The sequence below is a fragment of the Haemophilus haemolyticus M19501 genome, from assembly GCF_000222025.1.
In the GTDB taxonomy this organism is placed as follows: domain Bacteria; phylum Pseudomonadota; class Gammaproteobacteria; order Enterobacterales; family Pasteurellaceae; genus Haemophilus; species Haemophilus haemolyticus_G.
This window is the reverse complement of the sequence record NZ_AFQO01000015.1, coordinates 57,672-115,342: the sequence shown is the minus strand read 5'-3', so window position 1 is coordinate 115,342 and position 57,671 is coordinate 57,672. Positions and strand designations below refer to the sequence as shown.

Sequence of the window (57,671 nt, the reverse complement as noted above, 5' to 3'; positions counted from 1 at the left end):
TTTAAACTTTGGTTGCCTTTGGCTGAACAGGGACAAAAAAATGCTCAATATAATTTGGGCGTGATGTATGACAATGGACAAGGTGTGAAACAAGATTATTTCGAAGCGATGAAATGGTATCGCAAAGCGGCGGAGCAGGGGTATGCAATGGCTCAAGTTAATTTGGGCAGTATGTATTACAACGGGCATGGTGTCAAACAAGATGATTTTGAAGCCGTGAAATGGTATCGCAAAGCGGCGGAGCAAGGGAATGCAAAGGCTCAATTTATAATGGGGGGACTATATTGGTTTGGAAAAGGAGTTCAAGTAAATAAATCTTTAGCTAAAGAATGGCTTGGTAAGGCTTGTGATAATGGCGATCAACAAGGTTGTGAGTTTTACGGTAAGTTGAATAGAGGGGAGATGTAATAACACGTTTACAGCTTATATTGGCGAGTAAAAATTGTGTTTTATTTAATTATAAGTCTAATAAGGATAAAAATAATGAAGAAAAATTAACCTTAGCCGTTTTATTATTGGAGGTGATTGGTGGCGGAGCGGTGTATTTTACCCAATATTACCCAGAACAGGTAAAGATCCGAAAGTGTTAATTAAGCTAGGTGAGTTGGAAAAAGATAAATCCAAAGCCAAAAAATATTTTGGCGATGCTTGCGATTTACATAGTCAAGAAGGGTGTGATAAATATCGTGAGCAATCAAAAAGAAGACTCCAATAAATAGTGGTAAATCACAAATAAAGCGTCTGAGATTCTTAATTTCCTTTTCACTGTCAATTTTCCCTAAAATCGGCTAGAATACGCCGATTTTATTTTCGGTGACTTATAAATGATGAAAGATTCCATTATTGCAAAATTAGAAAGTTTAAAAGAACGTTATGAAGAGCTAGAAGCCTTATTGGGCGATGTTTCTGTAATTAGTGATCAGGATAAATTCCGTGCGTATTCTAAAGAATATTCGCAACTTGAAGAAGTGGTGAAATGTTTTAATCGTTGGACGCAATTAAATCAAAATATTGAAGAAGCTGAAATATTGCTCGACGATCCTGAAATGAAAGAAATGGCGCAAATGGAAATCGAAGAATCCAAAGCGGAAATTGAAGAAGTGGAACAACAACTTCAAATTCTTTTACTGCCGAAAGATCCTAATGATGAATATAACTGCTATTTAGAAATTCGTGCGGGAACAGGCGGTGATGAAGCGGGTATTTTTGCGGGTGATTTATTCCGTATGTACAGTCGCTATGCTGAAAGTAAACGCTGGCGTGTAGAAATGCTAAGTGCTAACGAAAGTGAGCAAGGCGGTTATAAAGAGGTGATTGTTAAAGTCACTGGCGAAGGTGTGTATGGTCAGTTAAAGTTTGAATCTGGCGGTCATCGTGTGCAACGTGTACCAAAAACTGAATCGCAAGGGCGTATCCACACTTCTGCTTGTACTGTCGCGGTAATGCCAGAATTGCCAGAATCTGAAATGCCAGAAATTAATCCTGCAGATTTACGTATTGATACTTACCGCTCATCAGGCGCTGGTGGTCAGCACGTAAATACAACGGATTCTGCGGTTCGTATTACACATATTCCAACAGGTATTGTGGTGGAATGTCAGGATGAGCGTTCACAGCACAAAAATAAAGCGAAAGCAATGTCGGTATTAGCGTCACGTATTGTTCAAGCAGAGCAAGAACGCCAAGCCGCAGAACAAACAGATATACGCCGTAACTTATTAGGTTCGGGCGATCGCTCCGATAAAATCCGTACATATAATTATCCGCAAGGTCGAGTCACAGATCACCGCATCAATCTCACAATTTACCGTTTGGATGAAGTGATGAATGGTAAAATTGATGAACTGATTCAGCCGATTATTACCGAATATCAAGCGGATCAGTTGGCGGCATTGTCTGAACAGAATTAATGATAGGGGCATCTGATTTCAGATGTCCTTTTTAACTTTACAGGGAAATAAAATGATCATTGAAAATCAAAAAGATGCTGAATTTTCTTCTGCTTTCAAACCTTCTCAACCCGCTCAAGCAAGCCGTTTTAAACGTTGGCTTGCGAGTATGATTAATGGGCTTGTGCTTTGGGTGATGGTTGGTCTCGGTTTTGCATTGGGGGATTTTGCTGGTGTAGTGGGGACGATTGTATATGCTGGTTTTCAGTTATATTTCATGAAAACTTATGGTCAAACTATGGCAAAACGCTGGTTAGGCTTGCGTGTATTTAATTATCATACCAATCAGCCTGTTGAATTTGGTAAATACATCGGCCGTGAGATTATTGATATTTTGTTAGCATGGACGAGTTTCTTATTGATTATTAGCGGTATTGTTGCACTTGTGCGCGATGATCGTCGTTCTTTAACGGATTTAGTGGCTGGCACAATTGTGTTAAAAGACGAAAAATAATGAATTATAAAGAATGGCTGGCACAAGCGATTGCTGATTTGGCACAAAAAAATCCCACTGAAAATAGTAAAATTGATGCACTTGTGCTTCTTCAACACGCAACGGACAAATCGCGTACGCAAATCCTTGCTTTTGATGATACCGAGATTGATGAAAAAGTGCGGTTAAAATTGACCGCACTTTTAGATCGTCGTCTAAAAGGCGAACCTATTGCTTATATTCTTGGTGAAAAAGAATTTTGGTCGTTGCCGTTAAATGTCTCAAAAGGCACTCTGATTCCAAGACCAGATACCGAAATTTTAGTGGAAAAGGCATTACAAATTGCCTTAGAAAAACTGGAAGAAAATCCACCGCACTTTCGTATTCTTGATCTCGGCACTGGCACAGGCGCTATCGCGTTAGCATTAGCATCGGAGCTTTCCTCTATTTGTCAAAAACAGCAGATTTCATTAGAAATCATTGGTGTTGATCTTATGCCTGATGTTGTGGCGTTAGCTCAATCTAATGCAGAAAAAAATAAGTTAAATGTGCAATTTTTGCAGAGCCGTTGGTTTGAAAATATAACAGGGCAGTTTGATCTTATTGTCAGCAATCCGCCTTATATTGATGCTAAAGATGAACATTTACATCAAGGAGATGTGCGTTTTGAACCGCTTTCTGCATTAGTTGCCAATGATGCGGGTTATGCTGATTTACGTCATATTATTGAATTATCGCCGAGTTATTTGAATTCTAATGGCGCATTATTGCTTGAACACGGATGGCAACAAGGCGAAAAAGTGCGGTCGATTTTCCAAGAAAATCATTGGGAAATGGTTGAAACCGTGCGTGATTATGGCGACAATGAGCGCGTCACTTTAGGTTTTTGGAAGAAGTAATGAAATATTATCGACGTGCGTTATATGATCAATTTGTGCATTTTTATAATACCATCTCAGATGATGGTACATCAGAAGCGCAACTTCGGGGAAAAATTGGCGGGCTTGTACGTCGAGCGCGTAAAGAAATTTCGCCAGATTGGCCGAAAGAAGAGCAGATTCATCAGTTACTACAGCTATTTTATGGTGATTGGGGCTTTCATTGCGATTCAGAAGAGTATTTCTACGCACGCAATTTATATTTGCCTTATGTATTGGAGCATCATCAAGGAATGCCAGTGACTCTTGGAGCAATTGTGCTTTATTTAGCCGAGGTATTGGATTTGCCGATTTACCCAGTAAATTTCCCAACACAGCTCATTTTACGTGCCGAAGTCAGAGATGAAGTAGCTTTTATTGATCCTTGGGATGGCACTTATATATCGCAAGAAAAATTACAGCAACTTTATGAAGGTGCATTTGGCTTTGGTGTGCAAATTCAACCTGAAGAACTTGATAGAGCCGATCTTTCTTTACTTTATTCTCGTTTTGAGCAACTGGCGAAGAATGCGCTCATCCGCGAAGAGCATAACGACATGGCATACCGTTATATTGAGAATTTACTGATTGGTAATGATGAAGATCCTTATCACATCCGTGATCGCGGTTTAGTTTTAGCTCAGATGGGTGCTTACTCTTCGGCATTAAAAGATTTAGAATTTTTTGTGGAACGTTGTCCGGAAGACCCAACTGCAGCTTTAATCCGAACTCAACTTTTAGAACTTAAGGGCGAGATTGATAAAGATCCTTTTCCCCTCCATTGATTTAAGGAAAATTTATGCAAAATAAAATTGTAAAAATTGGCAATATTGATGTTGCAAATGACAAACCTTTCGTGCTTTTTGGTGGAATGAACGTACTTGAAAGTCGTGATATGGCGATGCAAGTCTGCGAAGCTTACGTGAAAGTGACGGAGAAACTTGGCGTGCCTTACGTATTTAAAGCTTCTTTTGACAAAGCGAATCGATCATCTATTCATTCTTACCGCGGTCCTGGTATAGAAGAAGGCTTAAAAATTTTCCAAGAATTAAAAGATACATTCGGTGTAAAAATTATTACCGATGTACACGAAATCTATCAATGTCAGCCCGTTGCAGATGTTGTCGATATTATTCAACTTCCAGCCTTTTTGGCTCGTCAAACAGATCTTGTTGAAGCGATGGCGAAAACAGGCGCAGTGATTAATGTGAAAAAACCACAATTTTTAAGCCCTGGTCAAATGGGTAATATCGTGGAAAAAATCGAAGAATGTGGCAACGATAAAATCATTCTTTGTGATCGTGGAACAAACTTTGGATACGATAATTTAATTGTGGATATGCTTGGCTTTAGTGTTATGAAAAAAGCATCTAAGGGTAGCCCAGTTATTTTTGATGTAACCCATTCACTTCAATGCCGTGATCCATTTGGAGCTGCATCAGGTGGTCGTCGCGCGCAAGTAACAGAATTAGCGCGTTCTGGTTTAGCAGTAGGAATTGCAGGTTTATTCTTAGAAGCGCATCCAAATCCAAATCAAGCGAAGTGTGATGGTCCTTCTGCATTGCCTCTTTCTGCTCTTGAAGGTTTTGTCTCTCAAATAAAAGCCATTGATGATTTAGTAAAATCTTTCCCTGAACTGGATACTTCAATCTAAGAAAATATTTCACCAAAAGTGCGGTTAATTTTGACCGCACTTTGTATATAAAAGGAGAAACAATGAATATCGTCTTTTTGGATAGTACAGCTATCCCGAACCATATCCCTATTCCTCGTCCAAGTTTTGCGCATACTTGGATTGAATATGAGCATACTTCTTCTGCAGAAACGATTGAAAGAGCGAAAGATGCTGATATTGTTATTACGAGCAAAGCCATTTTTGATCGAGAAACGTTAAAACAATTACCTAAGTTAAAGTTGATTGCGATTACTGCAACGGGTACAAATAATGTTGATCTTGTGGCCGCAGAAGAAATGGGCATCGCCGTGCGTAATGTGACAGGTTATTCCAGCACAACAGTACCAGAACACGTAATCGGTCTGATTTTTTCTTTAAAACACAGCTTTGCAGGTTGGTTACGCGATCAATCGGAAGCAAAATGGCCTAAAAGCAAACAATTTTGTTATTTTGATTACCCAATTACAGATGTGCGCGGTTCAACATTAGGCGTATTTGGTAAAGGTTGCTTAGGGACAGAAGTGGGGCGTTTGGCGAATGCCGTGGGAATGAAGGTGCTTTATGCAGAACACAAAGATGCCACTTTTTGCCGTGAAGGTTATACGCCATTTGAGGAAGTATTAAGACAAGCGGATATTGTGACGTTGCATTGCCCATTAACTGAAACAACAAAGAATTTAATTAATGCAGACACCTTATCCAAAATGAAAAAAGGTGCATTTTTGATTAATACAGGGCGTGGGCCTTTGATTGATGAAGTTGCCTTAGTTGATGCGTTAAAAACGGGGCATTTAGGCGGAGCGGCTTTGGATGTAATGGTAAAAGAGCCACCAGAAAAAGATAATCCGTTAATTTTAGCTGCAAAAACTATGCCTAATTTAATTATCACCCCGCATATTGCTTGGGCGAGTGATAGTGCAGTGACTACATTAGTTGGCAAAGTAATGCAAAACATCGAAGAATTTGTACAACAATTAAATCAAAAATAATGAATTTTCCTATTTCTCTTTATATTGCGCTACGTTATTGGCGTGCGAAAAGTGCGGATCGTTTTGGCCAATTAGTGGCTAATCTTGCAAGCCTAGGGATTGTGCTAGGTGTGATGGCATTGATTATCGTGCTTTCTGTGATGAATGGATTAGAAGGTTACCAAAAACAACAGGTGCTATCTTCTATTCCTCACGCGATTGTGAGTGAAGAACAGACCATTTCTACAGAAAAAACATTAGAAAATTTACCGCTCTTTGTCCAAAAAGCGGTGCCGATCAATACAACAAATGTGATTTATCAAACGACAAAAGGCGTGAGTGCAGGACAAATCATTGGTATTCAATCATTTTCTGATGATCCCTTGGTTGAATCTTTTGATCAGGCTAAATTTAATGAAATTTTACCGACAGGTGAATTTAAATTGGTCATTGGTGATCAACTGGCCAAAAAATTGGGCGTGAATGTAGGGGATAAAATCCGTTTGATGATTACGGAAAACAGCCAATATACACCGTTTGGTCGCGTGCCAATGCAGCGTTTATTTACGGTTAGCGATATTTATTATGATTATGGCGAAGCATCTGGTTACGAATCCTTTGCTAATATTACAGATATTGGTCGCTTAATGCGTATTCAACCGCAGCAAGCTCAGGGCTATCGTTTATTTTTGAATGATCCGTTCCAAATTACAGAACTCCCACAACATTTCCCAACACAAAAAATTACGGATTGGCGTGTGCAAAAAGGTGAATTTTTCCAAGCGGTGAGAATGGAAAAAAATATGATGGGATTGTTGATTAGTTTGATCATTGTCGTGGCGATTTCCAATATCGTGACTTCATTAAGTTTGATGGTGGTGGATAAACAAGGGGAAATTGCGATCTTGCAAACTCAGGGCTTAACAAAATCCCAAGTGCGTTCAGTGTTTATTTATCAAGGATTACTGGTGGGATTTGTTGGCACATTGCTCGGTGCTATTTTGGGTGTTTTAGTCACGTTGAATTTAACGGACATTGTAAGTGCGGTAAATCCACAGGGTGTTTTTTTACCGACAGAATTATCTTTTATTCAAATGATTTTTGTCATTGGATTTTCCTTGTTGCTTTCTTTACTTTCTACACTTTATCCCGCTTATCGAGCTGCGAAAGTAGAACCTGCCGCTGCTTTGCGATACGAATAAGTTTTTAATGGTAAATGAATGATGGATGAACAATCACTTTTAGCTTTTGATACACAACATATTTGGCATCCTTATTCTTCCGTTTCTTCTGATATGCCGCTTTATGCGGTAGAACGTGCTGATGGCGTGATGATAACTTTAAAAGATGGTCGTCGTTTAATTGATGGTATGTCCTCTTGGTGGGCGGCGTTGCACGGTTATAATCATCCACGCTTAAATGCGGCGGCACAGAATCAATTGGCAAAAATGAGCCATATTATGTTTGGCGGTTTTACCCATGAACCCGCGGTGGAATTAGCTCAATTATTGGTACAAATTTTGCCAAATGGATTAGATAAGATCTTTTTTGCTGATAGTGGTTCTGTCGCTGTGGAAGTGGCGATGAAAATGGCTATTCAATATCAGCACGCAAAAGGGGAAGCACAACGACAAAAATTCGCCACCATCCGTTCTGGTTACCATGGCGATACTTGGAATGCGATGTCGGTATGTGATCCAACCACAGGTATGCATCATTTATTTCATCATAGCCTGCCCGTACAATATTTCCTTCCTCAACCCAATATTCCATTTAATGAATCTTGGAATGATTATGCGATTGAACCTTTAGCTGATTTACTTGAACGAAAAGGTAATGAAATCGCCGCACTGATTTTAGAACCTGTTGTACAAGGTGCGGGCGGTATGTATTTTTATTCGCCAACTTATTTAGTGAAAGCACAAGCACTTTGTAAACAATATGGCGTTTTGCTGATTTTTGATGAAATCGCTACGGGATTTGGTCGAACAGGAAAATTGTTTGCAGCCGAACACGCAGGCATTTCGCCAGATATTATGTGTATCGGTAAAGCCTTAACAGGTGGTTATTTAACTTTATCGGCAACCATTACAAGCACTGAAATTGCACAAATTATTTGTAGTGGTGAGGCTAAATGCTTTATGCACGGCCCCACTTTTATGGCAAATCCGTTGGCTTGTGCAATTGCGGCGGAATCTATCCGTTTATTGTTGGAAAGTACTTGGCAACAAAATATTCAGCGAATTGAGCATTCCTTAAAACAACAGCTTTCGCCTTTATCTGAAAAAGATTATGTCAAAGAAGTTCGCGTATTAGGGGCGATTGGGGTGGTCGAAATGAAAAGTGTGGTAAATATGAAAACTTTAGTTCCGCGTTTTGTGGAACAAGGTGTTTGGATTAGACCTTTCGGAAAATTGGTTTATGTTATGCCGCCGTTTGTGATTAAAGATGATGAACTTCAGAAATTAACAAAAGGCATGATTCTGGCTTTAACTCAGGAATATTTACATCATAATGAACGTCTTTAAACAACAGCTTGAACAACTCGGCGCGCAAAATCAATATCGTTCGATTCCGGATTTGATTCATCAAGGGCGGTATATTACGCGGGAAAACCGCAAAATGCTGAATATGTCGTCTAATGATTATTTGGGTTTGGCATCAGATGAAAACTTGCGCCGGTCTTTTTTGCAGCAATACGGCGGTAATTTTCCCTCTTTTACCAGTTCTTCATCGCGTTTATTAACGGGCAACTTTCCTATTTATACCGATTTGGAAGAGCTTGTCGCACAACGTTTCCAACGGGAAAGCGCGTTATTGTTCAACAGCGGCTATCACGCCAATCTCGGTATTTTGCCTGCTTTGACGACGACGAAAAGTTTGATTTTGGCAGATAAATTTGTCCACGCCAGTATGATTGACGGCATCCGTTTGAGCCGGTGTGCGTTTTTCCGTTATCGTCATAATGATTATGAACATTTGAAAAATCTGCTTGAAAAAAACGTCGGAAAATTTGACCGCACTTTTATCGTTACCGAATCTGTTTTCAGTATGGACGGCGATGTGGCGGATTTGAAACAGCTTGTCCAATTAAAAAAACAGTTTCCCAATACTTATCTTTATGTGGATGAAGCCCACGCAATCGGTGTTTATGGGCAAAACGGATTGGGGATTGCCGAACGGGATAATTTGATTGCCGAGATTGATTTATTGGTCGGCACTTTCGGTAAAGCCTTAGCCTCGGTGGGGGCGTATGCCGTCTGCAACCAAGTATTGAAAGAATGTTTGATTAATCAAATGCGCCCATTGATTTTTTCAACCGCATTGCCGCCGTTTAATGTGGCTTGGACTTATTTTATTTTTGAACGATTGCCGCAATTCTCAAAAGAAAGAAGCCATCTTGAGCAGTTAAGTGCATTTTTACGGCGGGAAGTGGCGCATCGGACGCAAATAATGCCGAGCCAAACCTGTATCGTCCCCTATATTTTAGGCGGGAATGAAGCCGCCCTTGCCAAAGCGGAATATCTGCAAAGGCAGGGTTATTATTGCCTGCCCATCAGACCGCCGACAGTACCCAAAAACACATCCAGAATCCGCCTGTCTTTAACGGCAGATATGACAACGGATGAAGTGCGGCAGTTTGCGGCGTGCCTGTAAGGATATGATATGAAAACAAAATTTTACAATCATCAAGGCGGACATTTAATCCTGTATTTTGCAGGTTGGGGAACGCCGCCCGATGCTGTAAATCATTTGATTTTGCCGGAAAATCACGATTTATTGATTTGCTATGATTATCAAGATTTAAATTTGGATTTTCATTTTTCCGCCTATCAGCAAATTCGTGTAGTCGCATGGTCAATGGGTGTTTGGGTGGCAGAGCGAGTATTACAAGGAATCACCTTACAATCAGCAACAGCAGTGAATGGCACAGGTTTACCTTGTGATGATAGCTTCGGTATTCCCTATGCTATTTTTAAAGGTACGTTAGATAATCTCACAGAAAATACTCGTTCAAAGTTTGAACGTAGAATTTGTGGTGACAAAGTATCTTTTGAACGTTATCAGCAATTTTCTGCACGACCATTTAACGAAATTCATCAAGAACTCACCGCACTTTTTGCGATGATTCAGCAGGATAAACGCACCGATCTTATTCACTGGGCAAATGCATGGGTTAGTTCTCGCGATAAAATTTTTACGCCAGCTAATCAGCACAAATATTGGGCATCCCGTTGTGCCGTTCAGGAAATAGAGGGTGAGCATTATGTGTTTTCAAGATTTACCCACTGGTCGGCATTATGGAATCATTAACTTCCGTAGATAAATCGCGTATTCAACACGCCTTCCAAAAAGCCTTAAATAGCTATGATGAACATGCGTTAATTCAACAAAAAATGAATATTAAGTTAATGATGCATTTGCAAGACTATTTACCAAATGGGTCACTAGATAGTGTTTTGGAGCTTGGTTGCGGTTCTGGTATGTTGAGTACGTTGTTGCAGAAACAGATTTCAGCCAATTATTGGTTATTTAATGATTTGTGCGATGTGCGCTCTCTACTCGCTGAAAAGCTGATTCAACCCTTTGATTTTTCTTGTGGCGATGCGGAAAACTTTTCTTTTCAACGACGATTTGACTTGATTGCTAGTGCATCAGCCGTGCAGTGGTTTCATTATCCTGACAATTTTATTTCCCATTGTAAAACAGGATTGAAACCTAATGGTTTATTGGCGATTACTAGCTTTGGTGAAGATAATTTAAAAGAGATTCGTCAAATGGCGAATGTGGGGTTAAGTTATCCGAATTTATCTCAATGGCAAAATTGGTTAGCCAATGGTTTTGAGCTTTTATGGTGTGACGATTTTACTGTAATACTAGAGTTTGATACGCCATTGGATGTACTCAAACATCTGAAATATACCGGTGTAACAGCCACGAACCGAAAAAATTGGACAAGAAAAAATCTCAACAAATTTATTGATGATTACTTGCAGGCTTTTAGTTTGCCATCGGGTAAAGTGGGGTTAACTTACCATCCATTGTTTTTTATCGCACGTTATTCTCATGCTAAAAATCAGTAAGGCGTATTTATGGGCAAGGTTATTTTTGTATCGGGCATTGATACCGATGTAGGTAAAACTGTTGCAACAGGCATTTATGCTAAAAAGTTGATGGAACAAGGCTTTTCCGTTATTACACAAAAAATGATTCAAACAGGCTGTAAAAATATTGCTGATGATTTGCTTGTACATCGAAAGATTCAAGGCATTGATTTGACAGCAGAAGATTTACAAGGCGAAACCTGCCCTTATCTTTTTGAATATCCTTGTTCTCCTCATTTAGCTGCAAAGCTCGAAGAGCGAGAAATTAATGAAAAAATTATTAAAAAATCCACCGCACTTTTGGCAGAAAAATATGATTATGTATTGTTGGAGGGGGCGGGAGGATTAATGGTGCCTTATTGTGACGACGCGACGACGTTAGATTATATCCAGTCAAATAATTACCCTTTGATTTTAGTGACATCGGGAAAATTAGGTAGTATTAACCACACATTATTAAGTTTAGAGGCTTGTCGTTCTCATGGGGTGTCAGTGCTAAGCGTAATGTATAACGGTTATCCAGAATACGATCCCATCATTAGTCAAGAGACGCAAGGTTATTTAAAGGGTTATCTTAAAAAATATTTTCCTGAAACGAGATTTGAATACTTTGGGCGCATTGAAATTTAAGCTCAGGGAAAAGTGTGATAGACTCGCGCCAGTTTTTAATGAGATGATTTACCGCTAAAGTGCGGTTAAAAAGAGTAAAAAATGAATAACTATTTATTAAAATGCGAAAATATCAATAAATTTTATCAAGAAGGTGAAAATCAAACGCAAGTGTTAAAAGGCGTTTCTTTTTTTATGGAACCCGCAGAGTTGGTTGCGATTGTGGGAAGCTCAGGTTCAGGGAAAAGTACGTTATTGCACACTTTAGGGGGACTTGATCAGCCAAGTAGTGGTGAAGTGTTTATTAATGGACAATCTTTGCAAAAAGCATCGGCTAATGAATTAGCGGCTTTGCGTAATCGTTATTTAGGATTTGTGTATCAATTCCATCATTTAATGGCGGACTTTACCGCACTTGAAAATGTGATGATGCCGATGTTGATTGGTCATCAAAATAAAACAGAAGCGAAAGATCGTGCCGAAAAAATGTTAAGCGCGGTGGGATTAAGCCATAGAATTACCCATCGTCCATCTGCGCTTTCTGGTGGGGAACGTCAGCGTGTGGCGATTGCGCGAGCTTTGGTGAATAATCCATCGTTAGTTTTAGCGGATGAGCCAACAGGGAATCTCGATCACAAGGCCACAGAAAGCATTTTTGAACTCATTCAACAACTTAACCAAGAGCAAAATATCGCTTTTTTATTAGTCACTCACGATATGGGGCTTGCTGAAAAATTATCACGCCGTTTAGTGATGCAAGATGGTATTTTGAAGGAAGGTGTATGATGAATACGCCGTTTTTTATTAGTTGGCGTTATCAACGTGGTAAGCAGAAAAATCCTTTGGTTGCGTTAATTGCAAAATTTTCAGCTATTGGTATTGCGCTGGGGGTTGCAGTTTTAATTGTTGGTTTAAGTGCGATGAACGGTTTTGAGCGTGAGCTTAACCAACGGATTTTGGCTGTCGTGCCACATATTGAGATTTTTTCTGCTCCTCAAGCGAAAGATCCCACAATTCATCATTGGCAAAATTTAGAAAAACGCTTACAACAAAATGCCCAAATTAAAGGTATTTCTCCTTTTGTTAGTTTTACTGCATTGGTAGAAAATGGCTCAAAACTGAAAGTGGTTCAGATCAAAGGTGTTGAAAAACAAGCTGAAGATAACGTAAGTTCAATTGGCAATTTTGTACAAGAGCAAGGTTGGAACAAATTTGAGAAAGAAGGCGGATTGGTCTTGGGATCAGGTATTGCTAAAGAACTTGATGTAAAAGTAGGGGATTGGATTACCTTGCTTATTTCTCAGCAAAACGGCGATGAACAATTTGCTCAACCCACTCGTGAACGCGTGCAAGTCACTGCAATTTTACGTTTAGATGGGCAACTGGATTATAGTTATGCCTTATTACCGCTTGCTCAAGCGCAAGAATTTTTGGCTTATAAATCAGATCAAATAACAGGTGTTGAATTGAAATTAGATGATCCTTTTTCTGTGAAAAATCTGGATTTATCTATGCTTAATGATTATCCGCAGATGCTTTATATTCAAAACTGGATTGGTAAATTTGGTTATATGTATCGCGATATTCAACTTATTCGAACAGTGATGTATATCGCGATGGTGCTCGTGATTGGGGTGGCATGTTTTAATATTGTTTCTACGCTGATTATGGCGGTAAAAGATAAGCAAGGCGATATAGCCATTATGCGCACGCTTGGAGCGAATAATGCGTTCATTAAACGTATTTTTATTTGGTATGGCTTACAGGCAGGAATGAAAGGTTGCTTAATTGGTATTGTATTAGGCATTATACTTGCATTAAATTTGACAACTTTTATTCAAGGCATTGAGTGGGTTATCGGTAAGAAATTATTATCGGGCGATGTGTATTTTGTCGATTTTTTGCCAAGTGAGTTACATTGGTTGGATGTTTTGATGGTGTTAGTCGCAGCGCTTGCATTGAGTTTAATTGCTAGTCTTTATCCAGCAAGTAGGGCAGCTAAATTACAACCAGCACAAGTATTAAGTAGCCATTAATTTTGTGAATACCGCATGAAAGTGCGGTATTTTTTTGTCTTTTATTCACTCAATATTTCACTTTATTCGGCTTGCAAGCATGCACCAAAGATAGTTTAATAGAGAATCTGTAGGTTTTGTTCTAAAAAAAACACGACGAACTAGTTTACTAGTACAAAAAATAAGTGTAGATTACCTACATAATTAAAACACAACATTTGAAAGTTTGAGAGTGATATATGGCTAAAGAGAAAATTGAAATTGTCGTGGCAAACGACGATACGCGAATTGAAAAAGTCGATCAGGTGTTACCACCCATTGCCTTATTAGAAAAATACCCTGCTAGTGAACATGCTGCGGCATTAGTGAAGCAAACTCGTCATGAGGCACATAATATTATTCATGGTAAAGATGATCGTTTATTAGTGATTATCGGTCCTTGCTCTATTCATGATCCGAAAGCGGCAATTGAGTATGCAAACCGTTTAAAACCATTACGTGAAAAATATAAAGATAGCCTTGAAATTATTATGCGTGTGTATTTTGAGAAACCACGTACAACTGTGGGCTGGAAAGGTTTAATTAACGATCCGTATTTAAATGATACTTATCGTTTAAATGATGGTTTACGCATTGCACGGAAATTACTTTCTGATATTAATGATTTAGGTGTGCCATCTGCCGGTGAATTTTTAGATATGATCACGCCACAGTATGTGGCAGATTTTATGAGCTGGGGCGCAATTGGTGCACGTACGACTGAATCACAAGTTCACCGTGAGTTAGCTTCTGGTTTATCTTGTGCTGTTGGATTTAAAAATGCCACTAATGGTGGTGTGAAAGTTGCTTTAGATGCAATTGGCGCTGCAGAATCCCCTCATTATTTCTTATCTGTAACCAAATTTGGTCATTCAGCGATTGTTTCAACTAAGGGAAATGAAGATTGTCATATTATTCTACGTGGCGGAGATAAAGGACCAAACTTCAATGCTGAAGATGTGGCAAAAGTGTGTGCAGATATTGAGAAATCTGGCCGAATCCCTCATGTCATGATTGATTTTAGCCATGCAAATAGCTGTAAACAATATAAGAAACAAATGGATGTTTGCCAAGATGTGTGTCATCAAATCGCATCTGGTTCTAAACAAATCTTTGGTGTAATGGTAGAAAGTCATTTGGTGGAAGGCCGTCAAGATTTAGTTGATGGCAAAGCACAGACTTATGGACAAAGTATCACGGATGCGTGCATTGGATGGGAAGATTCTGAAAGATTATTGCAACAACTTTCTGATGCAGTGATTGCTAGACGTAAAGTGACGAGTAATTAATTGAAATATAATCTAGATACAAGTGCGGTTGATTTTCACCGCACTTTTTTATTTGCCTCTAACTACGCTGCCCATTTCATTTTATCGCGACGTTTCATTTGATGAATCGTATTGGTTACGGTGCCGACAATAGGTAAATTTGACCAATCTTTGGTATTTATATTTGGTGTAGTGGAATCCAATGCCATGAAAAGGTAATTGCCGCTATGCGCCATAAATTCATAGACATGAAATTCATTATTTTCTTCTAGCACAACAAGATCACCTGAATAAAGCTCGTCATTTTTTTCAACGACTAGCATATCTCCAGTTTCAATTCCCCAAGCTAACATATTTGGATTGGTTACATGAATAAAACAGGTTTGCTTTGGACGTTTAATGCAATAAAGATTTAAGTCTAGTTTTTTATTGAATTTAAGGCTGTCATCCATATCACTGAAAAAAGGGAGTGGATTATAAGAAAAATCCATTTCATATTGCGCAGTCAAAGTTTGGTTGTTCATTCTCTTATCTCCTGTTAAATAATATGGATAAATAACCTTTTACCTTGTTTTTTTGTACAGTTAAATTCTACTGGTGTTTCATACAGGGTGTCAATAGGTTAAATAAAAAATTTTTTTATAAGTATGTTTTTAGAAAATATCTAACAAATTTAGAAAAAAGTTCACTTATTGGATAAAAAATAACAAAAAATATTTTCTTTCGATAAGAATTTACGCTATCTTTAATTCCCTTGTAGGTGGATTGGTAACAATCTGAAGTTAAATTTATTAAAAAGAAAGATAAAAGTATGAACACATCTCGTTTATTTCGTCTGTTATTCCAGGGCAATTTAGTAAAAAGAATTGCAACTGGTTTAGTTCTAGGGATCATTATTGCACTTGTTGGACCTGCACTTGAAGGTGCTTTGGGTTTTAATATTGCGGAAAAAGTAGGCGTTTTAGGTACCATCTTTGTTAAAGCATTGCGTGCTGTTGCGCCAATTTTGATTTTCTTCCTTGTTATGGCTGCGCTTGCAAACCGTAAGATTGGTACGAAAAGCAATATGAAAGAAATCATTGTGCTTTACCTTTTAGGCACATTCCTAGCTGCATTTGTTGCTGTTATTGCTGGTTTCGTATTCCCAACGGAAGTGGTTCTTGCAACCAAAGAAGATGCAAGTTCAGCGCCGCAAGCTGTTGGGCAAGTTTTATTTACCCTTATTTTAAATGTGGTAGACAATCCATTAAATGCGATTTTCAAAGCAAACTTTATTGGTGTATTAGCATGGTCTATCGGTTTAGGTTTGGCGTTACGTCATGCATCTGATGCAACTAAGAACGTATTATCTGATTTCGCTGAAGGCGTATCAAAAATTGTTCACGTCATTATTTCTTTTGCGCCATTTGGTGTATTCGGTTTAGTGGCTGAAACCTTATCTGATAAAGGATTAGTCGCATTAGGGGGGTATGTGCAATTACTTACAGTATTAATCGGTACAATGTTATTTACTGCTTTTGTTATTAACCCAGCATTAGTTTATTGGAAAATTCGTCGTAATCCGTACCCATTAGTATGGACTTGTGTACGCGAAAGTGGTGTAACCGCATTCTTTACACGTAGTTCTGCGGCAAATATTCCTGTGAATATTGAATTAGCAAAACGCTTAAACCTTGATGAAGAAACTTATTCTGTTTCTATTCCATTGGGCGCTAACATCAATATGGCGGGTGCTGCAATCACGATCACAATTTTAACGTTAGCGGCAGTACATACATTAGGTGTGGAAGTCTCTTTTGTTAGTGCGATTTTATTAAGTATCGTGGCTTCTCTTTGTGCTTGCGGTGCATCTGGTGTGGCAGGTGGTTCATTATTATTAATCCCATTAGCATGTAGCTTATTTGGTATTTCAGATGATGTAGCAGCACAAATGATCGGTGTTGGTTTCATAATCGGTATTTTACAAGACTCAACTGAAACGGCATTAAACTCATCAACTGACGTATTATTTACTGCGGCAGTATGTATGGAAGAAGAACGTAAAAACGCAGCATAATTATGATGCAAATAAGAGAGCGGGCTATGCCCGCTTTTTTTATGTGATTTTATATGCAAAGTGCGGTCTATTTTGATAGACTTCTGCCACGTTTTATTTCCCTACAAATAGGTAAGAAAAATGAACCACTTAATTATTTTTGCTCACCCTAATTCTGTGCGTAGTTTTGGGCGAGCGATTGCCAATCGCATTGAGCAAGTTAGTCAAGAAAATGGTGTAAATGTATTTTTTCGTGATCTTTATGAAATGAATTTCAATCCAATTTTATCTCATGAAGAATTGCAGAATGCTAACAAAGGTATTATTCCAGCAGATATTCAGCAAGAGCATGATTTTATTCTTCAAGCGGATTTTATTACGTTGGTTTATCCTCTTTGGTGGATGGGATTTCCAGCAATTTTGAAAGGCTATTTAGATCGCGTATTAAGCCATGGCTTTGCCTATAAAACGGAAAACGGCGAATCAGTGGGATTGCTCAAAAATAAGCAAATGCAGCAATTTATTACGATTGGCAGTAATGTTGATAAATATAAAGAATTTGGTGTGGATAAGTCCCTCAATCATTGTTTAATTAATGGATTGTTTAATTACTGTGGCATTGAAAATGTTGAGTTTGAATTATTCGGTGATATTCATTTAATTGATGATGAGGCGCGCAAAGCAATGATTGAACTTGCCGCTCAAAAAACAAAAGAAAAATTGACCGCACTTTTAAAGGAAAAAGCGTAATGTCTGAAAAACAAATTAATAATTTTTCATTAATTAGTCGATTATTCGGTAATCTTTTTTATCGTTCTCCTATTGATGAAGTACTTGCAGGCGCGTTTGTTTGGTTACAGCAAAAAGGTTTGAGTCAAGTTTGGGCGTTAGATACTGATAAAGAAAGTGAATTAGCGCTGAATAGCTTACAAGTTAAAATTGATCTCGATTTATTGAACCAAGAGTATCAAAAATTATTTGGTACCAATGGTAAAGTTATGACTGCTATTTCAGCTTATGACATTGATGTTGAAGAATTTATGAATTTTCGCCTTGTACGCAATATGCCAGAGGTGGAAAGTGCGGATCATTTTGCTTTATTATTGCTCACAGCCTCTTGGCTTGAAGATAATTCGGATTCTTTAGTGGCTCAACAAGAATTCTTTGAAACCTTTTTATTGCCTTGTGCAGCGAAGTTTTTAACTCAAGTAGAAACTCAAGCAACTTTGCCTTTTTATCGTGTATTAGCCCTTCTTACACGAGAAATATTGGCGGCGATGGCGGATGAATTGGAAGAAGAGTAGTGCAATATTTTGCTTTCCTCTAAGTCTTGAGGAAAGCAAGAAATATTTTATAGATAGGTTACAAAATCTTTTGTATCGATAACACGGCATTCACGTTCGGCTTTTTCCATGCCTGTGCCAATCATGACTAACGCAATCACACGATCTTGTTCACAGCATCCGAAAGCTTCTCGTAATGCAGTGCCATTAACCCATTTCCCTGAAATCCAAACATTATCAAATCCTTGCGCTTGTGCAGCCAGTTGTAATCCATAAGTTGCACAGCCTGCACTCAACATTTGTTCCCATCCAGGTACTTTAGCGATAGTTGGGTCGATCTTTGCTACGACAGCAATGACCATAGGTGCTCGATGTGCTAAATTTTCAGCTTTCTTTAATTTTTCTTCACCCAAATCAAATTCCACAACGGCTGCTTTAAGTAGCGTTTCCAATTTATTTAATCCATCATTTTCCATTACAACAAAATGATAAGGATGTAATTTTCCATGATCTGGTGCGTGCATTGCTGCTTGGAGAATAAGTTTAAATTGTTCTGTATTAGGCGCAGGTGCGGTCAATTTTTTGTTTGATTTTCTTGTTGTTAAAAGAGTTAACGCGTCCATTTTATTATTCCCGATGAATAAAAGTGCGGTGGATTATAGCATAGTTTTTGACAAGGCTTTGTGATACTCTAGCGCAAATTTTTTAAAGGTAATTTGTATGTTTCGAGTATTAAAATTATGTTGGAAAGCGCTATGTTTTATTCGTGATCTTGTGATGAATGTTGTGTTTTTAGGCTTTGTACTATTGCTAGTGGCGATTATTAGCTTTTCAAGCGGTGGAAAAAAATCTACAACATTAACAGGGGAAGGCGCGTTATTACTGAATTTAGATGGCTATCTAGCGGACAACCGAGATGAAACACTTCGTTGGCAAGATGCGCTAAGCGAATTGAATGGCGAGCACGTCCCTCGAAAAATTTCGACGTTTGATGTGGTATTTGCCATTCAACAAGCGGAAGATGATCCTAAAATTAAAGGATTAGTGCTCGATCTTAATTATTTTGAAGGGGCAGATTTACCCGCATTAGATTTTATTGGTGGTGCTATCAGTCACTTTAAAGATGCAGGGAAACCAGTGATCGCCTATGCAGATAATTATTCACAAGGACAATATTATTTAGCGAGCTTTGCTGATGAAATTTATTTAAATTCAATTGGAAGCGTGGATATTCACGGTTTATCGCAAGAGAATTTGTATTTTAAAGAGATGCTAGACAAATTAGCCGTTACACCACATATTTTCCGCGTAGGAACGTATAAATCAGCAGTTGAACCATTTTTACGCAACGATATGTCAGCTGAGGCAAAAGCAAATATGCAGCGTTGGTTAGGTGAAATGTGGAATAATTATGTTTTATCCGTCAGTGAAAATCGCAAGATTAAGAAAGATAACGTTTTGCCGAATACGAAACAATATTTATCGGATCTTAAAGCGTTAAAAGGCAATAGTACCGCTTATGTCCAACAACGTGGATTAGTAACTGATGTTGTAACTCGTTTGGATTTAGATAAAAAACTAGCCGCACTTTTTGGTAAAGGGAGTGACGGGAAAGCGAATCTGATTGAACTTGATGATTATTTGACTCAACTGCCTGATCGTTTAGAACATTACAATGTACCGAATAAAATTGCAGTCGTGAATGTTGAAGGAACAATTATCGATGGTGAAAGTGATGATGAAAATGCAGGTGGTGATACCATTGCACGAATTCTTCGTAAAGCCCATGATGACAATTCTGTGAAAGCCGTGATTCTACGCGTTAATTCACCTGGCGGTAGTGCTTTTGCTTCAGAAATTATCCGACAAGAAACGGAAAATTTACAGAAAATTGGAAAGCCTGTGATTGTTTCTATGGGGGCAATGGCAGCATCAGGCGGTTATTGGATTTCATCTACTGCAGATTATATTATTGCCGATGCAAACACTATTACAGGCTCTATCGGTATTTTCGCGATGTTCCCGACTTTCGAAAATAGTATTAAGAAAATAGGCGTGCATGCAGATGGTGTTTCAACCACTGAATTAGCTAAGACATCTGCGTTTTCTCCATTAGCAAAACCCGTGCAAGATATTTATCAAACAGAAATTGAGCACGGTTATGACAGATTTTTAGAAATTGTTAGCAAAGGTCGTCAGCTTTCTAAAACACAAGTAGATAAACTGGCTCTAGGTCAGGTTTGGTTAGGCAGTGATGCATTCCAAAATGGTTTAGTGGATGAGATAGGTTTTTTTAATGAAGCGGTCAATAAAGCAGAGCAATTAGTGAATCAACGCCAAGATACTGCCGTACAAGATTTTAGCGTGGAATGGTTTACAGATGATAACGTTAGTTTAATTAGCACCTTATTGCGCGATACTAAAAAAGGTACGCAACAGCAATTAGTTAAATGGCTAGGTTTGCCAGCTCCAATTCAAAAATTACAAAAAGAATTGAATGTATTAACTAAATTTAATGATCCTAAAGGTCAATATTTGTATTGTTTGAATTGTGGAAAAGTGAAGTAATAATTGAAAAAGGGCAGAATTAAATCTGCCCTTTCGCTTACAAAATATACGCTTCTTGAATATGATGTGGCTTTTGGTCTTCTTCTGGTGGAAGCTTCATATAATCTCCATAATATTGTGTTAAGTGTTCGTGATATCCATTCATTACTTGAAATTGTCGTCCTTCAAATTCTTTATAAATAACATGGTTAAAATATTCCTTCGGCATATAAGATTTTTGCCATCCTCCGCAATCGTCATAATCAGATAATACAAGACCAATATAATCGCATTGTTTTATTGGATATGTTATTTGAAATTGCTCTAGATTTTTTTGCATTTTGGAAAATATTAAATGGCTCAATTTATTAAGTATTGCTTTCCATAAGGTATTTTCTTTTTCTCTTAACCATCTTTTCTTGCAAGAATAGAAACGACGATGAGTTCTTCTATATTTTTTCATAAAAGAGCAGATGATCTTTGGATCATTTGGCACCCCATCATAGATGAATATATCTATAAACATTGCACTTTTTTTTCCAGCAATTTCGGTTATTTGAGTACGACAATCAAAGATTTTTGCCATTTCTCCAGTCTTTTGAGCAAGTATATCTTCCGCCGTTTCTATATTGTAGTATTCGTGAGTTTCTTGAAACCAAACATCAACGAACCTTTGATATTCATCACGGTGCATATAAACATCAATGTCATCATCCCAAGGGATAAAGCCTTTGTGGCGTATTGCACCGATTAATGTTCCACCACCAAGAGAATAGTGAATTTGGTGTCGCTCACATAATGCGTGGAAATAATCTAATATATTGAGACAAACGAGTTGTTGTTCTCTGAGCGTTAATTTTTTCATTATTTTTCCTTGTTTGGTGTCAATTTTTGTAAAATGTGGTGATAGTCATCAAGGTTATCCATTTCAAATATATCATCACTGTTAAGTTGTTCCGTATAGATATTCAATTTCTCTATATATTCCATCGGAATGGTATCCCAATAAAGTTTTGGATTTTTTAACCGCACTTCACTTGTGTATTCTTTGAGCAAAGCTAGAATGATATTGCAATCCCGAGTTGTCCAATAAGATACCCCTGACAAGCTAGGCTGGTTTAATGATCCAATCTCAATACGCATTACTTGCCCATTGTTATTTAAAATCGGTAGCCATTCATTATGAGTGTTCGAACGAATAACTGTGAAATATTTGCTGTGTGATGGTTTCGTTAGAAAAATATTACGATTAAGCACTACATCCGCATCAATAACATAACAATCATTAAAGAAGTCTTGCGCCAGAGAAAAGGAATAAATGCTGTTATATTCGCGATATTTTTCGTTGTAAATCAAGGTGCAGTCATATTTTTTCTTTAGATACTCGAATTGTTCGTGCAAATGCCCAGTAATAATGACAATTTTATCAATATTCGCTTGCTGTAAAAACGCCAGTGTCCGTTCTAAGTTAGGTGTGCCGTGAATATCTAACAATGATTTATGTGTGCTTTGTGTGATGTCTTTAAAACGACTGCCTAATCCTGCAGCTAAAATAATCGCATTCATTTTTGTTCCCCTTTGTAATAAAGTGTAACGATCACTCCTGCACTTAATAATAAGGTGAGTAGTAAGGTAATGGGCTTAATTGGCTGTTTATAGAGCAGATAACCAAGTCCAATTGCCCATACAGAATATGTGATATTTAATGCCATTGCTTTGATTGGTTTTAACAGATAAATCGCTTGGTAATAGCAGCAGTAAGATAATGCCCCAAAGATTATTACACCAGAAATTTGTATATAATTAAAACTAAGTATATCTAGTGAGAAATCTTTCAAGGAAAGAATAAATAGAATCAATAAATAACCAATAGTTGAACCACATAGCCTTAAAAAATACACTTGAAGTCCAGAGAGAGAACGCATTGTATAGGAGGATATCACTATTTCAGATGACCACCCTAATATACAAATTATTAAAAAAATAAAACCGATAGTATTAAAGGTTATTTCTTGTCCTACTTCAATAGCAAGCAACGAAGAAGAAATAATAGCCAAGGCGAATCCGAATTGGGCTGTTTTGGTAATTTTTTCTTTTAGAATCCAATAAGACATTAACGCAGCGAAAACAGGAAAGAGAGATGAAAGCGGTGCAGCATAATAGATTGTTAAATAATGAATGCTTAATAAATAGGCAGACATTCCTATTGGTCCACCTAATACGCCAGATAACGCAGGTCGCCAAAAAACGCCTTGAAAATCTACCGCACTTTTTCGCCATAATGTGATGCCGATAACTAATAACGAGCAAAAATCAATTAAAAAAAGCAATGAAATTACTTTCCCTAACGCAGTATATTCACTTAATGGCAATTCATTATACAACAGTCCAGATAATGCCCAAAATATAGCGGATAGTATGCCAAATAGATAACCGTGCATCACGGTAATTCCTCTAAAAGTTTAAATGCCGCGTCCAAGCGTCTTAATGCATAATCGCCAAAATTCTCGCCGTGTTCTTCTTTTACTTTTGTCCATAAAAACCACAATACATTTTGGCAAAAACGATGGATTTTTAACCGTTTGTGAGCTATTTGAAATTCTGTCTTGTGATATTTATTTGTCTGATTGCAATAGGTTTCTAATAGAAAATCAGCAGCTTCTTTCGATAAATGAGCTTCCTCAATGATAGTAGCTATATCAAATAGCGGATCATTTAAGCCCGAATATTCCCAATCGATAAAAAATAGCCGATCATCTTGTAATAACATATTTTCAGGGACTAAATCATTGTGGCACGGACGTAAAATTAAGCCTTTATTGATATTTTCAAACTGCCAGAATACGGTTGAAAGTTTATCCATTCTAGGATCTGCTTGGAAAAAAGCGGATTTGTTTTCTAGCAATGAAAAATATTGGCGAAACTCATCGAATACGCTAAATACATTACGGAAAACAAATTCACTATTGTGTAAACGATATAAATTATTCACAACTTGAGACAAACAACTTTGTTCGTTTAATTGTATCTGGCTTAAAGTATTACTATTTTCTAAATAACGAGTCAGTTTTACGCCACTTTTGGCATCTAATACGGGAGTTTCTACATTCAAACCAGCACGATATGCCTGTGCATTATTGAATGCCTCATATTCTCGATTTATAAGTGATAAATTTACGGCATTAGGGATCCGTAATACAAACTTAACTCCAGAAATATTAAGTAGAACATTTTGATTGGTCATTCCTCCAATGGAGGAAAAAGGAATGGAATGCTGATGAAGAAAATGAAATACTTCCTCAGGCTTGTAGCAAGTTTTAACAAATCCTACAATTTGATTGATTGATTGATTGATTGATTGATTGATTGATTGATTGCATAGCATTTTTGTATTCATTTTTATATTTAAATTTTGTTTGATTTTAACACGTTAAAGTTATTTTTGTAAGGCTCTGAATCTTATGAATTTATTCAACTTTTGAACCTTTCAACCATTTTCTTACCCAAGCTCGGTTAGCTGAAAGGTTATGCAATATAGCTTCGCTTATTGGTAATGGCTCGCCATAAATGATTGAAGCTAAGGTTTCACCTAAGAGTGGGGCGGAGGTCAGCCCGCGAGAACCTAAGGCTGCCGTTAAAAAAAGATTCTGAAAATTGGCTGCACTTTGAATAGGTTGTTTACGGCGGCGGAGGTTGAATAGATTGTAATAATCCGCTTGTTGCTGTTCAAAATGAGGCACGTTTCCAACCATTGGGGCAAGATCTCTTACAGAGCAGCGGATGCCTACACGAGCGAGATTACCTGATGTATCCACATCTTGCGTCCAAGGTTGGGCGATATTTTGTTGGAGTTTTTGTTGATTTTCTAGTTGTTCTTGTTCGCTAAAGTGGCGATCAACATTATCACGAACATGGCTTGCGCCGATGCAATGTGAGGTTTTTAATTGATCGGCTGGGGTGAGATAACCATCATAACAAAGCACCGATTTTAGTTTGAGTAAGTTTTCTGATGTTGGAATTTGGCTGACTTGCCCGCGTATAGGGTAGAGCGGTAGCTTTTCTGTTTGAATAAAATCAGTAATTTTATATCCGTTCGCAAGAATGACGACTTCATGGGAGTATTTTTGACCTTGCGTATTTTCTAGTTCCCAACCTTTTTGTTGTTGAGAAAGTGCGGTAATTTTTTGTGAGGTTTTAATGACGACACTCTGCTTTTCAAGAAATGAAAAGGCATTTTGAACAAATTGTCTTGGTGCAAGCCAAGCCCCCTGTTCAATCCAACCGCCTTCGCAATTAAGAGGTAATCCCACTTTTTTACTGAGTTGTTCAGCATTTAGCATTTGGAAGATTTCGTTCGGCAAACCAAGCTGAGAAATCTTTGTTAATTTAACCGCACTTTTTTCGTTGTAAGCACATAGTGCCACGCCACAAAATTCGTGCTCAAACACTATGTTTTGTGCGATTGCCCAATCAAGTAATTGGCGACCGTAACTGAAAGCGTGCAGGTAAAAATCAACGGTGAGCACATTATCATCGCTAAGTTGCGGATAAAATGCGCCTTGTTTATTGCCTGAGGCATTAAGTGCAAGCGCTTCATCTTCACAATAAATGGTGACTTTTGCCCCACGTTTTACTAAGGAAATGGCGGCACAAAGAGACGCAACTCCACCGCCAATAATAGCAACATCTTGTTTTTCCATTTTCGCAGGCTGAGCAAGATACCAAGGTGTCGAAAGTGCGGTATATTTTGATTGTATTTTTAGCCCACTTAAACATTCTCGTTTTTTGCCGAAGCCTTTACGTTTTGTCACATGAAAGCCTGCGGATTCAAGTCCTTTTCTGACCGCACTTGCTGCGGTAAAGGTGGCAAAAGAACCATTGGGTTTAGTGAAACGGAACACTAGGTTATAGAGATCATCATTCCACATTTCAGGATTTTTGCTTGGAGCAAAGCCATCTAAAAACCAAGCATCAATACGTTCATTCATATAATCGCCAAGTTGTGGCAAGTTTTCTGATACATCATCCAGCCATAAATCTAACGTGGTCTCTTCAAAATGAATACGATGACAACCTAGAATCAATGAAGGCCAATAACGTTGCAAATGAGCACTTAAATCTTCAAATTGCGGATAGGCAAGATGAGCTTGTGAAAGTGCGGTGATTTTTAGCGGATATTTTTCAAAGGAAATAAAATTTAGGCGTTTTAAAGGATGATTCTCGTGTTGTTGGCGAAATTCACGGAACAATTTGGTTGCCGCAAAGAAATTTAATCCTGTACCAAATCCTGTTTCAGCGATGACAAAATTAGCCTCGTTGTGGCTTATCCAACGTTCCCAAAGTTGATTACCTTGTAGAAAAACATAATCTGTTTCTGCCAATCCATTTTCGTTAGAAAAATAGACATCATCGAATTGATCTGAGACGGGAATATGGTTTTGATTGAAGTGAATCTCAGCATGTTGGACGCTAAAGGTCATTTTTTATTCCTTCCTTGCCTAATGAAATTTGCGTATAATAACGCGATTTTCTAAACTGGTCGAACAAATGAATTATTGCTTGAAATATTTTTATTTCGTAGTAATTTTGAGCCGTTATTTTTACATATAAAACAATAAGGAAGAAGCAATGAGAAGAGCTGTAATTACAGGCTTTGGGATTATTTCAAGTATCGGTAACAACAAAGAAGAAGTATTGGCTTCATTAAAAGCAGGTAAATCAGGTATTGAAGTTGTACCTGAGTTTGTGGAAATGAATATGCGTAGTCATGTTGCCGGAACAATCAAATTAAACCCAAGCGAGCACATTGATCGTAAAGTGTTCCGTTTTATGGGTGATGCAGCGGCTTATGCTTATCTTTCTATGCGTGAAGCGATTGAAGATGCAGGTTTAACAGAAGATCAGGTTTCTAATGATCGTACTGGTTTAGTGATTGGTGCTGGTACGGGCTCTGCACATAATCAATTAGTGGCATGTGATGCGGTACGTGGCCCTCGCGGTGTAAAAGCAATTGGCCCTTATGCAGTAACGAAAACTATGGCTTCAAGTGTTTCCGCTTGTTTAGCCACCCCTTATAAAATCCGTGGTGTGAACTATTCAATCAGTTCTGCTTGTGCAACCTCTGCACATTGTATTGGTCATGCGGTTGAATTAATTCAATTAGGCAAACAAGATGTGGTTTTTGCTGGTGGTGCGGAAGAATTATCTTGGGAATGTGCTACTGAGTTTGATGCAATGGGTGCAGTTTCAACTAAATACAATGAAACGCCAGAAAAAGCATCTCGTGCTTATGATGCAAACCGCGATGGTTTCGTTATTGCAGGTGGTGGTGCAGTTGTAGTTGTGGAAGAATTAGAACATGCACTTGCTCGTGGTGCAAAAATCTACGCTGAAATTGTAGGTTATGGCGCAACTTCTGATGGTTACGATATGGTTGCACCAAGCGGTGAAGGTGCAGAGCGTTGTATAAAACAAGCAATGGCAACTGTCAATACCCCAATTGATTACATCAACGTACACGGCACATCTACACCAGTAGGGGATGTGAAAGAATTAGGTGCAATCAAAAATGTATTTGGTGATAAAATCCCAGCGATTTCTTCAACCAAATCAATGACTGGTCACTCTTTAGGGGCTGCGGGTGCACACGAAGCAATTTACACGTTATTAATGTTGGATAATGACTTTATTGCACCAAGTATTAATATCGAAACCTTAGATGAAGCCGCTGAAGGTTGCAACATCGTTACTGAGACGAAAGAAAATGCAGGATTACAAACTGTAATGTCAAATAGCTTTGGTTTTGGTGGTACGAATGCAACATTAATTTTTAAACGTTATAACGGTTAAAACTCTTTTATGAAAAAAGCCACTTTCAATTGAAAGTGGCTTTTTTGTATAAATTAAAAAGAAAAATTAAGCAACGATACCAAATTGTTCTTTCATTAATGCTTCAAAATCAGTGCAACCACCGATTGGTTTTTCATCAATAAAGATTTGTGGTACTGTTTCTACTGGTTTACCAACTGATTTTGATAAATCTTCTTTGGTAATGCCTTCCGCGTGAATATCCACATAACGATAGTCAAAATCAGCAACTTCGCCTTTTAATTTTTCAGCAAGGTTTTTTGCACGTACACAGTAAGGGCAGCCAGGACGACCAAAAATAACAACGAACATAAGATTTCCTTTTTTGAGTTAAAAATTCTAGGCAATTCTACCTGATTTTTATCGTCTACATAAAGTGTTTTTATTCGTGTAATATACGGAACATCGTAGACAATGAGTTAAATATTATGAAATTACTAATGCTTTGCCGCGAACCTCGTCTTTATAGTTGCCAACGCTTAAAAGAAGCGGCTAAACATCAAGGACATGAGATGGATATTTTAGATCCGAATCGCTGTCTCTTAAAACTCTCACAAAATTCACCGCACTTTCAGATTTTTCATCAAGAAAATTCGGAGTCTAAACCTTATTTATTGCCTGATTATGATGCTGTTTTGCCTCGATTTGGCACAACAAGTACACAAATGGGATGCTCAGTCTTACAGCATTTTGAAGGCAAAGGGACTTTTTGTTTAAATTCATCTCAGGCATTTTTAAATGCGCGTGATAAGTGGAAAAGTTTACAACTTTTGCTGAAGGTTGGTGTTCCTGTTCCCAATTCACTTTTAAGTGGCGGTGAAGTACAAGCTCAGGTGACGACACCTCATATCAGTTCGCCGACAATTTTAAAAACGCTAAATGGTTCACAAGGAATTGGAGTGATTTTGGCTGAAAAACCACAAAGTGCGGTGAGCATTATGGAAGCTTTTAAACAAACCAATATATCTATGCTACAGCAAGATTTTATCGAAGAAGCGGGCAATGCGGATATTCGTTGTTTTGTGATTGGTGATCAAGTTGTAGCAACGATGCAGAGAATTGGACAAGATGGTGAGTTTCGAGCGAATTGTCATCGTGGCGGAAAAACCGAAAAAATTACTCTAAGCGATGAAGAAAAGCAGCTAGCCATTCAAGCAACAAAAGCTATCGGTTTAGATATAGCTGGCGTGGATTTAATTTGTTCGAAAAATGGATTATTGGTTTTAGAGGTAAATGCAAGTCCAGGCTTGGAAATGATTGAAAAAACAATCGGGGTTGATATTGCGTTACAGATGATAAATTATGTTGAAAAGCAGATAAGAAAAATAAATAAAATTTGATATTTGTAAAGCCTTATTATTCATACCAATTTTTATACATATCTTCTAATGACCTCGCTATCAAAAGTGCGGTCATTTTTCTTTGAGTTTTCTCAGAATATTAAAAAACTAGCTAAAACCTGTTTTATATCAAAAAATCCACAGAATTTATAAGCCTATGTTCTTTATTTAGGCGTATTATATTACTCGGAATGAGTAATTCATTCTGGTTATCTAAAATAAGGACATTACTATGACAATTAAAAAAGTGATTACTGTCTGTCCGTATTGCGCTTCAGGTTGTAAGATCAATCTATTGGTTGAGAACAACAAAATTGTGGGTGCTGAAGGTGCAAACGGTAAAACAAACGAACGGGAGCTTTGCCTGAAAGGATATTATGGCTGGGATTTCGTGCATGACACAAAAATCCTCACTCCTCGCCTAACTCAACCGATGATTCGCTACAAACGTGGTGAGCCGTTCACGCCAGTGAGCTGGGAAGAAGCAATTTCCTATTCAGCAAAACGTTTACAAGAAATTAGAGAAAAATATGGCAACGAGTCAATTATGGTAACGGGTTCTTCTCGTGGACCAGGTAACGAAGTGAATTTCGTTATGCAAAAATTTGCTCGTGCGGTATTAGGCAATAACAACATTGACTGTTGTGCACGTGTCTGACATGGCCCATCTGTAGCAGGTCTGCTCAAATCAGTGGGTAATGGCGCGATGTCCAACTCAATCGTTGAGATTGAAGACACTAAATGCGTGTTTATCTTTGGCTATAATGCCTCAACATCTCACCCTATTGTGGCGCGTCGTATTAACCACGCAAAAGCAAAAGGGGCGAAGATTATTGTTTGTGACCCTCGTAAAATTGAAACCGCTCGTATTGCTGATATTTATGCGCCACTTGCTAACGGCAGTAACGTCGCATTTTTGAATGCAATGATGAACGTGATTCTTGAAGAAAGATTACAAGATCAAAAATTCATTGATGAACATACCGAAAATTTCGATGCGTTCTATGAAACTGTAAAAGCTTATACACCTGAATCAACTCAACATATCACTGGCGTTGAGCCTGAAATGTTGAGAGAAATTGCCCGCACTTATGCGAAAGCAGAAACTGCAACAATCTTATGGGGTATGGGGGTATGTCAGTTCCGTCAAGGTGTGGAAACTGTACGTGCGTTGGCAAGCTTGGCAATGCTTACCGGTAACTTAGGTAAACCAAATGTTGGTGTAAACCCTGTGCGTGGTCAAAACAACGTACAAGGCGCATGTGACATGGGGGCTTTATATAATACTTTACCTGGTTATCAAAGCTATGCGGATCCAGAAATCAACGCTAAATTTGCGAAAGCATGGGGCGTGCCATCTATTCCAACCAAACCAGGTGTACCATTGAGTGAAGTGCCACATGCTGTGGCAGAAGGTAAACTCAAAGCATTCTATATTATGGGTGAAGATACTTTACAAACTGAACCTGATTTGAATGCAATGAAGCAAACCTTTAAAGATCTTGAGTTTATCATTGTTCAAGATATCTTTATGACTCAAACGGCAGCGGAAGCGGATGTGATTTTACCAGCAACATCTTGTGCTGAACACGAAGGTGTTTATAGTGCGGCTGACCGTGGTTTCCAACGTTTCTATAAAGCGGTGGATCCTGTTGGTGATGTGAAAGACGACTGGGAAATCATTAGTCTTATGGCACAAGCTTTGGGTTATCCAATGCATTACAACAACACCAAAGAAATTTGGGATGAGTTGCGTGAGCTTTGCCCAATTTATAAAGGTGCAACTTACGAAAAAATGGAAGGCTTGGGTTATATTCAATGGCCATGTACAGATGAAGGTCCTGAAGATCAAGGCACTACATACTTATATGAAGGTCAAATCTTCGACCGTCCAAATGGTAAAGCTGAATTCTTTGCTTGCGATTGGGAACCACCAATGGAAGAAGTTTCTGAAGAATATCCATTAGTGCTTTCTACCGTGCGCGAAGTTGGTCACTATTCTTGCCGTTCAATGACGGGTAACTGCCGTGCACTTGCTGCATTGGCTGATGAGCCAGGATTTGTTCAAATGAACGACCAAGATGCGAAAGCGTTAGGCATTAAGAATAATGAGCTTGTTTGGATTTCTTCATCTCGTGGTAAAGTTATATCTCGTGCTGATGTAAGTTCTCGTACTAACAAAGGTGCGTGTTATATGACTTACCAATGGTGGATCGGAAAATGTAACGAACTCACGGCTGAACATTTAAATCCGGGATCTCGAACTCCGGAATATAAATACAGCGCGGTGCGTATCGAGAAAATTGAAGATCAACGTTGGGCTGAGCACTATGTTGTAACTGAATATACTAAGCTCAAATCACGCTTAAAAGAAACCGCACTTGTGGCTTAATTATAATATTTATCATGATTAGGACAGGCTTTATGCCTGTCCTTTTTTATGTCTAATGAGATATGATATGGGTAAGAATATTTGAAATGTTAAAAAGAGCGGTTTATTCAAAGGCAATTTCTTTAATACGTAATTCATCGCCGCTTTGTCGTTGCAAGTGTATGCTGTCACAATTTGGACAAGAATCATGATGGGCTTGTATTTCAACTAATTTTTGACACTGCCAACACCAGGCTTGCGCAGCAATAGGAATGAGATGTAGTTTACAGCCTTCAGCAGCCGTACCTTGAAAGGTTATGTCAAAACAAAATTTTAATGCATCAGGTTCTACGCAAGAGAGTGCCCCAATTTCTAGCCAAAGATCCGTAACTTTTTTTATATCGTGACTTTTACATTGTTGTTCTACTATTTCCAGCATATTTTGACAAAGAGATAATTCGTGCATAATTTTTCCTTTTGTTTTTCTTCCTTAAAATAAATGCCTTTATCAATTCAAGATAAAGGCATTTCTCTAAAACATTATCAATTTCAACCGCACTTTACGCGAGCATATTTACAACTGCAAATGAGACTTTTAATAGCGCAGCGTTGATTAAGTCGATGAAGAATGCACCGACCATTGGAACGATTAAAAATGCTTTGTGCGATGGCCCAAAACGGCTGGTGACAGCTTGCATATTTGCGACTGCAGTCGGAGTTGCCCCCAAACCGAAACCACAGTGACCTGCGCTTAATACGACAGCATCATAATCTTTACCCATTGCACGATAAGTGATGAAGATTGCAAAGGCAGCCATAAATGCAACTTGAATAGCAAGAACGACTAATACATCGACAGCTAAACCTGCAAGTTCCCAAAGTTTTAACGACATTAAAGCGATAGCTAAGAAAATAGATAAACCTACGCTACCTAATACATCAATAGCTGATTCAGCTACTTGGAAGCGGAAAATGTTCGTTAGAATATTGCGGATAATAACACCAGTAAATAAACACCATACGAAAGTTGGTAATTGAAGTGCTGTACCTTTTGTTTGCGCATCTAAATATTGACCGATAAGCAAACAGATTGACATCATTGCAATAGTTTCAATTAAAGAACGAGAAGTAATTTTACGTTTGTAAGTTGGATGTTCAAAGGCTTCTTGAACATCATCGACTTCATCATTTTCAGGGTTTTCACCTTGTTTTTGACGATTTAATAAGAAACGTGCAACAGGACCACCAATGATACCACCAAAGACTAAACCAAAGGTTGCACAAGCAATGGCAATTTCAGTAGCACCTTGTAGATTAAATTGATTAGCAAATGTATCAGCCCAAGCTGCTCCCGTACCGTGACCGCCAGTTAAGGTTACTGAACCAGCAAGTAAGCCATAAGCAGGATGGATTCCTAATGCCATTGAACTTGCAATACCAATGACGTTTTGTCCTAAGATTAATAGTGCAGCGACAAATAAAAAGACAACGAGTGGTCTTCCACCTTTAATTAATCGAGAAAAATTTGCACTTAAACCGATGGAAGTGAAGAACACTAACATCATTGTAGTTTGTAAATTTTTATCGAAGTTAAAGGATGTTCCATCGACTTTGTGCCAAATTAAAAGACCAATAGCAACGATAAAGCCTCCAACAACTGGCTCTGGAATATTAAATGTTTTTAATACATTAATTCGTTTAACTAAAAAATAGCCCAACAGCAAGACTATGCTTGCTAATACAAGGGTTTCATACGTGCTAAAAGTATAGCTCATAAATTGGATCTCCCTATGTTATGTTTAAGTTATGCGTTGTGTTACGGCTCGATTACCATAATTTCAAGATTGGTATGTAATCCACGTGGTAATGTCGAACCTTTTCTGCCTCGTTCTGCGCGGAACTTTTGCAGATCTTCTGGTTTTAATACAATTTTTCGTTTTCCAGAATAAAATTCAAGACTTGCTTGATCTGAAATGAGCAATAATCTCACTAACAATTCACAGCGTTCTTTTGCATTCGCTGCAGGAATTGTCACAATTTTATTGCCTTTGCCTTTTGATAATACCGGTAAATCCTGTGCTGGAAAAATCAACATTCTGCCTGCTGATGTGATTGCGACAACAAGTGCGGTAGAATTTATCAATGTTTTAGGCTTCAACACTTTGGCATTTTCTGGTAAAGAAATCAAGGCTTTTCCAGTCTTGTTACGTGCAATTAAATCTTCAAATTTACAAATAAAACCATATCCCGCATCAGAAGCCATCAATAATTCTTGCTGTTCGCTGGCCATTACAACATATTCAATGGTCGCACCAGCTGGTAAATTTAGTTTACCTGTAAGGGGTTCACCTTGCGAACGAGCGGAAGGCAATGAAAGCGGATCGAGGGCATAACTTCGCCCCGTACTATCAATGAATACAACGGCTTGATTACTCTTGCCACAAGCATGAGCTCGATAATTATCACCTGCTTTGTAGCTTAATGATTTAGGATCTATATCGTGTCCTTTAGCACAACGTACCCAGCCCATTTCTGATAAGATGACAGTGACAGGCTCTGCGGGCGTCATGTCACTTTCAGAGATCATTTTGGCTTCTTCTCGTTCGACCAGTTGAGACATTCGTGGACTGGCATATTTTTTCGCATCTTCTTGAATTTCTTTTTTGATAAGCGTATTCAAGCGACGTTCTGATCCTAAAATTGCTTCTAAATTTGACCGCTCTTTTTCAAGTTCATCTTGTTCTGCTTTGAGTTGGTTTTCTTCTAATTTCGCTAAATGACGTAAGCGTAAATTTAAAATTGCATCGGCTTGTTCATCGCTTAAATTAAAGCGTGCCATCAGCTCTGCTTTTGGATCATCTTCGTGACGTATAATTTCGATAACTTCATCAATATTTAAAAAGGCTATCATCAAGCCTTCTAAAATATGCAAGCGGGAGAGTACTTTATCTAAGCGATATTGAAGGCGACGAGTGACCGTTGTGCGACGGAAGGTAAGCCATTCATTTAAGATTTCTAATAAGCCTTTTACCGCAGGTTTATGATCAAGCCCGATCATATTCATATTTACACGGTAGCTTTTTTCAAGATCTGTGGTAGCAAATAAATGTGCCATTAACGCATCAGTATCGACGCGACTTGAGCGAGGAACTAGCACAATTCGAATTGGATTTTCGTGATCGGCTTCATCTCGAATATCTTCTAGCATTGGCAGTTTTTTAGCTGTCATTTGTTCGGCTATTTGTGCAATAACTTTGGATGGCGAAGATTGATGTGGAAGCGCTGAAATAATAATTTCACCGTCTTCTTTTTTCCAAGTTGCACGCATTTTTATTGAGCCACGACCTTGCTCATAAATTTTACGAATTTCTGATTTTGGCGAAATAATTTCCGCTTCTGTTGGAAAATCTGGGCCTTGAACAATTTCAAGTACATCGTCTAATCCCGCTTTAGGATTATCTAGCAACATTACTGCCGCATCAGCAATTTCGTTAATATTGTGTGGTGGAATATCTGTTGCCATACCCACCGCAATACCTGTTGTGCCGTTCAATAAAATATGAGGTAAACGAGCAGGTAAATATTGTGGTTCGGCCAAGGTTCCATCAAAGTTTGGTTGATAATCTACTGTTCCTTGTCCGAGTTCACTCAACAAGATTTCAGAGATTTTAGATAGACGTGATTCCGTATAACGCATGGCAGCGAAGGATTTTGGATCATCTGGCGCACCCCAGTTACCTTGACCATCTACGAGCGGATAACGATAAGAGAATGGTTGTGCCATTAACACCATCGCTTCATAACAAGCGCTGTCACCATGTGGATGAAATTTACCGAGTACATCACCGACGGTACGAGCAGATTTTTTGTATTTTGCCGTGGCATTTAAGCCAAGTTCAGACATTGCATATACAATACGGCGTTGAACGGGTTTTAAACCATCACCGATAAAAGGCAACGCACGATCCATGATGACATACATAGAATAGTTGAGATAAGCCTTTTCAGTGAAGGTGCGTAGAGGCATTTGCTCAATGCCTTCATAGTTGATATTTGTCATTTTTGTTTCTATTAATTGATATATTCTTAATTTATTAAAATTCAGATTTGCTGAGATTAATTTAGTCTAAACAGATAAATCAACCTGATCGCCTTTCGCTTGCAACCAATTTTTACGGTCTTCGGAACGTTTTTTCGCTAACAACATATCCATCAGTTCTAGTGTATCTGCGCCTTGGTCTTCCTCTAAATCATAAGTCAATTGAACAAGGCGGCGAGTATTAGGATCTATTGTTGTTTCACGCAATTGCGATGGGTTCATTTCACCTAAACCTTTAAAGCGTTGAACATTCGGTTTGCCTTTTTTATTTTTCAAGCGATCTAAAATCGCCTCTTTTTCACTTTCGTCTAATGCATAGAAGACTTCTTTATTTAAGTCAATGCGATAAAGTGGTGGCATAGCCACATAAACGTGGCCGTCTTGTACTAATTTCGGAAAATGACGTAAGAACAGGGCGCAGAGTAGAGTGGCAATATGCAGGCCATCAGAGTCAGCATCTGCGAGAATACATACTTTACCATAGCGAAGTTGTGATAAATCATTGCTGTCAGGATCGATCCCTAGGGCCACGGCGATATCGTGAATTTCCGTTGAACCTAATACTTGATCAGGTGAAACTTCCCATGTATTTAAGATTTTTCCACGTAACGGCAAAATCGCTTGATATTCGCGATCACGCGCTTGTTTTGCTGAACCGCCCGCAGAGTCGCCCTCCACTAAAAATAATTCCGTTTTTTCTAAATCCTGTGAGCCGCAATCTGCTAATTTTCCCGGTAATGCAGGGCCGCTAACGAGTTTTTTTCGTACCACTTTTTTTGCTGCGCGTAATCGGCGTTGTGCAGAACTAATGGCAATTTCTGCTAATTTTTCAGCATCTTGTACATTTTGATTTAGCCATAGACTAAACGCATCTTTTAAAACACCGCTAACAAACACCGCACTTTGGCGTGATGATAAGCGTTCTTTAGTCTGCCCAGCGAATTGCGCATCTTGCATTTTAAGGGAAAGAATGTAAGAACAACGATCCCAAATATCATCAGCGGTAAGTTTTACGCCGCGTGGTAATAGATTTCTAAATTCGCAAAATTCTCGAATGGCATCTAACAAACCTTGGCGTAGGCCATTAACATGCGTTCCGCCTTGAATAGTCGGAATTAAGTTTACGTAGCTTTCGCCAATCAGTTCGCCACCTTCTGGCAACCAAAGTAATGCCCAGCTAACCGCTTCATTTGTTCCTTTAAATTCGCCAACAAATGGTTTTTCCGGAAGGGTTTCAAAGCCATTTACTGCTTCGATAAGGTAATCGGAAAGACCATCTTCATATAACCAAATGTCTTGAGTATTGTTTATTTTATCAATAAATTTGATTTCAAGCCCTGAGCAGAGCACTGCTTTCGCTCTTAATAAATGACGTAGGCGGCTAACGGAAAATTTTGCGCTGTCAAAATATTTTGGATTCGGTTTGAAGTGAACGGTTGTTCCCGTTGTACGTCTACCACAAGTCCCGATAATTTCCAATTCTTCTACTTTACTGCCGTTTTCAAAGGCAATTTTATACACTTCACCATTGCGTTTGACTTGAATATCCACGCGTTCAGAAAGTGCATTTACCACAGAAATCCCCACTCCGTGTAAACCACCCGCAAATTCATAATTTTTATTGGAGAATTTACCACCCGCATGCAGTTTAGTCAGGATCACTTCTACGCCAGAAACGCCTTCCGTAGGATGAATATCCACAGGCATACCGCGACCATTGTCTGTGACTTCAATGGATTGATCAGGGTGCAAAATTACTTCAATTTTTGTGGCAAAACCTGCGAGGGCTTCATCCACGCTGTTATCAATAACTTCTTGTGCGAGATGATTCGGACGAGTGGTGTCTGTATACATACCGGGGCGAATTTGCACCGGCTCGAGATCTTTAAGAACGGTAATTTCTTGAGCTGAATAATTGCTTGTCATGGTTAGATGAGTCGTTAAATTTTTAAATTTAAGAAAATTCTATCAAAAAGTGCGGTGATATTCGACCGCACTTTTAATCATATAAACTAGGCGTATTTTCATCTGGACGTGTTTTAAAACGACGATGTAGCCACATATATTGTGATATGCCCTTCATGATTTCCTTTTCAACGATTTGATTCATTCGCGCAGCAATCGTTGTTTCATCTTGTAAATCCGTAAAATCAACAGGCGTTGAAATACTCACGGTATAGCCTGAACCATCTTTATTGCGTAATGGCGCAAATGGAATCACTTTGCTATTTGGTGAGGATTTCAATAAATAATAACTACCAGTGGTTGTGCAAGCATCGGGCACCGCAAAAAAGGGTACAAAAACGGCATTTTTTCTGCCGTAATCGTGATCAGGTGCATACCAAATGGTTTCTTCGTGACGTAAAGCTTTGATCATTCCGCGTAAATCTTTACGATCAAGCATATCTTTATTGGAGCGTAAACGGCCTTGCGTTTGTATCCAATCAAGCAAAGGATTATCATTTGGACGATAAACACCAATGCCAGGATGATGCAAACCAAGAATGCGTGCGCCAAGTTCTAGCGTTAAGAAATGAACACCGACGAGAATAATTCCATCTTTTTGATTTTCTTTTAGATAATGTAAGCCTTCAACTTTTGACCATTTTTTGATACGTGAATCCGACCAAAACCAAGCCATACCTGTTTCGATAATTGCCATGCCTACTGAACGAAGATTTTCTTGCAAAATCGTCTCACGCTCGTTTTCAGGCATATCAGGGAAACAAAGTTCAAGATTACGGCGTGCAATAGCAGCTCGACGTTTACCTACTTTTAAATGTGAAAACAGCCAACCGAGACCATGACCAATATGGCGCAAAATAGGATAGGGAAGACATAAAATACTTCGCCAAATTGCCACGCCTAACCAAAAAAGCCAGTATTTTGGGGCTAAAAAGTGCGGTTGAAATTGAGGGAGTTTTTCGTTTTTCATTGTTCTTTCCACGTAAGTTAGGGGCGTAGTTTATCGTAAATTTGAGTTGTGGTAAAATCGCCACAATTTTGGTTATTCAAATAGAGAGATTTTAAAATGGCTCAATATTCAGCAGAATTTAAGCAAGCAAAAGTACTCGTATTAGGCGATGTGATGCTTGATCGTTATTGGTTCGGCGCAACCAACCGTATTTCACCAGAAGCACCAGTGCCAGTAGTTCGTGTACAAGAAAATGAAGAACGCGCAGGTGGTGCAGCAAATGTCGCGATGAATATTGCTTCACTTAATGTACCCGTTCAGTTAATGGGATTGATTGGACAAGATGAAACTGGTTCGGCACTTTCCTACTTATTAGAAAAACAAAAAATCGATTGTAATTTTGTTGCATTAGAGACCCATCCAACCATCACTAAATTACGTATTTTATCTCGTCACCAACAGTTACTTCGCCTTGATTTTGAAGAAGATTTCAATAATGTAGATTGCAAGGATTTATTAGCGAAGTTAGAAAGTGCGGTGAAAAATTACGGTGCTTTGATTCTTTCTGATTATGGTAAAGGCACGCTTAAAGATGTTCAGAAAATGATTCAAATTGCACGCAAAGCGAATGTGCCTGTGTTAATTGATCCAAAGGGAACTGATTTTGAACGTTATCGTGGTGCGACATTATTGACACCCAATATGTCTGAGTTTGAAGCCGTTGTGGGCAAATGTAATACAGAAGAAGAGATTATTGAGAAAGGGTTAAAATTAATTTCTGATATTGAATTAACCGCACTTTTGGTGACGCGTTCTGAAAAAGGCATGACATTATTACGCCCAAATCAAGAACCCTATCATTTGCCAACCGTTGCAAAAGAAGTGTTTGATGTGACGGGAGCCGGTGACACTGTCATTAGTGTATTAGCAACCGCATTAGCAGATGGACGTTCTTTCGAAGAATCTTGTTACCTAGCCAATGTAGCCGCAGGAATTGTGGTGGGTAAATTGGGGACTTCAACGGTTTCGACTGTGGAACTTGAAAATGCGATTCATGCTCGTCCTGAAACAGGATTTGGCATTATGAGTGAAGCTGAATTAAAAGATGCTGTCACACAAGCTAAAGCTCGCGGTGAAAAAATTGTGATGACTAATGGCTGTTTCGATATTTTGCATCCAGGGCATGTTTCTTATTTAGAAAATGCACGCAAATTGGGCGATCGTTTAATTGTTGCGGTAAATAGTGATGATTCAGTTAAACGGTTAAAAGGTGAAAGTCGCCCAATTAACAATCTTGAAAATCGTATGGCGGTACTTGCAGGTTTGGCATCAGTGGACTGGTTGGTTCCATTCACTGAAGACACACCACAACGTTTAATCGGTGAAATTCTACCAGACCTTTTAGTCAAAGGCGGCGATTACAAACCCGAAGAGATTGCAGGCAGTAAAGAAGTTTGGGCAAATGGCGGTGATGTTAAAGTGCTAAACTTTGAAAATGGTTGTTCAACAACAAATGTAATTGAGAAAATTAAATTATTGAAAGATTAGGTGAAAGGTTGGGGTGCAGATCATCTAGAACATTCATAAAAATTTACTTAAAATGACCGCACTTTTACAAGGAATTTTTATGCCCATTCGTCCTAATTTTGCTGAAAAAAGTACTATTATACAACAACATAAATTGAAACTAGATAAATCTTATTTTACGCAACCTACCGTTATTTGGGTTCGGCGTGGTCGGAAAATTCTACGTTGGATAAATGGAGAGAAAATTATCCAAGCTGGTGAAATGGTAATGTTGGCAGGAAATCAACGATTTGATGTGATTAATGAACCTGATGAACTAGGTGTATATCAAGCGGATTGGTTATCTATTGATAATGCAGTGGTTGAGAGATTTTTTGGGCTGCTTTCAAAGCCAAAACCCTTTGAAAGCCTGTTTCACTTACCTGCACATCCTTTTATACAGCAAGCTTTTTCGATTGTTTCAAAAGCACTTTCCAGTGATGAAATTCCTGATCGTATTGTGGAAATTCGCTTGTGGGAATTACTAGCTTGGTTGTCGGAACAGGGTGGTGTATTTAATCCATTTTCTACCCCATCCTTAAAGTGTCAAATTAGTAAGAAAATTTCAGAAAATTTTGAGTATCACTGGAAAATTGGAGACATTGCAAAATTGTTAAATACCAGTGAAGCTACATTGCGCCGTCATCTCGCTGCAGAAAAAACATCGTTTCGGGAAGTATTAACTACAGTGCGAATGATGCGAGCGTTGAATTTGTTACAACTCACTCAACGCCCAATTTCACAAATCGCCTATGAAGTTGGCTATGAAAGTCATTCACGTTTTTCCGTGAAATTTAAACAATATTTTGGTTGTTCTCCGTTAGAGGTTCGGCAATCGAGTGCTGTTTAACGACTATGTTCCACAATAATAGAATCTTCGGCAAGGGCATTAGCTTTAGTAAAATAACCGACTACAGCAGGCATTGTATCTGCCGTCACATTTGGCAAGGTTTCTACACTTACTGCTGTGACTTTAATTTCGTAACGATGTTTTTGTCCTTCGGGTGGACAAGCTCCGCCAAAGCCTGGCATGCCAAAATCAGTGCGGGTTTGTAGCGCACCTTGTGGTAAATTAGTACCATCAGCTTTAATGCCTTCAGGAAGAGCGGTAGTTTTTGCAGGAATATTTGCAACGACCCAATGCATCCAGCCAATGCCTGTTGGCGCATCTTTATCATAGATCGTTACTACAAAACTTTTCGTCCCTTTCGGGGCATTTGCCCAAGAAATTGCTGGTGACAGATTTCCTCCATTGCAACCAAAACCATAATCGGCACTTAACAAGTTTTTAGCGTGAAATCCGTGTTTAGGCAAATCTGGCACATTAATGCTAAAAACTGATGAGTTTGCACAAGATGTACCAGCAATAAGCGAACAAAATACGGTTGAGATCGTTTTTTTCATGATTTTTCCTCTTCTGATGTACATGAAGTATTAGTATAGGAAATCTTATTGACTAAAATTGTGCAAAAACGCTCAAATGTTTTTTATTTCTGATATGGTTTGCAGATTTTTGTGAAAATTAATCGCTTTCTTTTGTTTTATCATCCACTACTTTCCACGGTATAAACCGCTCGAAATCTGTCGAAAGCGAACCCAAGCGTGCTGTAATGTCCTCTGAAGCAATGAGGATGATATATGAACAGCTCGGTAATTTCATCATTATAAGTTAAAAATTGATTATCTAAAGTATTAGTTTTAAAGTTATCACTCATATATCTTGAACTCCGTATTATATTTTGAAGAATCTATGAATGTCTTTATTTTTCAGTAATTTACAAAATATTAGACTATATATATTCAAAAAAAGAAAGTGTAAAAAGTAAATTAATAATCGTTTCTTATTTCAATGAATTTAGAGATGAGTTGTTAATGTGGCAATGAGAGGGAGATAAATAGGCAACATTTGAAGGTTGCCATGTTAATCATCTGGCTTTTTTAGCTTTAAACCTTGCATTTAAGCCTATTCATCGCTAGAATGCAAGCTCCTTGTCATCGCTGAGTTAGAGATCGGCGAATGATGTATTAACAACACTACCTTTTAGGAGTAAAAAATGTCTCTAAGTACTGAAAAAAAAGCAGCAATCGTTGCTGAATTTGGTCGTGATGCGAAAGATACTGGTTCTTCTGAAGTTCAAATCGCATTATTAACTGCACAAATCAACCACTTACAAGCTCACTTTGCTGAGCACAAAAAAGACCACCATGGTCGTCGTGGTTTATTACGTATGGTTTCTCGTCGTCGTAAACTTTTAGACTACTTAAAACGTACTGATCTTGCTTTATACCAAAGCACTATCGCTCGTTTAGGTTTACGTCGCTAATTTTTATTACGATAGTAAAAATCAAGCCCTCGAATATCGAGGGCTTTTTTTATAGTTTTATTTTAATTTTATAGGCGCTCTTCAGACTAGTATCAAAATAAATTAAATATTTGGCTGATATATTAACTTGCCATCTTCTAATGTTCACATAATAAACATACATCTAATTTTAGTTGTTTGTTATGGAATTGCTGTAATGTACTACGATGACCTACGCTTAGAATGATCATTTCGGGCAGATGCTCTTTAATTGTTTGGTAGAGTAAATGCTCGGTTGTTTCATCCAATGCTGAAGTCGTTTCATCGAGAAATACGACATCTGGTTTAGTGAGTAAAATACGAATAAAGGCCACTCTTTGAAGTTCACCGGGCGATAAAATCGCTTGCCAGTCATTTTTTGCATTAAGTGCGTGTATATATTTTCCTAGCGCACAATCCTTCATGGTTTGTTCTAATTCGGTGTGACTTGGATTGATATTTGGATAACAAATTGCTTCTCGTAAAGTACCCTGCGGCATATAAGGTCGTTGTGGCAGGAATAAACTTCCCATGCATGGATGCTCTGCAATACCTATGGTTTCAAAAGGATAGATTCCTGCAATTGCTTTTAGCAGCGATGTTTTTCCTGTTCCAGATGCACCTTGAATCAATAGGGCATCTCCATTTTCTAAATGAATATTTAAATTATTGAGTAGTACATTACCTTGTTCATCTTTAATACCGAAGTTTTTTAAGGCGACACGATGAGAACAATGAAAAGGATGATGAACGTTTTGTTTATCTAATTCATCCATTTTTGTTATAAAACCATAAAGACGATTTAACCGAGCTTGATAGAGTGTGAATTGCTCATAGAACAAGCGGAAGAATGAAAGTGCGGTCATTAATCGGTTAAATGCTTGGACTGTTTGATGCATATCTCCTAGTTTTATCTGACCAGAAAAAAAACGTGGTGCTTGTAACATTAAAGGCAATAATTTGGCCACGCGAGTTACCCCAGAGTTGAAACTATTTAAGCCCAACATTTTTAATACAATGGACCAACGGTTATGAATAATTTGACGGAATTGATGTTGTAAGAAAGTTTGTTCTTTTGGCTCGCCATTATAAAAAGCAATGCTTTCTGCATTGTCTCGTACACGGATTAAGGAATAACGATAATCGCCATTGAGTTTCTCTTTTGTAAAATTTAGCTTAATTAGTGGGCGACCAATCCACACGGACATGAGTGTTGCAAAAATAATAAAAGCATAAATGAAGAAAACGACGCCTTTTTCGATATTAAATCCAAATAAAGTTAATACGCCAGAAAGTGACCATAAAATAATCGTAAATTCAATGGTCGTGAGCACCGAGTTAATCACGCCTCGTACAATTTGTACCGTACTGGTAATAGATTCTCTCGCATCTTGTTCGATACGTTGATCGATATTATCCGGTAAATCTCGTTCGTATTTTAGGCGATAGTATTTTTTCTTATTTAGCCAGCGTTTAACAAGTGTTGCATTAAGGCTTTCCAACCAACGAATTTCAAATACTTGTTGAAAGAAGTAATCAGCAATGGCATGTATAACTTGTGCTACCACAAGGAGAGCATTTAGTTTTGCAAAGAACCAAAATTTCTCAATATTTAATTCTTGCATTGAGCTATACAATCCATTGTAAAAAAATGAATTAAGTACACTAAATCGTACTTCCAACAATATCATTATAAATAGCACTAACAACATTAAAATTAGTTTAATGCTTGTTTTTTTATCCATTGATGGAGAGACAATACACCAGAATTTTTTGCCGAAAGTAGTTTGTTTTAAGGCTAACATTGTTACGCTAAAGCACAATATCACCCAAAAAAGTGCGGTTAAAATCCAGTTTAAACTATTATTAAGTTCGGTTTGCCAGTTCATTTATTATCCATAAAAGTCAAAACAAAAAGGGCGAAATATTCGCCCTCGTATTGTGCGCTCAATTAAAACTCAACTTTAGTGTTGAAGATAAATTCACGTCCATAACCTAATGCAACAGGGATTAACGTATTTGTTGCGTTACCAGAGGTAGATGGATAGTAAGTTTTATTTGTTAAGTTTTTACCGTTAAGTTGGAAAGACACTTTCTTGCCAGAGATTTTAGTATCGTAAGCAATAAAGGCATCATATACCACGGCATGAGGTAATTTGTATGCTTTTGTATAAGTATTATTGTAGGCATACCAGGAACCTAAATAACGAGCGCCACCACCAACACGGATGTTACCAAAATCAAATTCACCTACGTTATAAGCTAGGAATAAAGAAGCTTGATGTTTTGGTACACCAGAAAGTTGTTGATTTACTGCATCAGGATAAAGCTCATTTTCAAGTGATTTTACTTTGGTGTATGTATAGTTAGCTGCTACGCTTAGACTATCCGTAATTTGACCATTAAGATCGAATTCCACACCACGAGAACGTTGTTTGCCGACGATATTCAATTGCGCATTTGAACCAGAACCAACAGCTTCAGCCACATTACGTTTGCTGATATTGAATAATGCAAATGTCGCATTAAAGCCTGAGTTTTCGTATTTTGCACCAATTTCAAAAGATTTACCTTGTTCAGGTTTTAAATCGCCGCTAACAGGAGTTGCAACGCTCATTTGCGGACGAAAAGATTCCGAGTAATTAGCAAAAGTGGCAAAATCAGGCGTAAATTTATATACCGCACCTAATTGATAAAGCAACTTACCATCGTGCTGATCCGTATTACCGGTCTTCGTTACGTTTTGTCCTTTTGACACATCACAATTTGCTGTATTTAAACAATGGCGGCCGGCAAATTGGTCAAAATATTCATAACGCAAACCGCCGGTCATAATAAAGCGGTCAGTGAAATAAGCAGTATCTTGAACGTAAACACCGACAGTTTTTAAATAGTTATATTGGTAGGCATTGCCATTGCCATTTTTCTTCTGCGCAACAGGATTGGTGTAGTTTGGATGATCAATATTAATATCGGAATCCATGATGCCTTGATTATAAATTGGACCAAGATCACGAATATTACGCATAACATCCACACCAGCAACAAAACGGTTAGCAATCTCACCAATACCGAATTCACCCACGATATTTAATGTGCCACTATGCACGCGTTGATCGCCTTGTTGTTGCTCTATGGCTCGGCGTACATGGCGTGCTTTTAATTCCGGAGAGGTGATCACGCCCTTTTTATTTTTAACCGCAGGGATCGGTGTGTCTGCAACATTAATATTCGAAATACGCGCTTGATTATAGAAATATTCATAACGGGCATAGTTATAACCGGCGTTTAACTTCCAGTTATCGTTAAGTTTATACTCAACTTTAAAATCAATGTTATCGGTTTTTGCCGTGGTTTCATTATTCGGTTCGTCTAAACGACGGTAGACCGGAATATTCGGCAGAGAATTTGTCGCCGTTAATAAATTCGTCCCACGATCAAACGGCTCAAGAATATCTTTATGCTCATACGCCACAAAGACTTTGGTGGTGTCATTTTCCCAAGAAAGAGAAGGCGCGTAAGTGGTGTTTTTAATTTTGCCGAAGTTACGCCAATAGTTCTTTTCTTGTTTGTCATAAATAAAACGATAAGCAAAGCCATTACCTAAGCCGCCGGTGAAATCCACTTGTGTTCCCCACAAACTATGATTTCCTAATGTGCCGCCCACTACATATTTCGGCGTTTGTTGTGGTTTTTTAGTAATGATATTAACTACACCACCTGGATCTTGAATACCATAAAGTACGGATGCAGGTCCTTTTAAAACTTCAACGGTTTCAGTTGTCGCGCTAAAGTTTTTAGCTGGGCCAGCTTGTAAACCGTTACGCATAATTGAGTTATCGCGGTTTCCACCGAAACCACGTTTTTGGATAGCATCAAACATACCAACGTATTCGCTTGACTTACACCACTGACGTTATAAAGCGCGTCAATGAGTGATTCAGGTTTGCGATCTTCTAGTAGTTTAGTTGAAAGAATGTTTACTGTGTTTGGCGTGTCGAATACTGGCACTTCAGCTTTTGATACGACAGATGTCCCTGTTGTTTGATAACCATTTTGTTTAATACCTGTATCTTGAACATTAATTTGTTCAATTGTTTCAGTATTAGATTTATGTTGCGTTTCTGCTAACGCAGAAATAGAAATCCCAGCAAAAAGTGCGGTGTAAACTAAGCTTAATTTAAAATTCATAAATTGCTTCCCCAAAAGTTAAATCTAGGTTAAAAAAGAGTGACGAGTATAAAAAATACAACAAACTAAGCAATGAAAATTATTATCATTTAATGGTATTGCATTAATCAATAGTATTTTAAAAAAGCTATAAAAAAACACCGCACTTTGGATGGCAAAGTGCGGTGTTTTTTTAGAAGGCTTTATTAGTATTTATAGATTTCATTATATAAGCCACTCTCAAATTGTACTAATGGGGCTCGTTTGGTTTTGCTTTCCAAATCGCCTGTTGAGTAGCCATTAATAAATTGAACAAAGGCCACTTTTTCCCCTCGAGCGTTTGTCATAAACCCAGCGAGGTTATAAACCCCTTTCAAAGAGCCAGTTTTAGCAATAACATTTTTTACTAATGGCGGGCTAATTAATCCACCTCGCCCACTGATCGTGCCATCTACACCTGCGATGGGGAAAGCTTCCATTAAATGTAATTTATCTTCGTTTTTGGCGATGTATTCTAAAACGGATAGCATCGTTTTAGGTGCTACAAGATTATGGCGAGATAGACCTGAACCATCGGCTAAAATACTATTACCAAAACGAATTCCCTGTTTTTGTAATATGGATTTAACCGCTAATGTGCCTAATTGAAAGGATGCTGGGCGTTTATAGTAATTGAATGCCACTGCTCGGAATAATGAATCGGCAATTTGGTTATCCGATTTTTTCATCATTTTTTTCAATAAGTCAGGCAATGGTTTTGATAAATGTTTCGCTAATAGCTGACCTTGTTGTGGTTTTTGGGGCAGCATGACTTTGCCATTAAACTCAATACCTAATTGTCTTAATTGACGTTGAATAATCGCGGCAGCATAAGCATCCGTATCTTGCACGGCAAAGCTTAAGCCAAAAGGTTTAGATTGACGGGCTAAACATCCTTTTACTTGATAGCGATTATTGTCGTGTACAACGACATCGAGCTGACAATAAGGTGCTTCATTGCTATCCGCTACATAAACTTGTCCGAACACTTGAATTGGAAATTGTGCAGGCACATTGATTTTTACTGTTTCGCCGGGATTTTGATTCGCATCTAGTTCCGCATAAAAACAGTTGTTATCAATATTCGCAGCGGATGGCGGAGAGTTGAAACACATGGTCAGATCGTTCCAAATCCAACCTAATCCTCGGTCGTGACTAGAAAAAACAGAGGTATCTAATACTAAATCGCCATTAATTTTTTTGATGCCTTGTTTTTTAATTCTGCAAGTAAGGTATAAAGCTGGCCACTGGTAAGATCAGGATCGCCTGTGAAACGCACGATTAAGTGACCCTCTAAATTCCCATTTTGAATTTTTCCATTACTCAAAAGAGCGGTCTCAAATTGGAATTGATCACCTAATGCAAGTTTAGCGGCAACAGCTGTAAAAACTTTTTGTGTGCTCGCAGGAAGCATAAAGGTTGAGCCATTATAATCCGCAATAATTTGGTTTTGATTTATATTTTTGGCGATAAAACCTACGCTGGAACCTTCAGGCAATTTTTGTGTTAAATCTGAAACATTAATATTGGCGAAAGTTGGCAGGCTAAAACTTACTGAAAGTAAAAAGGATCCAAGTGCGGTGGAAATTGAAGATAATTTTTTCATATTAGGTTTGTTATGGTTGCTATTTTTTTTTAGACGAACAATAATAAGCCCCGAATGAAATTGAGTAAATCATTTTCTCATTTCAAGTTTATTTTTAATAATACTGCGGCAAGATTTTAGGATTTTGCCGTGGTTTTTGTTTTATTTAGTAAAAGGAAAAACAATGCAACAAATTCCAATGACTGTGCGTGGCGCAGAACAATTACGTGAAGAATTGGATTTCTTAAAAAATGTACGTCGTCCTGAAATTATTAAAGCGATAGCAGAGGCCCGCGAGCACGGTGATTTAAAAGAAAATGCAGAATATCATGCTGCTCGTGAGCAACAAGGTTTTTGTGAAGGCCGTATTCAAGAGATTGAAGGTAAACTTGGTAATGCTCAAGTTATTGATGTAACCAAAATGCCAAATAATGGTAAAGTTATTTTTGGTGCAACAGTTGTGCTTGTAAATACTGATACAGACGAAGAAGTTACTTATCGCATTGTGGGCGATGATGAAGCTGACATTAAATCTGGTTTGATTTCGGTTAATTCTCCAATTGCGCGAGGTTTAATTGGTAAAGAATTAGATGATACCGTTAATATTACAACGCCAGGCGGTGTCGTTGAGTTTGATATTATTGAAGTGAATTATATTTAAATAAAAAAAGTGCGGTTGAAAATAACCGCACTTTTGTTGTTATTTGCGTGGAAGCTGAATTTTTGCTTCTTCGCTTGGGCGATAAAGCACCAAAATATGCCCGATAGTTTGTACTTGTGCTGCTTTAGTTTCACGCACAATCGCATCGATAATAAGTTGTTTGGTTTCGCGATCGGCACCAGCAACTTTTACTTTAATGAGTTCGTGATGATTAAGTGCATTTTCAATTTCAGCAAGTACGCCTTCGGTTAAGCCATTTCCACCAAGCATAACGACTGGGTTAAGATGGTGCGCAAGACCTTTTAAAAATTGTTTTTGTTTGGTTGATAAGGTTGTCATAAGGATTCCTAATTAAAAAGAGCGGTTGATTTTCTCAATGTTTTTCACTGATTTCAATCTGCCTTGGCTTGAATTCGGCAGATTGTAACCAAATATAAGCAAAACTACTACCAAAAATAGAAGATTATGGGAAAGAAAAAACGTTCAGCGAGTTCTTCTCGCTGGCTAAATGAACATTTTAGTGATCAATTTGTGCAAAAAGCGCATAAGCAAAAGTTACGTTCACGCGCTTATTTTAAGATTGATGAAATTCAGCAAACGGATAAATTATTTAAACAAGGAATGACAGTGGTCGATCTTGGCGCTACACCTGGCGGCTGGTCACAATATGTGGTGGGGCAAATCGGTGGTAAAGGTCGAGTGATTGCTTGTGATATTTTAGAAATGGATCCCATTGTCGGTGTTGATTTTCTGCAAGGCGATTTCCGTGATGAAAATGTTTTGAATGCTTTATTAGCGCGCGTAGGCGAAGATAAAGTTGATGTTGTGATGTCTGATATGGCACCAAATTTTAGTGGAATGCCATCAGTGGATATTCCACGCGCAATGTATTTGGTCGAGCTTGCTTTAGATATGTGTAAACAGGTCTTGGCAACCAAAGGAAGCTTTGTTGTTAAAGTTTTCCAAGGTGAAGGCTTTGATGAATATTTAAGAGAAATTCGTTCTTTATTTAATGTGGTGAAAGTGCGTAAGCCTGAAGCATCACGCGGACGTTCTCGTGAAGTATATATTGTGGCGACAGGCTATAAAGGCTAATTGCTTTGATAGCTTTTCATCGCTAATGATGTGTAGTATCTTGTAAAAAATTTTTTAACTTAGGAAAGGTAGGTTAGACTTTGAACGATATGGTCAAAAATCTGGTGCTTTGGGTGGTAGTAGCGGTCATTATGATGACAGCATACCAAAGTTTTAATTCCTCTTCGGTAGATAATTCTACTGATTATACAACCTTTGTTTACGATGTAAGCAATGGTCAAGTGACGGAAGCGCGTTTTGATGCCAATGAAATTACGGTAACGAAAACGGATGGTTCTAAATATTCAACCGTAATGCCGCCACTTGAAGACAAAAAATTGCTTGATGATTTGTTAAGCAAAAAAGTCAAAGTGGAAGGCACGCCATTTGAAAAACGTGGTTTCTTGTCCCAAATTTTAATTTCTTGGTTCCCAATGTTATTCCTTGTTGGCGTATGGGTATTCTTTATGCGTCAAATGCAAGGTGGTGGCGGCAAAGCAATGAGCTTTGGTAAAAGCCGCGCCAAAATTCTGAATCAAGATCAGATTAAGGTGACTTTTGCAGATGTTGCTGGTTGCGATGAAGCAAAAGAAGAAGTGGGCGAAATCGTTGATTTCTTGCGTGATCCTAATAAATTCCAAAACTTGGGTGGTAAAATTCCAAAAGGTATTCTGATGGTTGGTCCTCCAGGTACTGGTAAAACCTTACTTGCTCGTGCGATTGCAGGGGAGGCAAAAGTTCCATTCTTCACTATTTCTGGTTCTGATTTCGTAGAAATGTTTGTGGGTGTTGGTGCATCACGTGTACGTGATATGTTTGAACAGGCTAAGAAAAATGCACCCTGCTTAATCTTCATTGATGAAATCGATGCAGTGGGTCGCCAACGTGGTGCGGGCTTAGGTGGTGGACATGATGAACGTGAACAAACCTTAAACCAAATGCTAGTTGAAATGGATGGATTTAGTGGTAATGACGGCGTAATTGTTATTGCAGCAACTAACCGCCCAGATGTGCTTGACCCAGCTTTAACTCGTCCAGGCCGTTTTGACCGACAAGTGGTTGTTGGTCTGCCAGATGTGAAAGGTCGTGAGCAAATCTTAAAAGTGCATATGCGTAAAGTGCCTGTTGCGCAAGATGTTGATGCAATGACATTAGCGCGTGGTACGCCGGGCTATTCTGGTGCAGATTTAGCAAACTTAGTGAATGAGGCTGCTTTATTTGCTGCTCGAGTGAATAAACGCATGGTCACCATGCTTGAGTTCGAAAAAGCAAAAGACAAAATCAATATGGGGCCAGAGCGTCGCACAATGATTATGACGGATAAGCAAAAGGAATCAACCGCTTATCACGAAGCAGGTCACGCCATTGTGGGGTATTTAGTTCCTGAGCATGATCCTGTACACAAAGTGACTATTATTCCTCGTGGTCGCGCGTTGGGTGTGACATTCTTCTTACCTGAAGGTGATCAAATTAGCATTAGCCAAAAACAATTAGAAAGTAAGCTTTCTACCTTGTATGCAGGGCGTTTAGCAGAAGATTTGATTTACGGTGAAGAAAATATCTCAACGGGTGCATCAAATGATATTAAAGTAGCGACTAATATCGCGCGTAATATGGTGACGCAATGGGGATTCTCTGACAAATTAGGTCCGATTCTTTATACGGAAGATGAGGGCGAGGTTTTCTTAGGTCGTTCAATGGCGAAAGCAAAACATATGTCGGATGAAACTGCTCATGCAATTGATGAAGAAGTGCGTGCAATTGTAAATCGTAACTATGCGAGAGCAAGACAGATTTTGACTGATAATATGGATATTCTTCATGCGATGAAAGATGCATTAGTCAAATATGAAACCATTGAAGAAGAACAAATCAAACAATTGATGAATCGCGAACCCGTCACACCGCCATCAGGTTGGGAAGAGCCGAAAACTCAACAGGCTGCTTATGCAAATTCAACAACGAATGATACAAAGCCTGAAAGTGCGGTAGAAAATACCGACGATTTTAATGTTTAACTTATCAAAGCCTTTCTTCGGAAAGGCTTTATTTTTTCCTAATGATTTTTTTCTTGGATGTATTTCGCTATAATTGCCCACCAAAATCACTCTAAAAACTAACCGCACTTTATGAAACTTTACGCGAATAATAAATGTCTTGATTTAAGCGTTCCTAAGATTATGGGAATCCTTAATTTTACGCCTGATTCTTTTTCTGATAGAGGACAGTTTTTTAGCTTGGATAAAGCGCTTTTTCAAGTTGAAAAAATGTTGGAAGAAGGAGCGACAATTATTGATATTGGTGGTGAATCTACGCGTCCGTCATTCCTTTATAATGATGCGGATGAAGTCTCTGAACAAGAAGAATTGCATCGTGTTGTGCCAGTAGTGGAGGCGGTGCGAAGCCGTTTTGATTGCTGGATTTCTGTCGATTCTTCAAAAGCAGTTGTGATGCGTGAAGCAGCAAGTGTTGGAATGGATTTGATTAATGATATTCGTGCTTTGCAAGAGCCAAATGCGTTAGAAACCGCAGTAAAACTAGCTTTACCTGTTTGTATCATGCATATGCAAGGGCAACCTAGAACGATGCAGGCAAATCCTCATTATGAGAATGTCGTACAAGATGTATTCGCTTTTTTACAGAAACGTACTAATGAATGTCTTTCTGCTGGTGTTAAAAAAGAAAACTTAATTTGGGACATGGGATTTTGTTTTGGTAAGTCTGTACAGCATAATTATCAATTATTACAAAATCTGAATGAATTTTGTCATAGTGGATATCCTGTGTTAGCGGGATTATCTCGCAAATCAATGATTGGTGCGGTGCTTGATAAACCCGTCGATCAGAGAGTGATAGGCAGTGCGGCAGGCACGCTTATTGCAGCGCAAAAAGGTGCAAAAATTTTACGCGTACATGATGTTGCTGCAACATCAGATATGCTCAAAGTTTGGCAGGCAACAGAAAATGCCTGATGATTTTATAACGATAAAAAATTAAAGGAATTGTGTTATGGTAAATCGTAAATATTTTGGAACAGATGGTGTGCGTGGAAAAGTGGGTACTTATCCAATTACACCAGATTTCGCATTAAAATTAGGTTGGGCTGCAGGAAAAGTATTAGCTTCTCAAGGTTCTAAAATGGTTTTAATCGGTAAAGATACTCGCATTTCTGGATATATGTTGGAATCAGCCCTTGAAGCAGGTTTGGCTGCTGCGGGGTTATCTGCTGCATTTACCGGCCCTATGCCTACACCCGCTATTGCTTATTTAACCAGAACTTTCCGTGCTGAAGCGGGTATTGTGATCTCGGCCTCTCATAATCCTTATTATGATAATGGCATTAAATTCTTTTCAGCAAAAGGGACTAAATTACCTGATGAAATTGAAGAAGCCATTGAAGCGATGTTAGAGCAACCGATGGATTGTGTGGAATCTGCAGAATTAGGTAAAGCAAGTCGTATTAATGATGCAGCCGGACGCTACATTGAGTTTTGTAAAGGCACATTCCCAGCTCACTTAGGCCTAGAAGGTTATAAGATCGTGGTAGATTGTGCAAATGGTGCGACCTATCATATTGCGCCTAACGTGTTGAGAGAGCTTGGTGCGGAAGTCATTGAAATTGGTACAGATCCAAATGGTTTGAACATTAATGAAAAATGTGGCGCAACGGATGTGACAGCATTGCAAGCGAAAGTAGTTGAAATGAAAGCTGACGTTGGCTTAGCTTATGATGGCGATGGTGACCGCATTATGATGGTCGATCATTTAGGAAATAAAGTTGATGGCGACCAAATTCTCTTTATTATTGCACGTGAAGCATTGCGCTCAGGCCAATTAAAAGGCGGTGTCGTTGGCACATTAATGAGTAATATGAGCTTAGAGATTGCGTTGAAAATGCTTGGCGTTCCTTTCTTACGTGCAAATGTGGGCGACCGTTATGTATTGGAAAAAATGGTTGAAAACGATTGGACGCTTGGTGGTGAGAATTCTGGACATATTATCATTGCGGATAAGAATACAACGGGTGACGGCATTGTTGCGTCATTGGCTGTATTGGCGGCGATGGCACAGCATAAATTATCATTAAATGAATTAGCGAGTGCGGTTAAATTATTCCCACAAGTGTTAATCAATGTACGTTTTGCGGGTGGGGATAATCCACTTGAAAGTGACGCTGTAAAATCTGTTGCCGCAGACGTTAAAAAACGTTTAGAAGGCAAAGGTCGTATTTTATTGCGTAAATCGGGTACGGAACCACTTATTCGAGTTATGGTGGAATGCCAAGACGCTACACTTGCACAACAATGTGCAGAAGAAATTGCAGAAGCAGTTAAATCTCATTAATTTTTTAACCGCACTTTATTTAGTGCGGTTTATTTTTATCAAATACTTAGGAAAGCAAATGAATATTTTTATTATGCGTCATGGCGAGGCTGAAGTAATGGCTAATAGTGATAAAGCTCGTCGCTTAACTGCCTATGGTATTAAGCAAGCTTTTTTTCAAGGAGAATGGTTAAAACAGCATTTAAGTACGCTAGTAATTAATTCACTAGACCGTATTTTAGTGAGTCCTTATGTCAGAGCTCAAGAAACCTTTCATCAAGTTAATCAAGCGTTTGATTTTGAATTAGAAAATAAACTTGAAACTTGGGAGGGTATAACTCCTTATGGCCATGCGCATTCAGTCATTGATTATTTAGAAGTGCTGAAACATGATGGGGTTAAATCTGTATTGATTATTTCTCATTTACCTTTAGTTGGAGAAATCGTTGCTGAACTGTATGGAAAACGAAATCCAATACCATTTTATCCTGCAACCATTGCTCAATTATTATGGGATGGTAATAAATCAGAAATATTGATGCATCAAGCATCTAAAGAAATTCATAAGATTGATTAAATCTAAAACATATATTCATATACATTTCTTTACAAAAAATAAAATTTTTCTATGGAACTTTTTTAAAATATATTTAATATCAATGTGTTAATGCTCTTTTTTACACTTATTTATTTATCAGAAATGTAAATTTTTGTATTAGCTATTTTCTTTTAATAAAACTTCCGTAAACTACGCCACATCAAAGCAATAGGGCTTTGCCGTAATCAAGATTTATTCTATGGAGAAAATTATGAAAAAATTAACACTAGCATTAGTTTTAGGTTCAGCTTTAGCGGTAACTGGTTGTTTCGATAAAGAAGAAGCTGCACAAAAAGTTGACGCAGCTAAACAAGCGGCAACATCAATGGTTTCTGAAGCAAAAGACGCAGCAACTAATGCTGTTGCTGATGTTAAAGATGCGGCTAAACAAGCTTCAACTGAAGTGAAAAACACTGCAGTAGAGAAAACTGCTGAAGTTAAAGATGCAGCAATGGCTCAAGTTGAACAAGTAAAAGATGCTGCTGCAGCTAAAGTTAGCGAAATGAAAGATGCTGCAACCTCTAAAATTGATGCAATGAAAGATGCTGCATCATCAAAAATGGATGCGATGAAAGACGCTGCGACTTCTAAAATGACTGAAGTTAAAGAAGCCGTTTCTGAAAAAGCAACTCAAGCAGCTGATGCCGTAAAAGAAGCTGCAAAATAATGCTTTAAGCAATTTAATAAATGGTAAAATCCCTGTTAAAGAAATTTAATAGGGATTTTTTATTTAGGAAAACAAAATATGTTATGTGCAATTTATAAAAGTAAAAAGAAACCGGGAAGCTATCTGTATATCGCAAAAAGAGAGGATTTTTCTCAAGTGCCAGAAGTGTTACTGAGCCACTTTGGAAAACCAGAATTAGTCATGATGTTTAATTTACTTGGGAGCAAACCGCTACATAATGTAGATAGTAATGAGGTATTGGAAAAAATTAAACAACAAGGATTTTATTTGCAAATACCAAAACAAGATGATGGTTTATTTAATAGCTTGAGTGAGATCAAATAAATTGTTTATTTTTGATACGAAAAAGAGAAAATTTGCGTTATCTCAAATTTTTAAAGGAAAAATTCTTTTAAAATCCACCGCACTTTTTAAAGGAGATAAAAATGAGTAGCTTTTTTGTTGCGGGGACAGATACAAATGTGGGAAAAACCACAGCAACCCGTGCGATTATTCAAGCCTTGCAAAAGCAGGGTGTGCAAGTGGTTGGCTATAAACCCATTGCTTGTTGCGGTGAGGAAAGTATTTATCCAGCGATGCAAGAAGAAAATACATCAGATTATGATAATTTATCAAATTCAGATGTATTAACATTAATGGATTCAACTAAAGAAAATGTGTCCTACAAGGATATTAATAGTTATACCTTTAGCCATAGCGCACCGATGCTGACACAAGATAGGACGCGTATTAAGTTAGATAAAATTAATCATGATTTAACTCGATTAAATCAAAATTATCAGTCTGTTGTGGTTGAGGGCTCGTTTGGTTTAATGACTCCAATGGCGGAAGGAAAAAGTTTTGCTGATTGGGTTGCACAACGAAAAATGCCTGTGGTTCTTGTGGTTGGTATTAAAGATGGTTGTGTGAATCACGCATTATTAACTGTGCAAGCGATTCAACAGCTAGGCGTGCCGTTATTGGGCTGGATAGCTAACCGAGTTAATCCATTATTAAGCCACTATGCAGAAATTGTTGATTTGCTTGTTGAGCATATTGATGCGCCGCTTTTAGGGAAAATTCCTTATTTGCATAAACCAGAAGAGCAAGAATTGGGACATTATTTGACGGATATTGATCGATTAATGTATATGCAAACAGAGTTAGTCAAATAATAAAGTGCGGTTAAAGTTTTTTATATTTAAATAAGGGCGTAAATAACGCCCTTATTTTATGGAAGAAAAATATCTTATCTTTAAGTTATTCTGGTCTTACACCTAACATATGACAAATTGCATAAGTTAGTTCACTACGATTTAGTGTATAGAAATGGAAGTCATTCACGCCTTCGCGAGATAAAATTTTCACCATATCCATTGCAACACTTGCTGCTACAAGATTACGAGTAGTTTGATCATCGTCTAATCCTTCATAAGCATTAACAAGCCATGCCGGAATTTTCACATTAGTGAAAGAGGCCATTTTTTGTAATTGCTTAAAGTTAGTTACAGGTAAAATGCCCGGCACGATTTCTGTATCAATACCAATTGATGCACAACGATCACGGAAACGTAGGTAGCTTTCAATATCAAAGAAAAATTGAGTGATAACATGGTTTGCACCTGCATCAATTTTACGTTTTAAATTAATCAAGTCTGCTTGTGCTGATTTTGCTTCGGGATGAACTTCTGGATAAGCTGCTACAGAAATATCAAAATCAGCGACAGAACGGAGTAATTCCACAAGATCTGACGCATAAAATGGTTTTTTAGCATATCCTTTTGGTTCGTCACCGCGTAACGCAACGATGCGACGAATACCACTGTCCCAGTAATCTTTAGCAATTTGTTTTAATTCTTCAGGTGTGGCATCAATACCAGTTAAATGCGGAGCAGCCTCTAAGCCAGTTTCTTGTTTGATTGCTTTTACAATACCATGAGTGCGGTCACGCTCGCCAGAATTTGCGCCGTAAGTAACAGAAACAAATTTGGGTTTTAACACTTTTAAACGATGAATAGAATCCCACAAAAGCGTTTCCATTTTTTCATTTTTGGGTGGGAAAAATTCAAAAGAAACATTAATTTTTTTATTGAAGTCAGCGATGTGCTGATTAAGCGTGTCAATTTCTTTAGCGTAGCTCATAAAAATTCCTATAGCTAGTATGATGATATTTGAGTTAACAATAAAATAACTTTATGTATGAGTCAATTTT

At 38.1% G+C, this 57,671-nt stretch carries 52 protein-coding genes and 2 pseudogenes (1 of these 54 only partly in view); 35 read left to right on the top strand and 19 right to left on the bottom strand.

The features are described 5' to 3' along the window. From GG9_RS01600 to aroG, 16 genes are all read left to right on the top strand, one after another. Positions 1 to 408, top strand: the 3' portion of a protein-coding gene (locus tag GG9_RS01600) for a tetratricopeptide repeat protein (protein ID WP_032825137.1). It extends 144 nt beyond the left edge of the window; 408 of the gene's 552 nt are visible here — the last part of the coding sequence; its start codon lies beyond the left edge, outside the window; its stop codon occupies positions 406 to 408. A gap of 419 nt (positions 409 to 827) precedes the next feature. Further along, on the top strand, positions 828 to 1,910 hold the full coding sequence (prfA, locus tag GG9_RS01605; protein ID WP_032825163.1) for a peptide chain release factor 1: 1,083 nt from the start codon (positions 828 to 830) through the stop codon (positions 1,908 to 1,910). Between the two features lie 52 nt (positions 1,911 to 1,962). Beyond that, positions 1,963 to 2,403 (top strand): RDD family protein, encoded by a 441-nt coding sequence (locus tag GG9_RS01610; RefSeq protein WP_005644900.1) that lies wholly within the window; start codon positions 1,963 to 1,965, stop codon positions 2,401 to 2,403. Continuing rightward, the gene (gene prmC / locus GG9_RS01615) at positions 2,403 to 3,281 is read left to right on the top strand and encodes a peptide chain release factor N(5)-glutamine methyltransferase (RefSeq protein WP_005632385.1); all 879 of its coding nucleotides are present in this window, start codon (positions 2,403 to 2,405) and stop codon (positions 3,279 to 3,281) included. Before GG9_RS01610 ends, prmC begins: the two co-directional genes overlap by 1 nt. Further along, on the top strand, positions 3,281 to 4,084 hold the full coding sequence (locus GG9_RS01620; RefSeq protein WP_005632383.1) for a SirB1 family protein: 804 nt from the start codon (positions 3,281 to 3,283) through the stop codon (positions 4,082 to 4,084). Before prmC ends, GG9_RS01620 begins: the two co-directional genes overlap by 1 nt. A 14-nt stretch (positions 4,085 to 4,098) precedes the next feature. Then, on the top strand, positions 4,099 to 4,953 hold the full coding sequence (gene kdsA, locus GG9_RS01625; protein WP_005632382.1) for a 3-deoxy-8-phosphooctulonate synthase: 855 nt from the start codon (positions 4,099 to 4,101) through the stop codon (positions 4,951 to 4,953). A 62-nt stretch (positions 4,954 to 5,015) separates the two neighbouring features. Beyond that, complete coding sequence (locus tag GG9_RS01630) at positions 5,016 to 5,963, top strand: 2-hydroxyacid dehydrogenase (protein WP_005632381.1); 948 nt, start codon at positions 5,016 to 5,018, stop codon at positions 5,961 to 5,963. Then, the gene (locus GG9_RS01635; protein ID WP_005632380.1) at positions 5,963 to 7,144 is read left to right on the top strand and encodes a lipoprotein-releasing ABC transporter permease subunit; all 1,182 of its coding nucleotides are present in this window, start codon (positions 5,963 to 5,965) and stop codon (positions 7,142 to 7,144) included. The genes GG9_RS01630 and GG9_RS01635 overlap by 1 nt, the downstream gene beginning before the upstream one ends. A gap of 21 nt (positions 7,145 to 7,165) precedes the next feature. Then, the gene (bioA, locus tag GG9_RS01640) at positions 7,166 to 8,470 is read left to right on the top strand and encodes an adenosylmethionine--8-amino-7-oxononanoate transaminase (RefSeq protein WP_005632379.1); all 1,305 of its coding nucleotides are present in this window, start codon (positions 7,166 to 7,168) and stop codon (positions 8,468 to 8,470) included. Then, entirely contained in the window at positions 8,457 to 9,599 is a 1,143-nt protein-coding gene (bioF, locus tag GG9_RS01645; RefSeq protein ID WP_005632378.1) for an 8-amino-7-oxononanoate synthase, read from the top strand. Before bioA ends, bioF begins: the two co-directional genes overlap by 14 nt. Positions 9,600 to 9,608: 9 nt before the next feature. Then, positions 9,609 to 10,256, top strand: coding sequence for a DUF452 family protein (locus GG9_RS01650; protein WP_005632377.1), 648 nt, complete (start codon positions 9,609 to 9,611; stop codon positions 10,254 to 10,256). Beyond that, complete coding sequence (gene bioC, locus GG9_RS01655) at positions 10,244 to 11,026, top strand: malonyl-ACP O-methyltransferase BioC (RefSeq protein ID WP_005632375.1); 783 nt, start codon at positions 10,244 to 10,246, stop codon at positions 11,024 to 11,026. Before GG9_RS01650 ends, bioC begins: the two co-directional genes overlap by 13 nt. A gap of 9 nt (positions 11,027 to 11,035) precedes the next feature. Then, the gene (bioD, locus tag GG9_RS01660) at positions 11,036 to 11,677 is read left to right on the top strand and encodes a dethiobiotin synthase (protein ID WP_005632373.1); all 642 of its coding nucleotides are present in this window, start codon (positions 11,036 to 11,038) and stop codon (positions 11,675 to 11,677) included. Between the two features lie 81 nt (positions 11,678 to 11,758). Further along, on the top strand, positions 11,759 to 12,442 hold the full coding sequence (lolD, locus tag GG9_RS01665) for a lipoprotein-releasing ABC transporter ATP-binding protein LolD (protein ID WP_005632371.1): 684 nt from the start codon (positions 11,759 to 11,761) through the stop codon (positions 12,440 to 12,442). Next, positions 12,442 to 13,692: a lipoprotein-releasing ABC transporter permease subunit LolE gene (lolE, locus tag GG9_RS01670; RefSeq protein WP_032825161.1), complete on the top strand. Its 1,251-nt coding sequence runs from the start codon at positions 12,442 to 12,444 to the stop codon at positions 13,690 to 13,692. The genes lolD and lolE overlap by 1 nt, the downstream gene beginning before the upstream one ends. A gap of 218 nt (positions 13,693 to 13,910) precedes the next feature. Continuing rightward, the gene (aroG, locus tag GG9_RS01675) at positions 13,911 to 14,999 is read left to right on the top strand and encodes a 3-deoxy-7-phosphoheptulonate synthase AroG (protein ID WP_005632367.1); all 1,089 of its coding nucleotides are present in this window, start codon (positions 13,911 to 13,913) and stop codon (positions 14,997 to 14,999) included. A 62-nt stretch (positions 15,000 to 15,061) separates the two neighbouring features. Here aroG and GG9_RS01680 read toward each other — a convergent pair whose 3' ends face one another. Further along, positions 15,062 to 15,502: a LexA family protein gene (locus GG9_RS01680; protein ID WP_005632365.1), complete on the bottom strand. Its 441-nt coding sequence runs from the start codon at positions 15,500 to 15,502 to the stop codon at positions 15,062 to 15,064. Between the two features lie 287 nt (positions 15,503 to 15,789). Here GG9_RS01680 and sstT point away from each other — a divergent pair, with 287 nt between their 5' ends. The 3 genes from sstT to GG9_RS01695 all read left to right on the top strand — a co-directional run bounded on the left by sstT (position 15,790) and on the right by GG9_RS01695 (position 18,317). Beyond that, on the top strand, positions 15,790 to 17,034 hold the full coding sequence (gene sstT, locus GG9_RS01685; protein WP_005632363.1) for a serine/threonine transporter SstT: 1,245 nt from the start codon (positions 15,790 to 15,792) through the stop codon (positions 17,032 to 17,034). Between the two features lie 120 nt (positions 17,035 to 17,154). After that, positions 17,155 to 17,763 (top strand): NAD(P)H-dependent oxidoreductase, encoded by a 609-nt coding sequence (locus GG9_RS01690; RefSeq protein WP_005632361.1) that lies wholly within the window; start codon positions 17,155 to 17,157, stop codon positions 17,761 to 17,763. Then, positions 17,763 to 18,317 carry a TorD/DmsD family molecular chaperone gene (locus tag GG9_RS01695; RefSeq protein WP_005632359.1) on the top strand — a complete coding sequence of 185 codons (555 nt, stop codon included), beginning with the start codon at positions 17,763 to 17,765 and terminating at the stop codon, positions 18,315 to 18,317. The genes GG9_RS01690 and GG9_RS01695 overlap by 1 nt, the downstream gene beginning before the upstream one ends. A 47-nt stretch (positions 18,318 to 18,364) precedes the next feature. Here the strand turns inward: GG9_RS01695 and GG9_RS01700 are convergent, their stop codons facing one another. Beyond that, positions 18,365 to 18,919 (bottom strand): NAD(P)H nitroreductase, encoded by a 555-nt coding sequence (locus GG9_RS01700; RefSeq protein WP_005632356.1) that lies wholly within the window; start codon positions 18,917 to 18,919, stop codon positions 18,365 to 18,367. 97 nt (positions 18,920 to 19,016) lie between these two features. On the opposite strand from GG9_RS01700, the gene sppA reads away from it, so the two are divergent. Beyond that, the gene (gene sppA / locus GG9_RS01705) at positions 19,017 to 20,864 is read left to right on the top strand and encodes a signal peptide peptidase SppA (RefSeq protein WP_005632354.1); all 1,848 of its coding nucleotides are present in this window, start codon (positions 19,017 to 19,019) and stop codon (positions 20,862 to 20,864) included. 37 nt (positions 20,865 to 20,901) lie between these two features. Here the strand turns inward: sppA and GG9_RS01710 are convergent, their stop codons facing one another. From GG9_RS01710 to mnmC, 5 genes are all read right to left on the bottom strand, one after another. After that, positions 20,902 to 21,708, bottom strand: coding sequence for a LicD family protein (locus tag GG9_RS01710; RefSeq protein ID WP_005632352.1), 807 nt, complete (start codon positions 21,706 to 21,708; stop codon positions 20,902 to 20,904). Then, a complete protein-coding gene (locus GG9_RS01715; RefSeq protein ID WP_005632348.1) occupies positions 21,708 to 22,409 on the bottom strand; it encodes an NTP transferase domain-containing protein in 702 nt (233 codons plus the stop codon). The genes GG9_RS01710 and GG9_RS01715 overlap by 1 nt, the downstream gene beginning before the upstream one ends. Next, the gene (gene licB, locus GG9_RS01720; RefSeq protein WP_005632346.1) at positions 22,406 to 23,284 is read right to left on the bottom strand and encodes a choline transport protein LicB; all 879 of its coding nucleotides are present in this window, start codon (positions 23,282 to 23,284) and stop codon (positions 22,406 to 22,408) included. Before licB ends, GG9_RS01715 begins: the two co-directional genes overlap by 4 nt. Next, complete coding sequence (licA, locus tag GG9_RS01725) at positions 23,284 to 24,240, bottom strand: phosphorylcholine kinase LicA (RefSeq protein ID WP_005632344.1); 957 nt, start codon at positions 24,238 to 24,240, stop codon at positions 23,284 to 23,286. Before licA ends, licB begins: the two co-directional genes overlap by 1 nt. A gap of 70 nt (positions 24,241 to 24,310) precedes the next feature. Continuing rightward, positions 24,311 to 26,323 carry a bifunctional tRNA (5-methylaminomethyl-2-thiouridine)(34)-methyltransferase MnmC2/FAD-dependent 5-carboxymethylaminomethyl-2-thiouridine(34) oxidoreductase MnmC1 gene (gene mnmC, locus GG9_RS01730; RefSeq protein ID WP_005632342.1) on the bottom strand — a complete coding sequence of 671 codons (2,013 nt, stop codon included), beginning with the start codon at positions 26,321 to 26,323 and terminating at the stop codon, positions 24,311 to 24,313. 148 nt (positions 26,324 to 26,471) lie between these two features. Here mnmC and fabB point away from each other — a divergent pair, with 148 nt between their 5' ends. Further along, complete coding sequence (gene fabB / locus GG9_RS01735; RefSeq protein WP_005632341.1) at positions 26,472 to 27,692, top strand: beta-ketoacyl-ACP synthase I; 1,221 nt, start codon at positions 26,472 to 26,474, stop codon at positions 27,690 to 27,692. A gap of 66 nt (positions 27,693 to 27,758) precedes the next feature. Here the strand turns inward: fabB and GG9_RS01740 are convergent, their stop codons facing one another. After that, positions 27,759 to 28,022 carry a GrxA family glutaredoxin gene (locus tag GG9_RS01740; protein WP_005628952.1) on the bottom strand — a complete coding sequence of 88 codons (264 nt, stop codon included), beginning with the start codon at positions 28,020 to 28,022 and terminating at the stop codon, positions 27,759 to 27,761. Between the two features lie 116 nt (positions 28,023 to 28,138). Here GG9_RS01740 and GG9_RS01745 point away from each other — a divergent pair, with 116 nt between their 5' ends. Beyond that, on the top strand, positions 28,139 to 29,050 hold the full coding sequence (locus tag GG9_RS01745) for a RimK family alpha-L-glutamate ligase (RefSeq protein ID WP_005632338.1): 912 nt from the start codon (positions 28,139 to 28,141) through the stop codon (positions 29,048 to 29,050). 232 nt (positions 29,051 to 29,282) lie between these two features. Next, positions 29,283 to 31,442 carry a formate dehydrogenase subunit alpha gene (fdhF, locus tag GG9_RS01755; protein WP_237702630.1) on the top strand — a complete coding sequence of 720 codons (2,160 nt, stop codon included), beginning with the start codon at positions 29,283 to 29,285 and terminating at the stop codon, positions 31,440 to 31,442. Between the two features lie 103 nt (positions 31,443 to 31,545). On the opposite strand, the gene hypA is transcribed toward fdhF, so the two are convergent. The 5 genes from hypA to htrB all read right to left on the bottom strand — a co-directional run bounded on the left by hypA (position 31,546) and on the right by htrB (position 38,455). Further along, complete coding sequence (hypA, locus tag GG9_RS01760; RefSeq protein WP_005632332.1) at positions 31,546 to 31,887, bottom strand: hydrogenase maturation nickel metallochaperone HypA; 342 nt, start codon at positions 31,885 to 31,887, stop codon at positions 31,546 to 31,548. Between the two features lie 94 nt (positions 31,888 to 31,981). After that, a complete protein-coding gene (gltS, locus tag GG9_RS01765; RefSeq protein WP_005632330.1) occupies positions 31,982 to 33,196 on the bottom strand; it encodes a sodium/glutamate symporter in 1,215 nt (404 codons plus the stop codon). 41 nt (positions 33,197 to 33,237) lie between these two features. Continuing rightward, a complete protein-coding gene (gene parC / locus GG9_RS01770; protein WP_005632328.1) occupies positions 33,238 to 35,481 on the bottom strand; it encodes a DNA topoisomerase IV subunit A in 2,244 nt (747 codons plus the stop codon). 66 nt (positions 35,482 to 35,547) lie between these two features. Then, a complete protein-coding gene (gene parE, locus GG9_RS01775; protein ID WP_005632327.1) occupies positions 35,548 to 37,446 on the bottom strand; it encodes a DNA topoisomerase IV subunit B in 1,899 nt (632 codons plus the stop codon). Between the two features lie 73 nt (positions 37,447 to 37,519). Further along, positions 37,520 to 38,455, bottom strand: a complete 936-nt coding sequence (htrB, locus tag GG9_RS01780) for a lipid A biosynthesis lauroyl acyltransferase HtrB (RefSeq protein ID WP_005632326.1) — start codon at positions 38,453 to 38,455, stop codon at positions 37,520 to 37,522. A gap of 96 nt (positions 38,456 to 38,551) precedes the next feature. Between htrB and hldE the strand changes: the two genes are divergently transcribed. Together hldE and GG9_RS01790 are read left to right on the top strand one after the other, a co-directional pair. Next, positions 38,552 to 39,982: a bifunctional D-glycero-beta-D-manno-heptose-7-phosphate kinase/D-glycero-beta-D-manno-heptose 1-phosphate adenylyltransferase HldE gene (gene hldE / locus GG9_RS01785; protein ID WP_005632325.1), complete on the top strand. Its 1,431-nt coding sequence runs from the start codon at positions 38,552 to 38,554 to the stop codon at positions 39,980 to 39,982. 79 nt (positions 39,983 to 40,061) lie between these two features. Beyond that, positions 40,062 to 40,850 carry a helix-turn-helix transcriptional regulator gene (locus tag GG9_RS01790; protein WP_237702624.1) on the top strand — a complete coding sequence of 263 codons (789 nt, stop codon included), beginning with the start codon at positions 40,062 to 40,064 and terminating at the stop codon, positions 40,848 to 40,850. Here the strand turns inward: GG9_RS01790 and GG9_RS01795 are convergent. Next, positions 40,847 to 41,404, bottom strand: a complete 558-nt coding sequence (locus GG9_RS01795) for a YbhB/YbcL family Raf kinase inhibitor-like protein (RefSeq protein ID WP_005632323.1) — start codon at positions 41,402 to 41,404, stop codon at positions 40,847 to 40,849. The two genes, GG9_RS01790 and GG9_RS01795, sit on opposite strands and share 4 nt — an antisense overlap. A gap of 650 nt (positions 41,405 to 42,054) precedes the next feature. On the opposite strand from GG9_RS01795, the gene rpsO reads away from it, so the two are divergent. After that, the gene (rpsO, locus tag GG9_RS01800) at positions 42,055 to 42,324 is read left to right on the top strand and encodes a 30S ribosomal protein S15 (protein WP_005628925.1); all 270 of its coding nucleotides are present in this window, start codon (positions 42,055 to 42,057) and stop codon (positions 42,322 to 42,324) included. Between the two features lie 137 nt (positions 42,325 to 42,461). On the opposite strand, the gene GG9_RS01805 is transcribed toward rpsO, so the two are convergent. From GG9_RS01805 to dacB, 3 genes and pseudogenes are all read right to left on the bottom strand, one after another. Further along, positions 42,462 to 44,231 (bottom strand): ABC transporter ATP-binding protein/permease, encoded by a 1,770-nt coding sequence (locus GG9_RS01805; RefSeq protein ID WP_005632321.1) that lies wholly within the window; start codon positions 44,229 to 44,231, stop codon positions 42,462 to 42,464. Positions 44,232 to 44,293: 62 nt separating this feature from the next. Beyond that, positions 44,294 to 46,533: pseudogene (locus tag GG9_RS01810) on the bottom strand (TonB-dependent siderophore receptor). Between the two features lie 185 nt (positions 46,534 to 46,718). Continuing rightward, a pseudogene (gene dacB / locus GG9_RS0108910) lies at positions 46,719 to 48,157 on the bottom strand (serine-type D-Ala-D-Ala carboxypeptidase). 163 nt (positions 48,158 to 48,320) lie between these two features. Between dacB and greA the strand changes: the two are divergent. Continuing rightward, positions 48,321 to 48,797 carry a transcription elongation factor GreA gene (gene greA / locus GG9_RS01815; RefSeq protein WP_005628917.1) on the top strand — a complete coding sequence of 159 codons (477 nt, stop codon included), beginning with the start codon at positions 48,321 to 48,323 and terminating at the stop codon, positions 48,795 to 48,797. 39 nt (positions 48,798 to 48,836) lie between these two features. Here greA and yhbY read toward each other — a convergent pair whose 3' ends face one another. Beyond that, positions 48,837 to 49,136: a ribosome assembly RNA-binding protein YhbY gene (yhbY, locus tag GG9_RS01820; RefSeq protein WP_005628915.1), complete on the bottom strand. Its 300-nt coding sequence runs from the start codon at positions 49,134 to 49,136 to the stop codon at positions 48,837 to 48,839. Between the two features lie 126 nt (positions 49,137 to 49,262). On the opposite strand from yhbY, the gene rlmE reads away from it, so the two are divergent. From rlmE to bioD (GG9_RS01860), 8 genes are all read left to right on the top strand, one after another. Then, a complete protein-coding gene (gene rlmE / locus GG9_RS01825) occupies positions 49,263 to 49,892 on the top strand; it encodes a 23S rRNA (uridine(2552)-2'-O)-methyltransferase RlmE (RefSeq protein ID WP_005632307.1) in 630 nt (209 codons plus the stop codon). A gap of 89 nt (positions 49,893 to 49,981) precedes the next feature. Beyond that, positions 49,982 to 51,889: an ATP-dependent zinc metalloprotease FtsH gene (gene ftsH / locus GG9_RS01830; protein ID WP_005631577.1), complete on the top strand. Its 1,908-nt coding sequence runs from the start codon at positions 49,982 to 49,984 to the stop codon at positions 51,887 to 51,889. A gap of 111 nt (positions 51,890 to 52,000) precedes the next feature. Then, positions 52,001 to 52,843, top strand: a complete 843-nt coding sequence (gene folP, locus GG9_RS01835; RefSeq protein WP_005631580.1) for a dihydropteroate synthase — start codon at positions 52,001 to 52,003, stop codon at positions 52,841 to 52,843. A gap of 37 nt (positions 52,844 to 52,880) precedes the next feature. Beyond that, positions 52,881 to 54,215, top strand: coding sequence for a phosphoglucosamine mutase (gene glmM / locus GG9_RS01840; RefSeq protein ID WP_005631581.1), 1,335 nt, complete (start codon positions 52,881 to 52,883; stop codon positions 54,213 to 54,215). Positions 54,216 to 54,273: 58 nt separating this feature from the next. Further along, positions 54,274 to 54,771 carry a phosphohistidine phosphatase SixA gene (gene sixA, locus GG9_RS01845; protein WP_005631583.1) on the top strand — a complete coding sequence of 166 codons (498 nt, stop codon included), beginning with the start codon at positions 54,274 to 54,276 and terminating at the stop codon, positions 54,769 to 54,771. 220 nt (positions 54,772 to 54,991) lie between these two features. Next, the gene (locus GG9_RS01850) at positions 54,992 to 55,459 is read left to right on the top strand and encodes a hypothetical protein (protein WP_005631585.1); all 468 of its coding nucleotides are present in this window, start codon (positions 54,992 to 54,994) and stop codon (positions 55,457 to 55,459) included. A 78-nt stretch (positions 55,460 to 55,537) separates the two neighbouring features. Then, complete coding sequence (locus GG9_RS01855; protein ID WP_005631587.1) at positions 55,538 to 55,804, top strand: YcgL domain-containing protein; 267 nt, start codon at positions 55,538 to 55,540, stop codon at positions 55,802 to 55,804. A gap of 101 nt (positions 55,805 to 55,905) precedes the next feature. After that, a complete protein-coding gene (gene bioD / locus GG9_RS01860) occupies positions 55,906 to 56,634 on the top strand; it encodes a dethiobiotin synthase (protein WP_005631588.1) in 729 nt (242 codons plus the stop codon). Positions 56,635 to 56,719: 85 nt separating this feature from the next. Here the strand turns inward: bioD (GG9_RS01860) and metF are convergent, their stop codons facing one another. Then, positions 56,720 to 57,601, bottom strand: coding sequence for a methylenetetrahydrofolate reductase (gene metF, locus GG9_RS01865; RefSeq protein WP_005631590.1), 882 nt, complete (start codon positions 57,599 to 57,601; stop codon positions 56,720 to 56,722). Between the last annotated feature and the right edge of the window lie 70 nt (positions 57,602 to 57,671).

Coding starts and splice junctions, on each gene's coding strand:
- prfA (WP_032825163.1), top strand. CDS start 828: ATGAAAGATTCCATTATTGCAAAATTAGAAAGTTTAAAAGAACGTTAT.
- GG9_RS01610 (WP_005644900.1), top strand. CDS start 1,963: ATGATCATTGAAAATCAAAAAGATGCTGAATTTTCTTCTGCTTTCAAA.
- prmC (WP_005632385.1), top strand. CDS start 2,403: ATGAATTATAAAGAATGGCTGGCACAAGCGATTGCTGATTTGGCACAA.
- GG9_RS01620 (WP_005632383.1), top strand. CDS start 3,281: ATGAAATATTATCGACGTGCGTTATATGATCAATTTGTGCATTTTTAT.
- kdsA (WP_005632382.1), top strand. CDS start 4,099: ATGCAAAATAAAATTGTAAAAATTGGCAATATTGATGTTGCAAATGAC.
- GG9_RS01630 (WP_005632381.1), top strand. CDS start 5,016: ATGAATATCGTCTTTTTGGATAGTACAGCTATCCCGAACCATATCCCT.
- GG9_RS01635 (WP_005632380.1), top strand. CDS start 5,963: ATGAATTTTCCTATTTCTCTTTATATTGCGCTACGTTATTGGCGTGCG.
- bioA (WP_005632379.1), top strand. CDS start 7,166: ATGGATGAACAATCACTTTTAGCTTTTGATACACAACATATTTGGCAT.
- bioF (WP_005632378.1), top strand. CDS start 8,457: ATGAACGTCTTTAAACAACAGCTTGAACAACTCGGCGCGCAAAATCAA.
- GG9_RS01650 (WP_005632377.1), top strand. CDS start 9,609: ATGAAAACAAAATTTTACAATCATCAAGGCGGACATTTAATCCTGTAT.
- bioC (WP_005632375.1), top strand. CDS start 10,244: ATGGAATCATTAACTTCCGTAGATAAATCGCGTATTCAACACGCCTTC.
- bioD (WP_005632373.1), top strand. CDS start 11,036: ATGGGCAAGGTTATTTTTGTATCGGGCATTGATACCGATGTAGGTAAA.
- lolD (WP_005632371.1), top strand. CDS start 11,759: ATGAATAACTATTTATTAAAATGCGAAAATATCAATAAATTTTATCAA.
- lolE (WP_032825161.1), top strand. CDS start 12,442: ATGAATACGCCGTTTTTTATTAGTTGGCGTTATCAACGTGGTAAGCAG.
- aroG (WP_005632367.1), top strand. CDS start 13,911: ATGGCTAAAGAGAAAATTGAAATTGTCGTGGCAAACGACGATACGCGA.
- GG9_RS01680 (WP_005632365.1), bottom strand. CDS start 15,502: ATGAACAACCAAACTTTGACTGCGCAATATGAAATGGATTTTTCTTAT.
- sstT (WP_005632363.1), top strand. CDS start 15,790: ATGAACACATCTCGTTTATTTCGTCTGTTATTCCAGGGCAATTTAGTA.
- GG9_RS01690 (WP_005632361.1), top strand. CDS start 17,155: ATGAACCACTTAATTATTTTTGCTCACCCTAATTCTGTGCGTAGTTTT.
- GG9_RS01695 (WP_005632359.1), top strand. CDS start 17,763: ATGTCTGAAAAACAAATTAATAATTTTTCATTAATTAGTCGATTATTC.
- GG9_RS01700 (WP_005632356.1), bottom strand. CDS start 18,919: ATGGACGCGTTAACTCTTTTAACAACAAGAAAATCAAACAAAAAATTG.
- sppA (WP_005632354.1), top strand. CDS start 19,017: ATGTTTCGAGTATTAAAATTATGTTGGAAAGCGCTATGTTTTATTCGT.
- GG9_RS01710 (WP_005632352.1), bottom strand. CDS start 21,708: ATGAAAAAATTAACGCTCAGAGAACAACAACTCGTTTGTCTCAATATA.
- GG9_RS01715 (WP_005632348.1), bottom strand. CDS start 22,409: ATGAATGCGATTATTTTAGCTGCAGGATTAGGCAGTCGTTTTAAAGAC.
- licB (WP_005632346.1), bottom strand. CDS start 23,284: ATGCACGGTTATCTATTTGGCATACTATCCGCTATATTTTGGGCATTA.
- licA (WP_005632344.1), bottom strand. CDS start 24,240: ATGAATACAAAAATGCTATGCAATCAATCAATCAATCAATCAATCAAT.
- mnmC (WP_005632342.1), bottom strand. CDS start 26,323: ATGACCTTTAGCGTCCAACATGCTGAGATTCACTTCAATCAAAACCAT.
- fabB (WP_005632341.1), top strand. CDS start 26,472: ATGAGAAGAGCTGTAATTACAGGCTTTGGGATTATTTCAAGTATCGGT.
- GG9_RS01740 (WP_005628952.1), bottom strand. CDS start 28,022: ATGTTCGTTGTTATTTTTGGTCGTCCTGGCTGCCCTTACTGTGTACGT.
- GG9_RS01745 (WP_005632338.1), top strand. CDS start 28,139: ATGAAATTACTAATGCTTTGCCGCGAACCTCGTCTTTATAGTTGCCAA.
- hypA (WP_005632332.1), bottom strand. CDS start 31,887: ATGCACGAATTATCTCTTTGTCAAAATATGCTGGAAATAGTAGAACAA.
- gltS (WP_005632330.1), bottom strand. CDS start 33,196: ATGAGCTATACTTTTAGCACGTATGAAACCCTTGTATTAGCAAGCATA.
- parC (WP_005632328.1), bottom strand. CDS start 35,481: ATGACAAATATCAACTATGAAGGCATTGAGCAAATGCCTCTACGCACC.
- parE (WP_005632327.1), bottom strand. CDS start 37,446: ATGACAAGCAATTATTCAGCTCAAGAAATTACCGTTCTTAAAGATCTC.
- htrB (WP_005632326.1), bottom strand. CDS start 38,455: ATGAAAAACGAAAAACTCCCTCAATTTCAACCGCACTTTTTAGCCCCA.
- hldE (WP_005632325.1), top strand. CDS start 38,552: ATGGCTCAATATTCAGCAGAATTTAAGCAAGCAAAAGTACTCGTATTA.
- GG9_RS01790 (WP_237702624.1), top strand. CDS start 40,062: ATGCCCATTCGTCCTAATTTTGCTGAAAAAAGTACTATTATACAACAA.
- GG9_RS01795 (WP_005632323.1), bottom strand. CDS start 41,404: ATGAAAAAAACGATCTCAACCGTATTTTGTTCGCTTATTGCTGGTACA.
- rpsO (WP_005628925.1), top strand. CDS start 42,055: ATGTCTCTAAGTACTGAAAAAAAAGCAGCAATCGTTGCTGAATTTGGT.
- GG9_RS01805 (WP_005632321.1), bottom strand. CDS start 44,231: ATGAACTGGCAAACCGAACTTAATAATAGTTTAAACTGGATTTTAACC.
- greA (WP_005628917.1), top strand. CDS start 48,321: ATGCAACAAATTCCAATGACTGTGCGTGGCGCAGAACAATTACGTGAA.
- yhbY (WP_005628915.1), bottom strand. CDS start 49,136: ATGACAACCTTATCAACCAAACAAAAACAATTTTTAAAAGGTCTTGCG.
- rlmE (WP_005632307.1), top strand. CDS start 49,263: ATGGGAAAGAAAAAACGTTCAGCGAGTTCTTCTCGCTGGCTAAATGAA.
- ftsH (WP_005631577.1), top strand. CDS start 49,982: ATGGTCAAAAATCTGGTGCTTTGGGTGGTAGTAGCGGTCATTATGATG.
- folP (WP_005631580.1), top strand. CDS start 52,001: ATGAAACTTTACGCGAATAATAAATGTCTTGATTTAAGCGTTCCTAAG.
- glmM (WP_005631581.1), top strand. CDS start 52,881: ATGGTAAATCGTAAATATTTTGGAACAGATGGTGTGCGTGGAAAAGTG.
- sixA (WP_005631583.1), top strand. CDS start 54,274: ATGAATATTTTTATTATGCGTCATGGCGAGGCTGAAGTAATGGCTAAT.
- GG9_RS01850 (WP_005631585.1), top strand. CDS start 54,992: ATGGAGAAAATTATGAAAAAATTAACACTAGCATTAGTTTTAGGTTCA.
- GG9_RS01855 (WP_005631587.1), top strand. CDS start 55,538: ATGTTATGTGCAATTTATAAAAGTAAAAAGAAACCGGGAAGCTATCTG.
- bioD (WP_005631588.1), top strand. CDS start 55,906: ATGAGTAGCTTTTTTGTTGCGGGGACAGATACAAATGTGGGAAAAACC.
- metF (WP_005631590.1), bottom strand. CDS start 57,601: ATGAGCTACGCTAAAGAAATTGACACGCTTAATCAGCACATCGCTGAC.